At 57.0% G+C, this 56059-nt stretch carries 52 protein-coding genes, 6 tRNA genes and 1 other RNA gene (2 of these 59 only partly in view); 33 read left to right on the plus strand and 26 right to left on the minus strand.

Annotated elements, in window-relative coordinates:
- On the minus strand, positions 1-568 hold the beginning of the coding sequence (locus AB6T85_RS12760; RefSeq protein ID WP_253459537.1) for an alpha-keto acid decarboxylase family protein. 1079 nt of this gene lie to the left of the window's left edge; 568 of the gene's 1647 nt are visible here — the first part of the coding sequence; the start codon lies at positions 566-568; its stop codon lies off the left edge, out of view.
- Between the two features lie 200 nt (positions 569-768).
- Between AB6T85_RS12760 and mgrA the strand changes: the two genes are divergently transcribed.
- Both mgrA and AB6T85_RS12770 read left to right on the plus strand, forming a co-directional pair.
- Positions 769-1758: an L-glyceraldehyde 3-phosphate reductase gene (mgrA, locus tag AB6T85_RS12765; protein WP_301730768.1), complete on the plus strand. Its 990-nt coding sequence runs from the start codon at positions 769-771 to the stop codon at positions 1756-1758.
- A gap of 155 nt (positions 1759-1913) precedes the next feature.
- Positions 1914-2255, plus strand: coding sequence for a DUF2502 domain-containing protein (locus AB6T85_RS12770; protein WP_253459530.1), 342 nt, complete (start codon positions 1914-1916; stop codon positions 2253-2255).
- A gap of 53 nt (positions 2256-2308) precedes the next feature.
- Here the strand turns inward: AB6T85_RS12770 and AB6T85_RS12775 are convergent, their stop codons facing one another.
- Entirely contained in the window at positions 2309-3547 is a 1239-nt protein-coding gene (locus tag AB6T85_RS12775) for an Nramp family divalent metal transporter (protein WP_301253319.1), read from the minus strand.
- Positions 3548-3910: 363 nt separating this feature from the next.
- Between AB6T85_RS12775 and AB6T85_RS12780 the strand changes: the two genes are divergently transcribed.
- The 10 genes from AB6T85_RS12780 to AB6T85_RS12825 all read left to right on the plus strand — a co-directional run bounded on the left by AB6T85_RS12780 (position 3911) and on the right by AB6T85_RS12825 (position 13564).
- Positions 3911-5098 carry a NupC/NupG family nucleoside CNT transporter gene (locus AB6T85_RS12780; protein ID WP_253459524.1) on the plus strand — a complete coding sequence of 396 codons (1188 nt, stop codon included), beginning with the start codon at positions 3911-3913 and terminating at the stop codon, positions 5096-5098.
- Between the two features lie 270 nt (positions 5099-5368).
- Positions 5369-5755, plus strand: coding sequence for a hypothetical protein (locus AB6T85_RS12785; RefSeq protein ID WP_369895767.1), 387 nt, complete (start codon positions 5369-5371; stop codon positions 5753-5755).
- Positions 5733-5891, plus strand: a complete 159-nt coding sequence (locus AB6T85_RS12790; RefSeq protein WP_253459520.1) for a hypothetical protein — start codon at positions 5733-5735, stop codon at positions 5889-5891. Before AB6T85_RS12785 ends, AB6T85_RS12790 begins: the two co-directional genes overlap by 23 nt.
- A gap of 369 nt (positions 5892-6260) precedes the next feature.
- Positions 6261-7343 carry an LLM class flavin-dependent oxidoreductase gene (locus AB6T85_RS12795; protein WP_369895769.1) on the plus strand — a complete coding sequence of 361 codons (1083 nt, stop codon included), beginning with the start codon at positions 6261-6263 and terminating at the stop codon, positions 7341-7343.
- Positions 7343-8329, plus strand: coding sequence for an ABC transporter substrate-binding protein (locus tag AB6T85_RS12800; RefSeq protein ID WP_369895771.1), 987 nt, complete (start codon positions 7343-7345; stop codon positions 8327-8329). The genes AB6T85_RS12795 and AB6T85_RS12800 overlap by 1 nt, the downstream gene beginning before the upstream one ends.
- Positions 8322-8915: a cysteine dioxygenase family protein gene (locus AB6T85_RS12805; protein WP_301730772.1), complete on the plus strand. Its 594-nt coding sequence runs from the start codon at positions 8322-8324 to the stop codon at positions 8913-8915. The genes AB6T85_RS12800 and AB6T85_RS12805 overlap by 8 nt, the downstream gene beginning before the upstream one ends.
- A complete protein-coding gene (locus AB6T85_RS12810) occupies positions 8908-10512 on the plus strand; it encodes a rhodanese homology domain-containing protein (RefSeq protein WP_369895773.1) in 1605 nt (534 codons plus the stop codon). Before AB6T85_RS12805 ends, AB6T85_RS12810 begins: the two co-directional genes overlap by 8 nt.
- Positions 10513-10748: 236 nt before the next feature.
- Positions 10749-11612, plus strand: coding sequence for a glucose 1-dehydrogenase (locus AB6T85_RS12815; protein ID WP_125290865.1), 864 nt, complete (start codon positions 10749-10751; stop codon positions 11610-11612).
- A 119-nt stretch (positions 11613-11731) separates the two neighbouring features.
- Positions 11732-12799 (plus strand): class I mannose-6-phosphate isomerase, encoded by a 1068-nt coding sequence (locus tag AB6T85_RS12820; RefSeq protein ID WP_369895775.1) that lies wholly within the window; start codon positions 11732-11734, stop codon positions 12797-12799.
- Positions 12800-12808: 9 nt separating this feature from the next.
- On the plus strand, positions 12809-13564 hold the full coding sequence (locus AB6T85_RS12825) for an alpha/beta fold hydrolase (protein ID WP_301253329.1): 756 nt from the start codon (positions 12809-12811) through the stop codon (positions 13562-13564).
- A 344-nt stretch (positions 13565-13908) separates the two neighbouring features.
- Here the strand turns inward: AB6T85_RS12825 and AB6T85_RS12830 are convergent.
- Together AB6T85_RS12830 and AB6T85_RS12835 are read right to left on the minus strand one after the other, a co-directional pair.
- Positions 13909-13984: transfer RNA gene (locus AB6T85_RS12830), tRNA-Ala, on the minus strand.
- Between the two features lie 45 nt (positions 13985-14029).
- A tRNA-Ala gene (locus AB6T85_RS12835) sits at positions 14030-14105 on the minus strand.
- Positions 14106-14519: 414 nt separating this feature from the next.
- Between AB6T85_RS12835 and AB6T85_RS12840 the strand changes: the two genes are divergently transcribed.
- Both AB6T85_RS12840 and AB6T85_RS12845 read left to right on the plus strand, forming a co-directional pair.
- Positions 14520-15308, plus strand: coding sequence for a formate/nitrite transporter family protein (locus AB6T85_RS12840; RefSeq protein ID WP_125290868.1), 789 nt, complete (start codon positions 14520-14522; stop codon positions 15306-15308).
- 152 nt (positions 15309-15460) lie between these two features.
- Positions 15461-15820 carry a YfeC-like transcriptional regulator gene (locus AB6T85_RS12845; protein ID WP_253459506.1) on the plus strand — a complete coding sequence of 120 codons (360 nt, stop codon included), beginning with the start codon at positions 15461-15463 and terminating at the stop codon, positions 15818-15820.
- 72 nt (positions 15821-15892) lie between these two features.
- On the opposite strand, the gene gltX is transcribed toward AB6T85_RS12845, so the two are convergent.
- Positions 15893-17308, minus strand: a complete 1416-nt coding sequence (gltX, locus tag AB6T85_RS12850) for a glutamate--tRNA ligase (protein WP_253459503.1) — start codon at positions 17306-17308, stop codon at positions 15893-15895.
- Between the two features lie 262 nt (positions 17309-17570).
- Between gltX and AB6T85_RS12855 the strand changes: the two genes are divergently transcribed.
- The 6 genes from AB6T85_RS12855 to AB6T85_RS12880 all read left to right on the plus strand — a co-directional run bounded on the left by AB6T85_RS12855 (position 17571) and on the right by AB6T85_RS12880 (position 18620).
- Positions 17571-17646, plus strand: a tRNA-Val gene (locus tag AB6T85_RS12855).
- Positions 17647-17694: 48 nt separating this feature from the next.
- Positions 17695-17770 (plus strand) — tRNA-Val (locus AB6T85_RS12860).
- 32 nt (positions 17771-17802) lie between these two features.
- A tRNA-Val gene (locus AB6T85_RS12865) sits at positions 17803-17878 on the plus strand.
- A 4-nt stretch (positions 17879-17882) separates the two neighbouring features.
- Positions 17883-17958 (plus strand) — tRNA-Lys (locus AB6T85_RS12870).
- Positions 17959-17989: 31 nt separating this feature from the next.
- A non-coding RNA gene (locus AB6T85_RS12875) (RtT sRNA) lies at positions 17990-18114 on the plus strand.
- A 155-nt stretch (positions 18115-18269) separates the two neighbouring features.
- On the plus strand, positions 18270-18620 hold the full coding sequence (locus tag AB6T85_RS12880; RefSeq protein ID WP_253459500.1) for a FlxA-like family protein: 351 nt from the start codon (positions 18270-18272) through the stop codon (positions 18618-18620).
- Here AB6T85_RS12880 and AB6T85_RS12885 read toward each other — a convergent pair.
- On the minus strand, positions 18617-19537 hold the full coding sequence (locus tag AB6T85_RS12885; protein ID WP_301251982.1) for a LysR family transcriptional regulator: 921 nt from the start codon (positions 19535-19537) through the stop codon (positions 18617-18619). The genes AB6T85_RS12880 and AB6T85_RS12885 overlap by 4 nt on opposite strands.
- 95 nt (positions 19538-19632) lie before the next feature.
- Here AB6T85_RS12885 and AB6T85_RS12890 point away from each other — a divergent pair, with 95 nt between their 5' ends.
- Complete coding sequence (locus tag AB6T85_RS12890) at positions 19633-20649, plus strand: bile acid:sodium symporter family protein (RefSeq protein ID WP_253459494.1); 1017 nt, start codon at positions 19633-19635, stop codon at positions 20647-20649.
- Between the two features lie 32 nt (positions 20650-20681).
- Here the strand turns inward: AB6T85_RS12890 and AB6T85_RS12895 are convergent, their stop codons facing one another.
- The 3 genes from AB6T85_RS12895 to zipA all read right to left on the minus strand — a co-directional run bounded on the left by AB6T85_RS12895 (position 20682) and on the right by zipA (position 24018).
- Positions 20682-20897, minus strand: coding sequence for a DUF3820 family protein (locus AB6T85_RS12895; protein WP_125289609.1), 216 nt, complete (start codon positions 20895-20897; stop codon positions 20682-20684).
- Positions 20898-22916, minus strand: coding sequence for an NAD-dependent DNA ligase LigA (ligA, locus tag AB6T85_RS12900; protein ID WP_301251984.1), 2019 nt, complete (start codon positions 22914-22916; stop codon positions 20898-20900).
- Between the two features lie 73 nt (positions 22917-22989).
- Positions 22990-24018: a cell division protein ZipA gene (zipA, locus tag AB6T85_RS12905; RefSeq protein ID WP_253459487.1), complete on the minus strand. Its 1029-nt coding sequence runs from the start codon at positions 24016-24018 to the stop codon at positions 22990-22992.
- Positions 24019-24237: 219 nt separating this feature from the next.
- Between zipA and cysZ the strand changes: the two genes are divergently transcribed.
- The 5 genes from cysZ to crr all read left to right on the plus strand — a co-directional run bounded on the left by cysZ (position 24238) and on the right by crr (position 29204).
- The gene (gene cysZ / locus AB6T85_RS12910) at positions 24238-24999 is read left to right on the plus strand and encodes a sulfate transporter CysZ (RefSeq protein ID WP_253459484.1); all 762 of its coding nucleotides are present in this window, start codon (positions 24238-24240) and stop codon (positions 24997-24999) included.
- Positions 25000-25127: 128 nt separating this feature from the next.
- Positions 25128-26096, plus strand: a complete 969-nt coding sequence (gene cysK, locus AB6T85_RS12915) for a cysteine synthase A (protein WP_301251988.1) — start codon at positions 25128-25130, stop codon at positions 26094-26096.
- Positions 26097-26486: 390 nt separating this feature from the next.
- Positions 26487-26744, plus strand: coding sequence for a phosphocarrier protein Hpr (gene ptsH / locus AB6T85_RS12920; protein WP_125289603.1), 258 nt, complete (start codon positions 26487-26489; stop codon positions 26742-26744).
- A 185-nt stretch (positions 26745-26929) separates the two neighbouring features.
- Positions 26930-28657: a phosphoenolpyruvate-protein phosphotransferase PtsI gene (gene ptsI / locus AB6T85_RS12925; RefSeq protein ID WP_253459478.1), complete on the plus strand. Its 1728-nt coding sequence runs from the start codon at positions 26930-26932 to the stop codon at positions 28655-28657.
- Positions 28658-28700: 43 nt separating this feature from the next.
- Positions 28701-29204 carry a PTS glucose transporter subunit IIA gene (gene crr / locus AB6T85_RS12930; protein WP_125289601.1) on the plus strand — a complete coding sequence of 168 codons (504 nt, stop codon included), beginning with the start codon at positions 28701-28703 and terminating at the stop codon, positions 29202-29204.
- A gap of 48 nt (positions 29205-29252) precedes the next feature.
- Here the strand turns inward: crr and AB6T85_RS12935 are convergent, their stop codons facing one another.
- The 11 genes from AB6T85_RS12935 to AB6T85_RS12985 form a co-directional block, all read right to left on the minus strand.
- Complete coding sequence (locus AB6T85_RS12935; protein ID WP_253459474.1) at positions 29253-29936, minus strand: GntR family transcriptional regulator; 684 nt, start codon at positions 29934-29936, stop codon at positions 29253-29255.
- Positions 29937-29993: 57 nt separating this feature from the next.
- Positions 29994-31343, minus strand: coding sequence for an ATP-binding protein (locus tag AB6T85_RS12940; protein ID WP_301251990.1), 1350 nt, complete (start codon positions 31341-31343; stop codon positions 29994-29996).
- A complete protein-coding gene (locus tag AB6T85_RS12945) occupies positions 31340-32020 on the minus strand; it encodes a response regulator transcription factor (RefSeq protein ID WP_253459466.1) in 681 nt (226 codons plus the stop codon). The genes AB6T85_RS12940 and AB6T85_RS12945 overlap by 4 nt, the downstream gene beginning before the upstream one ends.
- Positions 32021-32188: 168 nt before the next feature.
- On the minus strand, positions 32189-33079 hold the full coding sequence (cysM, locus tag AB6T85_RS12950; protein ID WP_253459463.1) for a cysteine synthase CysM: 891 nt from the start codon (positions 33077-33079) through the stop codon (positions 32189-32191).
- Positions 33080-33153: 74 nt separating this feature from the next.
- Complete coding sequence (gene cysA, locus AB6T85_RS12955) at positions 33154-34248, minus strand: sulfate/thiosulfate ABC transporter ATP-binding protein CysA (RefSeq protein WP_253459460.1); 1095 nt, start codon at positions 34246-34248, stop codon at positions 33154-33156.
- Positions 34245-35105 (minus strand): sulfate/thiosulfate ABC transporter permease CysW, encoded by an 861-nt coding sequence (cysW, locus tag AB6T85_RS12960; RefSeq protein ID WP_253459457.1) that lies wholly within the window; start codon positions 35103-35105, stop codon positions 34245-34247. Before cysW ends, cysA begins: the two co-directional genes overlap by 4 nt.
- Positions 35105-35938, minus strand: a complete 834-nt coding sequence (cysT, locus tag AB6T85_RS12965) for a sulfate/thiosulfate ABC transporter permease CysT (RefSeq protein WP_253459455.1) — start codon at positions 35936-35938, stop codon at positions 35105-35107. The genes cysW and cysT overlap by 1 nt, the downstream gene beginning before the upstream one ends.
- Positions 35938-36954 carry a sulfate ABC transporter substrate-binding protein gene (locus tag AB6T85_RS12970; RefSeq protein WP_253459453.1) on the minus strand — a complete coding sequence of 339 codons (1017 nt, stop codon included), beginning with the start codon at positions 36952-36954 and terminating at the stop codon, positions 35938-35940. The genes cysT and AB6T85_RS12970 overlap by 1 nt, the downstream gene beginning before the upstream one ends.
- 345 nt (positions 36955-37299) lie before the next feature.
- A complete protein-coding gene (locus tag AB6T85_RS12975) occupies positions 37300-37911 on the minus strand; it encodes an RpoE-regulated lipoprotein (RefSeq protein ID WP_253459451.1) in 612 nt (203 codons plus the stop codon).
- 94 nt (positions 37912-38005) lie between these two features.
- A complete protein-coding gene (locus tag AB6T85_RS12980) occupies positions 38006-38458 on the minus strand; it encodes a DUF2919 domain-containing protein (protein ID WP_253461253.1) in 453 nt (150 codons plus the stop codon).
- A gap of 19 nt (positions 38459-38477) precedes the next feature.
- Entirely contained in the window at positions 38478-38903 is a 426-nt protein-coding gene (locus tag AB6T85_RS12985; RefSeq protein ID WP_125289591.1) for a GNAT family acetyltransferase, read from the minus strand.
- Between the two features lie 276 nt (positions 38904-39179).
- Here AB6T85_RS12985 and amiA point away from each other — a divergent pair, with 276 nt between their 5' ends.
- The 4 genes from amiA to tkt all read left to right on the plus strand — a co-directional run bounded on the left by amiA (position 39180) and on the right by tkt (position 44401).
- Entirely contained in the window at positions 39180-40040 is an 861-nt protein-coding gene (gene amiA / locus AB6T85_RS12990) for an N-acetylmuramoyl-L-alanine amidase AmiA (RefSeq protein WP_253459449.1), read from the plus strand.
- A 48-nt stretch (positions 40041-40088) separates the two neighbouring features.
- On the plus strand, positions 40089-40997 hold the full coding sequence (gene hemF, locus AB6T85_RS12995) for an oxygen-dependent coproporphyrinogen oxidase (RefSeq protein WP_253459447.1): 909 nt from the start codon (positions 40089-40091) through the stop codon (positions 40995-40997).
- A 359-nt stretch (positions 40998-41356) separates the two neighbouring features.
- On the plus strand, positions 41357-42307 hold the full coding sequence (tal, locus tag AB6T85_RS13000; protein WP_253459445.1) for a transaldolase: 951 nt from the start codon (positions 41357-41359) through the stop codon (positions 42305-42307).
- Positions 42308-42400: 93 nt separating this feature from the next.
- A complete protein-coding gene (gene tkt / locus AB6T85_RS13005; RefSeq protein WP_253459443.1) occupies positions 42401-44401 on the plus strand; it encodes a transketolase in 2001 nt (666 codons plus the stop codon).
- On the opposite strand, the gene AB6T85_RS13010 is transcribed toward tkt, so the two are convergent.
- Both AB6T85_RS13010 and hprR read right to left on the minus strand, forming a co-directional pair.
- A complete protein-coding gene (locus AB6T85_RS13010) occupies positions 44398-45777 on the minus strand; it encodes a heavy metal sensor histidine kinase (protein ID WP_253459441.1) in 1380 nt (459 codons plus the stop codon). The genes tkt and AB6T85_RS13010 overlap by 4 nt on opposite strands.
- Positions 45770-46450, minus strand: a complete 681-nt coding sequence (gene hprR, locus AB6T85_RS13015) for a response regulator transcription factor HprR (protein ID WP_369895782.1) — start codon at positions 46448-46450, stop codon at positions 45770-45772. The genes AB6T85_RS13010 and hprR overlap by 8 nt, the downstream gene beginning before the upstream one ends.
- Before the next feature lie 134 nt (positions 46451-46584).
- On the opposite strand from hprR, the gene hiuH reads away from it, so the two are divergent.
- The gene (gene hiuH, locus AB6T85_RS13020) at positions 46585-46995 is read left to right on the plus strand and encodes a hydroxyisourate hydrolase (RefSeq protein WP_253461251.1); all 411 of its coding nucleotides are present in this window, start codon (positions 46585-46587) and stop codon (positions 46993-46995) included.
- Between the two features lie 100 nt (positions 46996-47095).
- On the opposite strand, the gene AB6T85_RS13025 is transcribed toward hiuH, so the two are convergent.
- From AB6T85_RS13025 to AB6T85_RS13040, 4 genes are all read right to left on the minus strand, one after another.
- On the minus strand, positions 47096-48181 hold the full coding sequence (locus AB6T85_RS13025) for a DUF1176 domain-containing protein (RefSeq protein WP_253459437.1): 1086 nt from the start codon (positions 48179-48181) through the stop codon (positions 47096-47098).
- Positions 48182-48761: 580 nt separating this feature from the next.
- Positions 48762-49343: a GDP-mannose pyrophosphatase NudK gene (nudK, locus tag AB6T85_RS13030; RefSeq protein WP_369895784.1), complete on the minus strand. Its 582-nt coding sequence runs from the start codon at positions 49341-49343 to the stop codon at positions 48762-48764.
- 116 nt (positions 49344-49459) lie between these two features.
- Positions 49460-50929 (minus strand): L-asparagine permease, encoded by a 1470-nt coding sequence (gene ansP, locus AB6T85_RS13035; RefSeq protein WP_253459433.1) that lies wholly within the window; start codon positions 50927-50929, stop codon positions 49460-49462.
- A 311-nt stretch (positions 50930-51240) separates the two neighbouring features.
- Complete coding sequence (locus tag AB6T85_RS13040) at positions 51241-51513, minus strand: YdgH/BhsA/McbA-like domain containing protein (RefSeq protein WP_125289577.1); 273 nt, start codon at positions 51511-51513, stop codon at positions 51241-51243.
- Positions 51514-51908: 395 nt separating this feature from the next.
- Between AB6T85_RS13040 and AB6T85_RS13045 the strand changes: the two genes are divergently transcribed.
- Together AB6T85_RS13045 and acrD are read left to right on the plus strand one after the other, a co-directional pair.
- Positions 51909-53423 (plus strand): type IV pili methyl-accepting chemotaxis transducer N-terminal domain-containing protein, encoded by a 1515-nt coding sequence (locus tag AB6T85_RS13045; protein ID WP_369895787.1) that lies wholly within the window; start codon positions 51909-51911, stop codon positions 53421-53423.
- Positions 53424-53603: 180 nt separating this feature from the next.
- On the plus strand, positions 53604-56059 hold the 5' portion of the coding sequence (gene acrD, locus AB6T85_RS13050) for a multidrug efflux RND transporter permease AcrD (RefSeq protein WP_369895788.1). It continues 661 nt past the right edge of the window; only the first 2456 of its 3117 coding nucleotides appear in the window; the start codon lies at positions 53604-53606; its stop codon lies off the right edge, out of view.

The following is a 56059-nucleotide window of genomic DNA, read 5'->3' on the forward strand; positions in this document are numbered from 1 at the left end:
TGCTTTGCAGCGATTCGGCCCGGTAAGTCAGCGTGCCGATGGGCGGCTGGATGGGCGCTTCCGCCACGTCCGTAGGCATAAAGAGGTAAACGGGACGATGTTCGCGCAGCGCGGTAATCAGCAGCCGGTCGATTTCCGCCGCCGCGTTTTCTCTGGTCAATACGGCCTGCGCTATGGTGACCTCACGGGCAATGCGTAGAAAATGCGCGTAGTCGCCGTCGCCCAGCGTATGGTGCAGTAACAGCTTCTCTTCCTGCGCCGCGCTGGCTGGCGCGCCGACAATATGGATAACCGGCAGATATTCGGCATAGCTGCCCGCCACGCCGTTTAAGGCACTCAGTTCACCCACGCCGAAAGTGGTGAGCAGCGCCGCCGCGCCGCGACAGCGCGCATAGCCGTCGGCGGCATAGGCCGCGTTCAGCTCGTTGCTGCTGCCCGCCCAGGCAATCTTTTTGCTGGCGATAACGTGATCCAGAAACTGCAAATTGTAATCGCCCGGCACGCCGAACAGATGCCCGATGCCGATTTCCTGCAGACGCAGCAACAGATAGTCTCCAACGCTTTGCATGGCTTTCTCCTCTGATAGGTTGTAATGAGTATTGCGCATCCTTTGCGCGCCATGTGAAATCCGTCGTCGCCCGCGATGGCAAGCAAAGATGACGCCTGAGACTTTTCCGCAAGTTGCGATCCGCCGCGCGAACCGGTTCGGTGTAACCGTATACACTGCTATGCTCATTTTGCCTTTCCTTCTGAGCACAGGAACTTTTCATGGTTTATCAGCCTGACGAAAATCGTTATCAGACAATGAGTTATCACCGCTGCGGCCGCACCGGCCTGAAGCTGCCCGCCGTCTCGCTCGGCCTGTGGCATAACTTTGGCGACAGCACGCTGGTAGAGAACAGCCGCGCGCTGCTGCGCCACGCTTTCGACCAGGGCATTACCCATTTTGACCTTGCCAATAATTACGGCCCGCCGCCCGGCTCGGCAGAAGAAAACTTCGGTCGCATTCTGCGTCAGGATTTCGCTTCGCTGCGCGACGAGCTGATTATCTCTTCCAAAGCGGGCTATACAATGTGGGACGGGCCTTACGGCGACTGGGGCTCACGTAAATATCTGATCGCCAGCCTCGATCAGAGCCTGAAGCGTATGGGCCTGGACTATGTCGATATTTTTTATCACCACCGTCCCGATCCGGAAACGCCGCTGGAAGAAACCATGACCGCGCTGGATCACCTGGTGCGCCAGGGGAAAGCGCTTTACATCGCGCTTTCTAACTATCCGGCGCAGCTGGCGGCGGAGGCCATTGCCATCCTGAAGCAGCTGGGCACGCCCTGTTTGATCCACCAGCCGAAATACTCCATGTTTGAACGCGCGCCGGAAGACGGCCTGCTGGATGTGCTGCAGCAGCAGGGCGTGGGCTGTATCGCTTTCTCACCGCTGGCGGGCGGCGTGCTGACCGATCGTTATTTGCAGGGCATTCCGGAAGATTCACGCGCCGCCAGCGGCAGCCGTTTCCTCAGCAGCGAGCAGCTGACGCCGGAGAAGATGGAGAAAGTACGGCAGCTAAACGAGCTGGCGCAGCAGCGCGGCCAGAAACTGTCGCAAATGGCGCTGGCCTGGGTACTGCGCGGCGGTCGCGTCACGTCAGTGCTGATCGGCGCCAGCAAAACCAGTCAGATAGACGATGCCATAACGATGCTGAACCAGCGCGAATTCAGTCAAAGCGAGCTGGATCGCATCGACGCGATCCTCGCCTGATCCCTTTGCCGCCGCGTCCTGCGGCGGCCTGTTTTACTGACATTTCCTTTAACACTTTTTCGACACTTTTAGGAATTAGCCAGGCGAAACCCCTGCGCTCTCCTTATAATACTGACATCAGGGCGGAGCAGTTGTGCCGCTGATAAGGAGAGAAAATGAAACATCTATTGCTTATTGCCGCTTTGCTGGCAGGTTCAGCCTTACACACAGCACAGGCTGACAGCGCCCGGATTATGTTAGCGCCGGGCGTTTCGCTTCATCTGGGCGATCGCGATCGTCACGGGCGTTACTGGGACGGCGGCCGGTGGCGCGAAGGCCACTGGTGGCGCAACAACTATCGCTATGGCGAAGGCCGCTGGTGGCGCCATGAACAGTGGCGCCGTCAACAGGAGATGCGTCAACGGCATGAATGGCGACGCGACCAGCGCTGGCGCGACCACGAAAGGCAGCGCGAATGGCGTCACGAGCGGGATCGTCACCACGACGGACGCTGGTAAAAAAAAGGGTGCTCACAGGAGCACCCTTTTTCACTTGTTGCTTAGCGTCTCGCCTAAAGCTCCATCGCCATAGATATCAGCAGATAGAAGTTCAGCGCCACCACCACCACCACGATAACCTTGCCTGCCGCCTGCATCAGGCGCGAGTTCACCAGTTCGCCCATCAGTTCGCGATTGCCGGTAAAAGAGAGCAGCGGGATAAGCGCCAGCGCGATACCGAAGCTGAGCAGCACCTGGCTCATCACCAGAATGCGCGTCGGCTCCCAGCCAGCCAGGATCACGATAAACGAGGGCAGCATCGTCACAACACGCCGCACCAGGAGCGGAATACGTATATGGATAAAGCCCTGCATTACCACCTGCCCCGCCATCGTTCCCACTACGGTGGAAGAGAGTCCGGCCGCCAGCAGGCTCAGACCGAAGACTATGGCCGCCGCACGGCCCAGCAGCGGATCGAGCGTCAGATAGGCCTGATCCAGATCCGCGATGCCGGTATGGCCGCTGAAGTGAAAAGCCGCCGCCGCCGTCGCCATCATCGCCAGATTCACAAATCCCGCGATGGTCATGGCGACCGCCACATCCAGTTTTGTCGAGGAGTAGCGCTCTGCGCGGCTGCCGCCGTCAGGGCTTTGCGTTAAGGAAGAGTGCAGATAAATCACGTGCGGCATAATCGTTGCGCCCAGCACGCCCGCCGCCAGCAGCACCGCATCGGCGGTCGGCAGCGTCGGCACGGCAAGGCCCTGCATCAGATCCATCACTTTTGGCTGAGAGAAAAACAGCTCGATCACATAGGCCGCCGCCACAAACAGCAGCAGGCCGCCGATGACCAGTTCCAGCGGCTTCTGGCCCCGGCTTTGCAGCATCAAAATCAGGAACGTCACCACGCCCGTCAGCACCGCACCCTGCAGTAAACTGACGCCAAAGAGCAGCTTAAAGCCGATAGCCGCGCCGATAAACTCGGCCAGGTCGGTGGCCATGGCGATAATTTCCGCCTGGATCCAGTAGAACCATACGGCAGGACGCGGAAAGCGATCGCGGATATGCTCCGCCAGGTTTTTGCCGGTGGCGATGCCCAGCTTAGCGGACATTAACTGGATCACCATCGCCATGATATTGGCCCAGACCACCACCCACAGCAGCTTATAGCCATAGGAAGCGCCAGCCTGGATATTGGTCGCGAAGTTGCCGGGATCGATATAGCCAATCGCCGCAATAAAAGCGGGCCCCATCAGCGCGAATTTGATTTTACGGGAACTACGGACCGTCTGCTCCGCGGTGCGGCCTTCAAACATCGTCTTACCCCTTAATACACCCGAGGAAGGTATTGTCATTCAAATGATAATGATTATCAACATCATTTGCACTGGTTAAACTTATCGCTGTAATAGCCTACGCTAAAAAGTATAGCCTTTGCTATACCCAAAGGTAGCGTTTCGTGTGGCCGATTTGTAAGCGATAAACTTACTTTAGGTTAAAAAGTATTCCCCCACAAGTTGACGGGTGGTTTTTTAAACAGTATCAGGATGTGACAGGAAAGCAGAATGTCGATTTAAGCCGATAGGAATTTATTATATTGAGGCTTTAGTCTCGTTTTTCTGCAACTTGTTACATAGAATGTGCAGCGAAATATAACAGCCTTCAAATTTGGAGCACTCATGTCCCGCATTCTGCATTTTGCTTTGGCGCTGGTGGTGGTGACGTTACTGGCCTTACTGGTCAGCAGCGATCGGAAAAATATCCGCGTCCGTTTTATTATTCAGCTTCTGGTGATCGAGGTGCTGCTGGCCTGGTTCTTCCTGAACTCCGAAATCGGCTTAGGGTTTGTCAAAGGCTTTGCCGGCTTCTTCGACAAGCTGCTGGGCTTTGCCGCTCAGGGCACCAGCTTTGTCTTTGGTGGCATGAACGATAAAGGCCTGGCGTTCTTCTGGCTTAACGTACTCTGCCCTATCGTCTTTATCTCCGCCCTTATTGGTATTCTGCAACACTTCCGTATTCTGCCCGTGGTTATCCGGGCAATCGGCACCGTGCTGTCAAAAGTCAACGGCATGGGTAAGCTGGAATCTTTTAACGCGGTAAGCTCGCTGATTTTGGGACAGTCAGAAAACTTTATCGCCTATAAAGATATTCTGGGCAAAATGTCGCAGCGCCGCATGTACACCATGGCCGCTACGGCGATGTCGACCGTATCGATGTCCATCGTCGGCGCCTATATGACCATGCTCCAGCCGAAATATGTGGTGGCCGCGCTGATCCTGAATATGTTCAGCACCTTTATCGTGCTGTCGTTGATCAACCCGTACCGCATCGAAAACGAAGAAGACCTGAAGCTGAACGATCTGCATCAGGGACAGAGCTTCTTTGAAATGCTGGGCGAATATATCCTTGCCGGTTTCAAAGTGGCGGTCATCGTCGCCGCGATGCTGATTGGCTTTATCGCGCTGATCTCCGCCGTCAATACGCTGTTTGATACGATTTTTGGTATCAGCTTCCAGGGCGTGCTGGGCTATGTGTTCTATCCTTTTGCCTGGGTAATGGGCGTGCCCGCCAGCGAAGCGTTGCAGGTCGGCAGTATCATGGCGACCAAGCTGGTTTCCAACGAATTCGTGGCGATGATCGACCTGCAAAAAATTGCCGGTACTCTGTCGCCGCGCGGCGAAGGCATCCTTTCCGTGTTCCTGGTTTCTTTTGCCAACTTCTCCTCTATCGGCATCGTGGCGGGCGCTATCAAAGGCCTGAACGAAGAGCAGGGCAACGTAGTGTCGCGCTTCGGCATGAAGCTGCTGTACGGTTCGACGCTGGTTAGCGTGCTCTCCGCTTCCATTGCAGGCCTGGTGCTGGGCTGATAGCGGTCTGGCTCGACAAGAAAGGCGAATCTCCGGGTTCGCCTTTTTTTTGCGTATCGTCTCGCAGTAAAACATTTTATGTCGCGCATCCGGGAAGATCGCCTTTAACCCATAATAAAAGTAATGCTATAAAGCAGCCCATGAGACTCAGGATGAGGATTTGTTATGGCGGGCTGCCACTATGAAATCTTACATAGCGAGCTGCAGGGATTTGATGTCTACAGGACGATGGATATCAGATTTATGTTTGCTGCCCAGGTAAATCGGCAGATGACTTTCCGATTGGCCTTTTTTGCGAAAGCGGCAGCCGAAATACCGCTACTCATAAAGCTGTTCGGTGATGATGTAGCTGACGCCAACCAGGCCGTCGTCAGCTTTTACAACCTTGAAGCACAGGATAATCCCGACTGCGATATGTTCGAAAGGCCGCCAGCCGCCGCCGCGCTTACGCTACATGAAACGCTGTTTTTTTACGCGTCTCTGATCGACATCATTCTGCAGGTTGCCAGGCGAGAAAACATACAACCCCTGGCCTTCCAGGCGTATACTCCTCAACTGATTAAAGTTTACGATCGGCTGGTCAGGCAGCAGGCTGGCCCGCGCAACCTCAGGGTATTTAAAGAAGGAGCGAACTATGTGCTACAAACGGACAATTGAAACCCCAACCCAACATATTGATTTCGACGCTATCCGCATGCAAAAAAAGGCAATGATTAGGCAGCTCCTGCAGGCGAAGAAAAAAGCGGAACAGGCAGGCGAGATAGTCAGCAAGCCTTTTAAGATGGGTGACTGAAAGCTTTTGCCTTTCCTGACCCGCCTTTCGCGGGTCGGTTCGATAAGCCTCCCAGGCTTCCGGCGCGCTGCTTGCTTCGCGTTATTTTCTTAGTCAGCACGCCTTCCCTTTTAATCAGCACGCCGCAGCATTCAGCCAACATACCTCAGCGTTAAATCAGTGCACCTCGGCATTTAGCCAGCGTCTCGCCCGTTTAGCCAACACACAGCAGCGTTTAGCCAGCGTCTCGTTCGTTATGCGCCAAAAGCCGCCTTCGCCATAGCTGTTTTTTAACTTTCCTCAGCATATATAAGAATTTCACAGCTTACGTCTCTGAAAGTAGGGTTCCTTCTACGCCCTTTTCTGCCCGCCCACTTCGGAGAATTCAGGATGAGCATTCAGTTTCTTGGCATGATCGGCCATCGCCTGGCCTCGGAAATCATTCCGCCCAGCGGCCCCATTTTTAACAAACAGTATATCGCCGACTTCGCCCGCGCCCATGAACAGGCCGGTTTCGATCGCGTTCTGGTCGGTTACTGGTCAGATCAGCCCGACGGCTTTCTGGTCACCGCCCACGCGGCGGCACATACCTCAAAAATAAAGTTCCTGCTGGCGCACCGTCCCGGCTTTGTCTCCCCTACCCTTGCCGCCCGCAAGCTGGCGACGCTGGATCAGCTGACCGATGGCCGCCTGGCGGTGCATATCATCAGCGGCGGCAACGATGCCGAACAGCGTCGCGACGGTGATTACCTTAACAAAGCCGAACGCTATGCGCGCACCGATGAGTTTTTGCAGGTACTGAAAAACAGCCTCACGGCCGAAGCGCCTTTCGACCATCAGGGCGAGCTTTATCAGGCTGAACAGGCTTTTTCCGCCGTCAAGCCGCTACAGCCGCAGCTGCCGGTCTATTTTGGCGGTTCCTCGCCGGAAGCGATTAGCGTGGCGGCGAAACATGCCGACGTTTTTGCACTGTGGGGCGAACCGCTGGCGGGCGCGGCCGAAACCGTGCGTGCGGTACGTGCCGCCGCCGCTCGCCATGGTCGACAGATCGGTTTTAATATCTCTTTCCGTCCGATTATCGCCGCGACCGAAAAAGAAGCCTGGGAAAAAGCGGAGTATATCCGCGAAACGGCCCGGCAGAAGCTGCTCGCTACCGGCCACGACTTCGGCCTGCCAAAACCGCAGAGCGTCGGTGCGGAACGGCTGTTCGCCGCTGCTAACGAAGGCGATCGCCTGGATAAAAATCTGTGGACCGGCATCGCCAAACTGGTCGGCGGCGGCTATAACTCCACTTCGCTGGTCGGCACGCCGGATCAGGTTTCCGACGCGCTACTGGATTACTACAACCTGGGCATCGAAAGCGTGCTGATCCGGGGTTTCGATCCGCTCAACGACGCGCTGGAGTATGGCAAAGAGCTGATCCCGCTGACGCGCGAAAAAGTTGCGGCGCGCCGTGTCGCAAGGAGCGCCTGATGCGTCTGGTCGTCGCCATCCTGCTTTCGGTTATGGCTGGCGCCGCTACGGCGGCAGAAAAAGTGACGCTGCGCCTGGGTGACGTTAAGGGCGATCGCTTTATTTCGCTACGAGAGTCCGGCGAGCTGAATAATTTACCTTATGAGCTGAAACTGACCTCATTTGACTCCGGCGCGCCGGTGCAGGAAGCGCTGAATGCCGGCGCGCTGGACGTAGGTTTTACCGGCGATCTGCCTTTCCTGTTTGTCTATGCCGCCGGCGCGCCGGTGAAGGCGGTAGGCGCATGGCAAAACAATCCCGACAGCATCGCCCTGCTGACGCGGCCAGACAGCGGTATTCACAAGCTGAGCGATCTGAAAGGCAAACAGATCGCCGTCAATCGCGGCGGCTGGGGACACTATCTGGTGCTGGGGCTGCTTGAGCGCGCCGGACTGAAGCCCGCCGACGTTAAGCTGCGTTTTCTTGGCCCGGTTGATGGCCGCGCCGCGCTGGCCAGCCATGCCGTAGATGCCTGGGCGACCTGGGAACCCTATGTCTCTTCGGCCATCGTGGTGGATAACGCGGTACTGGTGCCGCAGGGCGGCGGCAAGGGCATTCTTTCCGGCTATTCGTATGCGCTCGCCCGCGAGGAAGCGTTAAAGGATCCGGCTAAACGTCAGGCGATCGCCGATCTTCAGGGCCGACTGGCCAAAGCGCAGATCTGGGCGATACAGCATCCGGCAGCCTTTGCCGACGCGCTGAGCAAATCGCTGGGGATGCCGCCCGCCATTACGCAGCGCTGGATCGCCAACGCGCAGATCCGTCCGGTCAATTTCACGCCCACGCTGGCGGATTCGCTCCAGCATTCCGCCGACTTTTTCTTACGTTACCGCGTGCTGCCGAAAGCGGTGAATGTCCGCCAGGCTTTCGATTATCAGCTGGCGGGCCAGGCTAATCAGGCGGCCGCCGGATTAACACAGCCTGCCGGGGAGAACAGCCATGAGTAACCTTCAGCACCATCGTTTGCGCGCCTTTGTCGGCGATCTGGCTACGCTGCTGGACACAAAGCCTCCAGAACAGCGCGTGCTGCAAGAAGGCAGCGAGCTGCTAAAACAGCTTATCCGCCACGATGACTGGCTGGCTGAGCCTTTTGCGCAGACCGATCCGCAGCGCTATCAACAATATCTGCTGTATGCCGACGCGCAGCAGCGCTTTTCTGTTGTCAGTTTCGTCTGGGGAGCGGGCCAGTCAACGCCGGTGCACGACCACCGGGTCTGGGGGTTAATTGGCATGCTGCGCGGCGCGGAAGTTGCGCAGCACTTTCGTCGTGATGAGCAAGGCGCACTCTGGCCCGAAGGCGAGCCCGTTCGCCTGAATGCTGGCGACGTAGAGGCCGTTTCGCCTGAGGTGGGTGATATCCACCGCGTCAGCAACGCTTTTGCCGATCGCCCCTCCATCAGCATTCACGTTTACGGCGGCAATATCGGCGCGGTGAAACGGGCCGTTTATGACGAGGACGGCAGCGAAAAACCGTTTATCTCCGGCTATAACAACGCTTTTTTACCAAATATTTGGGATCTCTCACATGGCTAAGCAATCACTGCCTTTACGTCACTACAGCGATATTCGCTACGCCCTGCTCCAGCGCCAGGAAACTGCGCTGCTGGACGTGCGGGAAGAGGCTTATTACGCCGAAGGCCACCCGCTGTTTGCCGCTAATATTCCCTTGTCGAAGCTGGAACTGGAAATAATTAACCGCGTTCCACGCCTGGCGACGCCCGTCACGCTGTATGACAACGGCGAAGGCCTGGCGCAGGCCGCCGCCGAAAGGTTAATCGCGCTGGGCTACAGCAACGTGGCGCTGCTGGCGGGCGGCCTGCAGGGCTGGATCGAAGCGGGCGGCGAAATCTTTATCGACGTCAATTCGCCGAGCAAGGCGTTTGGCGAACTGGTCGAAAGCCGTGCCCACACGCCTTCGCTGCCCGCGCAGGAGGTCCATGCCCTGCTGCAAAGCGGTGAGCCGGTAGTGGTGCTGGACAGCCGCCGCTTTGACGAATATCAGACCATGAGCATTCCGGGCGGCATCAGCGTGCCGGGCGCCGAGCTGGTGCTGCGGGTCAGGGATCTGGCCCCGTCGCCGGAAACAAAAATTATCGTCAACTGCGCCGGACGCACTCGCAGCATTATCGGTACGCAGTCGCTGGTCAATGCGGGCGTGCGTAATCCGATTTATGCGCTGCGCAATGGCACCATTGGCTGGACGCTGGCCGGGCTGGCGCTGGATCATCAGCAGAACCGCCGTTACGGCGAGGTGAGCGAGACCGCGCAGCTTCAGGCCGCACGCAGCGCCCGGAAGGTTGCCGATCGCGCTGGCGTCAGGCAGATTACGCTCGCTGATTTGACCGCTTTGCGGCAGCAAACCCAGCGCACGGTTTATCTGTTTGACGTGCGCGACGCCGAAGAATACGCAGCGGGTCATTTACCCGGCGCTCGCCACGTGCCGGGCGGCCAGCTGGTGCAGGAAACGGATCACTATGCCAGCGTGCGCGGTGCAAAAATCGTGCTGGTTGACGACAAAAAAGCGCGCGCCGATATGAGTGCCTCCTGGCTGACGCAGATGGGCTGGGACGTTGCGGTTGTGGATAATATCAGCCGACAAGATTTTATCGAGCACGGCGACTGGAAACCCACGGTGCCGCCCCTGCCCGCCCTGCCGGAAGTGGAGCCAGCCGGGCTGGCCGCATGGCTGGAAGCGGGCGACACGCAGGTGCTGGATTTCACCACCAGCGCGAACTATGTGGCGGGCCATATCCCCGGCGCGTCCTGGCTGCAACGCTCGCTGCTGACGCGGACGGGCAGCGCTGCGCTGCCGCCGGCAGAGCGTTACGTGGTGACCTGCGGCAGCAGTCTGCTGGCTCGCTACGCCGTAGAAGAGCTGTCCGCGCTGACGCAAAAACCGGTAACGGTTCTTAAAGGCGGCAACGCAGCCTGGCGAGCTGCCGGTTTACCCATACAGCAGGGTGAAACAAGATTGCTGCAACCGCGGGACGATCGCTACCGTCGCCCTTATGAAGGCACCGACAACGCCGCCTCTGCGATGCAGGCCTACCTGGACTGGGAATATGGCCTGATTTCGCAGCTGGATCGCGACGGCACGCACGGTTTTAACGTCCTTACGCCCTCCGCCTGACTTTGCCAGGCCGTGTTGAAGCGGCCTGGTTTCCCGTCCGCCGCTTTTCTGCCCCGTTGGTCGAATCGGTTTAGCACTTTCGTTTTTTTTGACTATGCTTATTCCTTAACGGTCAGAAATCACCGAATCCGTTGTGAAAATCATTGTTATTCATTCTGTTGCCGAGCGAACTCCGGTTCCTGCGGCAGCATAATTCATTTATCACCGGCATTCTTGCTGGTTCAAGAGGAGAGCCTATGTCGACGACAAATCGCCCCCAACCTCCACTCCCAGAACAACAGCAAACATGGCCGGGAGCGACTAACGAAATGCAGCCCGTTCCCGATCACGGCGAAGCCAGCTATCAAGGCTCCGGCCGTCTGAAAGGTAAAAAAGCCATTATTACCGGTGGCGACTCCGGTATCGGCCGCGCCGTGGCTATCGCCTATGCTCGTGAAGGCGCGGACGTGCTGATTTCCTATCTGGACGAGCACGAAGATGCGAAAGAAACCGCGCGCCTGATTGAAGAAGCGGGACAGAAAGCAGTACTGGTGGCTGGCGACGTGACCGAAGCGGAACACTGCAAGGCTATCGTCAGCAAGGCCGTGGAAGCCTTCGGCGAAATCAATATCGTGGTCAATAACGCCGCCTTCCAGATGACCCGTGAGTCGCTGGATGAGATCAGCGATGACGAGTTTGACCGCACGATGAAAACCAATATCTATGCCATGTTCCGCATCTGTAAAGCGGCGGTACCGCATATGCCTGCGGGCGGCTCTATTATCAATACCGCCTCGGTTAATGCCGATCAGCCCAAGCCGAAACTGATTGCCTATTCCGCCACCAAAGCGGCGATTATCAACTTTTCCGGCAGCCTGGCTGCTCTGCTGGCGGATAAGGGTATTCGCTCCAACGCCGTGGCCCCTGGCCCGATCTGGACGCCGCTGATCCCTGCCACGATGCCGACCGAACAGGTTAAAAACTTCGGCAGCGAAGTGCCAATGCAGCGCGCCGGGCAGCCTGCCGAGCTGGCACCTGCCTATGTGATGCTGGCCAGCGACGAAGCCAGCTATATCTCCGGCGCGACCATCGCCGTCACCGGCGGCGTTGCCGTCATCTGATCGTCTGGCTATGGGGCTGCGGCTCCATAGCCTTCTCGCCCGTTCTCTTCCCGCTTTCCTGCCCGGACGGCCTTGTCACGCCCTAAGGACAGAGAACGGACGTCTTTTAAGGAGCGAAGATGAAAGCCTATCCCTTACGGCTGACGCTGCCGATTGCCACCCATATCTTCGGTGGCGAACTGATTAAAACCCGCCTCGCCAAAACGGGCCTGCCTGACGGACGCATAGCGGAAACCTGGGAAGTTAGCGATGTGGAAGGCATGCGCGCCACCGTTAAAAACGGCGACTATGCCGGTATGAGCCTGCACGAGCTGACCGAACGCTATCCCGACGAGCTGGTTGCGCCCGGCTGGCGCGGCCCGCATTTCCCGCTGCTGAGCAAATTTATTGACGGCACCGGGATGCTGCCGGTGCATCTGCACGCCAACGATGAGGCAGCGCAGCGCCTTGAGCAGCAGCCCAACGGCAAAAGCGAGGCCTGGCATATTTTATGGGCCGCGCCCGGTGCCAGCTGCCTGGCAGGCATCAAGCCCGGCGTCAACCAGCCACGCCTGCGCGCTGCTCTGCTGGCTGAAGAATACGACGAGGTAATGGAACGCTATCCGGTTAAAACCGGCGACACTTTTTATGTGCCGGGCGGCATGCTGCACTCTTTCGGCCCGGATACGCTGATTTATGAAATTGAGCAAACGTCCAATATCCAGCAGCACGCCATGCCGTGGCAGATGGAGGACGGCAGCAAAATATCGCCGCAGGAGCGGGAGAAGAACATCGACGCGCTGCTGGCGGAGCTGCGTCCGGAGCTGACCACGCGGCCGCATCAGGGCCTGACCGTGGAAGAAAACGATCGGGTCACGCGGCTGTTTTGCTGTGCCGGGCCTTATTTCGCGCTGGAACGCTGGCGGGTTTCCGCCGCCTGTGACTACGGCTTCACGCGCGCGCGCATTATTTCCAACCTGGGCGAGCCGCTGCAAATTGAGGCGGCGGGCGAAAGCTGGACGTTGGAACGCGCGGAAACGCTGCTGCTGCCCGCCGCGCTGGGCAAAGTCACTTTCAGCACACCCGGCGAGTTCCTGGTGGGCTATGTGCCGGATCTGGAAGCCGAAGTGAACCAGCCTTTGCGGGCGCGCGGTTATGATGAGCAGGCTATCGCCATGCTCGGTGACGTCAAAGATCAATTACGTTAGGAGTGTTTTATGCTGCCCTGTTCTCTGCACGGCAAGGCGAACGATGCGCCGGTTTTCGTCCTGCTGCACTATTTAGGCGGCTCTGGACATACCTGGTATCCGACCATCAGCTGGCTGGACGAGCACCACCGCTGCGTAACGCTGGATACGCCAGGCTTTGGCGCAGCGACCAATATTCCCGGCTATGACGTAGCGTCGATGGTAGCGCAGTTCGACGAAAGCATTCGTGCACTGCAGCTCAACAACTGTATCCTGGTCGGTCATTCGATGACCGGAAAAGTCGCCCTGGCGCTGGCGGCGCGTCGGCCAGACTATCTGAAAGGACTGATTCTGGTCGCGCCTTCGCCGCCCGGCCCGCAGCCGATGAGCGAGGAAGATCGCCGTAGCCAGATTAACTATGGCGGCAGCCGGGAAGAAGCGGAACAGTTTGTGGATACGGCAGCCAGCGAGCGTTTGCCCGATGTGGTGCGCGAGATAGCTATCCGCGACGCCCGCCGCGCGAATCTTAACGCCTGGCGTGCCTGGCCTGAAGCAGGGAGTCGGGAAGACTGGTCGACGCGTATCGGTACCGTCGACTGTCCGGCCTTGTTGATCGCCGGCTCGGCCGACGATCAGGTGCCTTCTGCTGAAGATCAGCAGAAAATGACGCTCTCGCACCTTCCCGCCGGGCGGCTGGAAGTGATTGCGGGCGCGGGCCACCTGATGCCGCTACAAACGCCACAAGAGCTGGCTGAAAGAATGCTGACCTTCGCCGCCACGCTTTAACCTGCCTCAGCGGAGACTAACGTCTCCGCTTTTTCTCAATCACTGGCGCGCGTTTTGTAAACGGGATTAGCGTAATTGTTCACATTAATGCCATTGTTGCGGCGTTCTCAGGAGAAATACGCGGCCCTGGCCTTACGGAAGATCTAACCCAGATTTTAGCTGCGGCCCCTTATTCAGCTATTCAGCTGGAGGGTTTAACGCATTTACAGGATTAAGGCCCGATTTATCAGGTAACAGGCAAAACAGGATCGGGAGCTGATAAGCAGAACGGATAAACAGAAGAAAACAACAGGGATGCGGCTGCGCAAGCGCTGCCAGAAACAGAGAAGGACGAAAGAAGTGATTGGTGGAGATAAGCGGGATCGAACCGCTGACCTCTTGCATGCCATGCAAGCGCTCTCCCAGCTGAGCTATACCCCCACAACAAAATACCGGTTTTTCGCGCCAAATCGTCTGGTGAAGATTTGGTGGAGATAAGCGGGATCGAACCGCTGACCTCTTGCATGCCATGCAAGCGCTCTCCCAGCTGAGCTATACCCCCGAGCCGAAAAACCTTTGTCGTCTTGACGGCGGGCATAATATGAAACGGGGCCGAACGTGTCAACGGCAAAATGCCAATCTGTGTTCGATCGCTGAAAAAGCGGCCAAAGCGATGCAAAAGGCCGCATCCGCACCTTTTGCCACACAGCATAATCCGCCTTAATCGCCGTTATGTCAGCGATCAAATGGTGTCGTGAATGCAATCCGGCAACGTTCCCGCTGCAATCACAGCGCGTCGGGTTTAATCCTGTAAACAGAGCGTTAATTGTGCGCTTAATTGCGCTTGTTTTTGTTAAAATCTCGTGCAAAACTTCCCGCGTTTTCGAATGCCGAACCCTTCTCAGCGCTGGATGCGCGCGTATAACGCGACGGATTCGGCCATTCTTTCTTTCACTACACCAGAATCAGAGTCACTATGTCCTTGTACTCACCTAAAGAAATTGCGGCGGTCGCTATTCAGGCTGGTATCGCCAAAAGCCGTTCGTCTGTCCCTACCCTGTTGATCCTCGGCTTTATTGCAGGGGCTTTTATCGCCACCGGCTTCCTGCTGGATCTGCACGTTATTAATCAGCTGCCCGCTAACTGGGGCTCCTTTGGCGGCCTGCTTGGCGCAGCGGTGTTTCCGGTGGGGATTATTCTGACCGTGCTGGCTGGCGGTGAGCTGCTGACCGGCAATATGATGACCATGCCGATCGCCTGGTTCGCCCGTCAGGTCAGCGGCTTTAGCGTAGTGCGTAACTGGTTCTGGGTAACCATTGCCAACTTTATCGGCAGCATAGCCGTAGCATGGTTCTTTGGCCATGTGCTTGGCATGACCGAAGGCGACTACCTTAAAAAGACCGTGGCTATCGCCTCGGCCAAAGTCCACGCCGACTTTATGCACTCTTTCATTTCCGGTATCGGCTGTAACTGGCTGGTGTGTCTGGCGACCTGGATGGCGTTCGCCAGTAAAGACATGGTCGGTAAGATTTTTGGCATGTGGTTCCCGGTGATGGCGTTCGTGGCTATCGGCTTCCAGCACGTGGTGGCGAACATGTTTATTATCCCGGCCGCTATTTTTGCCGGCCAGCTGAGCTGGGCCGACTACCTGCCTAATTTTGCTGCCGTTTTCCTGGGCAATACGGTCGGTGGCGCGGTATTTGTCGGTCTGGCTTACTACATCGCCTATCGTCCGCAAAATCAGTCTGCTGCTACCCCACAGTAAGGCTTTCTTCCCTCTGCCGCCCGGCAGGGGGAAATATCATTTCTCCCCGCTGCTAATTATCTGCTCAGATTAGTCTTGCCTGTTAGTTGTTCGAACAATAAATTCCTGTAATATATGTCCGTTACATATCAACGCAAAAAGGATATTGCATAATGAAAAAGGAATGGTTAACGCCGGAAGAACTGGCACAGGAAACAGGTTTCAGCCGTCAGACTATCAATAAATGGGTTAAAAAAGAGCAATGGACGACCGTACCCAAGCCCGGCGTACAGGGCGGCAAGGCCCGTATGATCCATATTGATGAGAATGTAAGAAATTTCCTGAAATCCACCCGCCACGTCGCCGAGCCGACCGCCACCTATCGCGTCACGCAAAACTCTCTTCCCGCTCTGCTAATGACCTCTATTCAGCAAATGAACAGCGATGAACAAGAGAAGCTTTATGCATTACTGTTACGTGAAGGCATTCAGGGTATGCTGCAACGGCTGGATATTTCTCAGGTTGAGAAGTAGGTTTCCACGCCTGCCGAGCAGGTTGCACGTTGAAAAAAGAACCGGCTGATGCCGGTTCTTTTATTTAGAGGATTAAGCCTGCGCTTCGCGAGCCGCAATCCAGCTCAGCGCTTTTTCGATACGCGCAACGCTGCGCGACTGACCAATTGCTTCTACCGTCACGTCCAGCGCAGGTGACTGGCCTGCACCGGTAACGGCAACGCGCAGCGGCATGCCGACTTTGCCCATGCCCACTTCCAGCTCGTCCGCAGCGGACTGAATAGCCTGATGCACGTTTTCCGCGTTCCAGACGCTGATGGCGGCCAGCTTGTCACGAACCACTTCCAGCGGCTGACGGGCTACGGGACGCAGATGTTTTTTCGCCGCATCCGCATCAAACTCTGCAAAGTCTTCGTAGAAGTAACGGCAGGAAGCGGCCATTTCTTTCAGCGTCTTGCAGCGCTCGCCAAGCAGACGAACCAGCTGAGCCAGCTCAGGGCCGGTGCGGGTATCGATATTTTCCTGCTCGATATGCCATTGCAGATGCGTCGCCACGTACTCCGGCGCCAGCGTGGTGATGTAGTGATGGTTCAGCCACTGCAGTTTTTCGGTGTTGAAGGCGCTGGCGGATTTGCTGACCGCATCCAGATCGAACAGCTGCTTCATCTCTTCAATGCTGAAGATCTCCTGGTCGCCATGCGACCAGCCCAGACGCACCAGATAGTTCAGCAGCGCTTCCGGCAGATAACCGTCGTCGCGATACTGCATCACGCCTACGGCGCCGTGACGTTTGGAAAGCTTTTTGCCGTCGTCGCCCAGGATCATGGAGACGTGCGCGTAAACCGGCACCTGTGCGCCGATCGCTTTCAGGATGTTGATCTGGCGAGGCGTGTTATTGATATGATCTTCACCGCGGATAACGTGGGTAATTTCCATATCCCAGTCGTCGATCACGACACAGAAGTTGTAGGTCGGCGAACCATCGGTACGGCGGATGATCAGATCGTCCAGCTCCTGGTTGCTGAATTCGATGGGGCCACGGATCTGGTCGTCAAAAATGACCGAACCTTCCTGCGGATTGCGGAAACGCACTACGCAAGGCTCATCATCGGCATGGTGTTCGTGGCTGTCGCGGCAGCGACCGTCATAGCGTGGCTTTTCATTGTTCGCCATCTGCGTTTCGCGTAGCGCTTCCAGACGCTCTTTGGAGCAGTAGCATTTGTAGGCCGTGCCCGCTTCCAGCATCTGATCGATCACTGCATTGTAGCGATCGAAACGTTTGGTCTGATAGTACGGGCCTTCATCCCAGTCCAGGTTCAGCCAGTTCATGCCGTCCATGATCGCGTCGATAGCCTGCTGGGTGGAGCGCTCCAGATCGGTATCTTCTATACGCAGCACGAATTCGCCGCCCTGGTTACGGGCAAACAGCCAGGAATAAAGCGCGGTACGAGCGCCGCCAACGTGCAGGTAGCCCGTCGGGCTGGGTGCGAAACGGGTTTTGATTTTCATTAACAGCTGCCTTTTTACGCTATCAGAAGCGGGGAGCTCTGATAAATCCAGAATAAAGTGGGCAACATTCTATCATCACAAGATGAATCCTCAACGGCAATCCCCTGCTTTCGCGCCGCCTTTGCTGCAAAAGCCGACGGCGCCGTGACGCTTTTGCCTGAAATCGCAACATCTTGTTTAATTTTAAGACGAACGCAATTTTTCCTTCTAAAAATCGTTGACTCATTTTGCGCGATCCCTATAATGCGACTCCACACAGCGGGGGTGATTAGCTCAGTTGGTAGAGCATCTCCTTTACACGGAGGGGGTCGGCGGTTCGAGCCCGTCATCACCCACCACTCTAAACGGTGGCTTCGCAGTGTAGCAGTTCCCAGAGTGTAAGAAATGGGTGATTAGCTCAGTTGGTAGAGCATCTCCTTTACACGGAGGGGGTCGGCGGTTCGAGCCCGTCATCACCCACCATCTCTTGCAGGCCTGGTTTGAAGTACCGAAGTGGGTGATTAGCTCAGTTGGTAGAGCATCTCCTTTACACGGAGGGGGTCGGCGGTTCGAGCCCGTCATCACCCACCACTTCGGGTCGTTAGCTCAGTTGGTAGAGCAGTTGACTTTTAATCAATTGGTCGCAGGTTCGAATCCTGCACGACCCACCAATGTAGAAAGGCGCCCTAAAGGCGCCTTTTTGCCGTGCGTAATTCGGGCGGGGTTCGAACCTGCCGCAGGTCGAGTCGACCAGAGGGAGACAGCGTTGCCGCAGGCAACGACCCGAAGGGCGAGGCTTCAGCCGAGTCATCCTGCACGACCCACCAATGTAGAAAGGCGCCCTAAAGGCGCCTTTTTGCCGTGCGTAATTCGGGTCTTAGCCCCCCTTTCGAATTCTTATCACTTCTTTTACGCTTTTTGTAGTCAAGTCTCCCGTGGTGCTTACCGATAACCGTAGTGGTTAAATACAAAGGAGATAGCGATGACAACAATTACAACCAGTACCAACACTTCGATCGGTTCCGGCAGTTCATCGGCCGGCTCGACGTCCAAAATTGCTGCGTTGAACAAGCAGGTAGTCAACCTGCAAAACCAGCTAAAATCGCTGGCGACGGATACCACCCTCACCAATGAGCAGAAAACGGAGCAGGAACAGGTTATCAATAGTCAGATCCAGCTGCTACAGGCACAAATTACTCAGCTGGAGCAGCAGCAGGCGCAGAAAGCGCAGGATAAAAAGGAAGCACAGCAGGATCCGGCCTCGGCCTACAGCAAAGTAGCCGACGGCGTAAACCGGCCAACCGCAGCTAATTCGCTCAACGTTTATATCTAAAACGCTGGCGCAAGCGCGCGTTGCTGCGTCAGCAGGGCAGCCTGCTGGCGCACTTCCTGCCAGATAGCTTCCGCCGCGGGCGACAGCGAGCGGTTCTTGCGTCTGACCAGCATAATCGAGCGATTGATTTCCGGCGTTATTCTTCTTACCAGCAGCGGCCTCCCCTGCGGCAGCGGCAGCGCAAGCGCCGGCAAAATGCTGATGCCTATTCCCGCTTCCACCATCGGGTAAAGCGTCGCCGGATGCCCTATCTCCTGCACGATTTCCACTTTTACCTGTTGCTGGCGCAGCGCCTCGTCGATTAATACCCGACTACCTGATGAATAGTCCTGTAGCACCAACAGCCGTCGGTTCAGCATTTGCCAGCTAATTTCTTTCTCTGCAGCGAGCGGATCGTCCTGACGACAGAGCAGCAGAAAGGGTTCTTCCAGAATCGCTTCGCCCTCCAGATCGTCTACCTGGAGCGGCCCTATCACGATCCCGAAATCCACTTCCGCGTTGCGGATGCTTTGCAGTACCCACTGCTGTGGCCTGTCGCGAAGCATGATTTTAATTTCAGGAAAATGCAGCTGGCTGGCGGCCAGGCACTGCGGCATCAGATGCGCGGAGATGGTCTGGCTGGCGGCGATCCTGACCGTGCCGCTGCGCTGCTGACCGTAGCTGCGCACGTCCAGCAGCGTGGTATTCAGCTCTTCCAACAGGCGCTCCAGGCGGCTGGCCAGCTGGACGCCAGCTTCGGTCAGCATCACTTCACGCGTTGTACGGTCCAGCAGACGGATACCCATCTCGCTTTCCAGCTCTTTGACGCTGTGGCTGACGGCCGACTGGCTCAGCCCTATCATCTGGCCCGCCTGGCTGAAGCTCCTCTGCTGCGCGACGGCGACAAACACCCGCAGCTGCCTGAGCGTATAATTCATCGATTTAACTCATATATGAATTCAATAAATCAATTTTATTTCTAAACCCTGCTGACGCACAATAGCGACATTGATTTATTAACGAGGCATTAACAATGCGGTTTCTCCGGCTCGATCCCATGATGGTTAAACTGATTATTACCGTACTGCTGGCAACGTTCCTGCCCGCGCGCGGCCACTTTGTGACTTTCTTTGAGTGGCTGACCACGGCCGCTATCGCCCTGCTGTTTTTTATGCACGGCGCCAAGCTGTCGCGCGAAAAAATCATTGCCGGCGGCGGCCACTGGCGGTTGCATTTATGGGTAATGATCAGCACCTTCGTGCTGTTTCCTTTGCTCGGCCTGCTGTTTGTCTGGTGGCATCCGCTGCCGGTCAGCGCAGAAATCTATACCGGCTTCCTCTACCTTTGTATTTTGCCCGCGACCGTGCAGTCGGCAATTGCGCTTACTTCGCTGGCTGGCGGCAACGTGGCGGCTGCGGTGTGCAGCGCGTCGGCTTCCAGCCTGCTGGGCGTGTTTATCTCTCCGCTGCTGGTCGGGCTGGTGATGAACGTGCATAACGATGCCGCCAACGGTAGCCTGACGCAGATAGGCAGCATTATGCTGCAGCTGCTGGTGCCTTTTATTCTGGGGCATATCTCGCGTCGCTGGATTGCAGAGTGGGTCGAAAAACATCGCGGGCTGATTGGTAAAACGGATCAGGCTTCTATTCTGCTGGTAGTCTATTCCGCCTTTAGCGAAGCGGTGGTAAACGGCATCTGGCACCGCGTCGGCGCGATGACCCTGCTCTATATCCTGATCGGCAGCCTCGGCATTCTGTTTGTGGCGCTGGCCATTAATCTGCTGGCCGCGCGTCTGTTTGGCTTTAACCGGGCGGATGAAATTACCATTCTGTTTTGCGGATCGAAAAAGAGCCTGGCGAACGGTGTGCCGATGGCAAATATCCTGTTTCCTTCTGCTGCGGTCGGCATCATCGTGCTGCCGCTGATGATTTTCCATCAGGTGCAGCTGATGGTCTGCTCTATGCTGGCGCAACGCTATAAAAAGGCAGGAGAAAAACAGGTGGAAAAGCAGGTATCGAAAGCTAAAACGGTGGTGGAATCGCAGAAATAGCCGCAGCGGGGGAAGCGACTTCCCCCGTTATTTCAGCTTTTTTTAAGTGGTTTAAGCAGGCCTTCCAGGCCTTCAATCTTTATTGCCAGCGTAAGACGCATTAACTCGCCCAGATGACCTGCCGGAAACTCGTCCTTACGCGCAAACCACAGCAGATAAGGCTCCGGCAAATCGATCAGGAAACGCCCTTTATATTTTCCAAAGGGCATTTCGGTATTGGCAATCTCAATCAGGTGCTCTTTTTCCATTTATTCACCCAGCAGTCGAATCATCTCCGCTTCGTCGATCACCTTAATTCCCAGCTCCTGCGCCCTGGTCAGCTTGGAGCCTGCTGCTTCCCCGGCAATCACCAGATCGGTTTTTTTCGAGACGCTGCCGCTGACTTTAGCGCCCAGTGCGGCCAGGCGATCTTTGGCCTCATCGCGCGAAAGCTGCGTCAGCGACCCGGTCAGCACCACGGTTTTGCCGGCGAAAGGACTGTCGATCTCCTCCGCTTTGACTACCGCAACCGCTGGCCAGTGAATACCGGCCTCTTCCACCAGCTGGCGGATAACCTCGCGGTTGCTCTCCTCGTCCATGAAATTTCGCACATGGGCAGCCACTACCTTACCGACATCCTGCACGCCGATCAACGCGTCCAGATCGGCGCTGATGATGCTTTCCAGCGAGCCAAAATGCGCGGCGAGGTTGGCTGCCGTCGCCTCGCCCACCTCCGTAATGCCCAGCGCATAAAGGAAACGGGCCAGCGTGGTTTGCTTCGATTTTTCCAGCGCGTCCACCACGTTCTGTGCAGACTTCGGCCCCATGCGATCCAGGCCGGTGAGCTTGCCCGCGGTCAGCTTATACAGGTCGGCAGGCGTTTTGACGTACTCTTTTTCCACCAGCTGGTCGATGATTTTATCGCCCATGCCGTCCACGTCCATCGCACGGCGGGAAACGAAATGTTTTAACGCGCCTTTGCGCTGCGCGCCGCAAATCAGGCCGCCGGTACAGCGCGCCACCACTTCGCCTTCTACACGCTCCACGTCCGAGCCGCAAACCGGGCAGTGCGTAGGAAACTCTACCGCTCTGGCATCTGCCGGACGATCGGCCTCGATCACGCCGACTACCTGCGGGATAACGTCACCCGCGCGGCGGATCACCACCCGATCGCCGATACGCAAGCCCAGACGGTCTATCTCATCAGCATTGTGCAGCGTGGCGTTGCTGACCATCACGCCCGCGACCTGTACGGGCTCCAGCCTGGCGACCGGGGTAATCGCGCCCGTCCGGCCAACCTGGAATTCAACGTCGCGCACGTGCGTCATCTGCTCCTGGGCCGGGAATTTAAACGCTATCGCCCAGCGCGGCGCGCGCGCCACGAAGCCCAGCTGCTCCTGGAGATCCAGCGAGTCCACTTTTATCACCACGCCGTCAATATCGAAGCCCAGCGTGGCGCGATCCTCTTCCACCTTGCGATAGAAAGCCAGCACCTCTTCCGGCGTGTGGCAGAGGCGCACACGGTCGCTGACCGGCAGCCCCCAGGCCTTAAACTGTTGCAGGCGGCCCAGGTGGCTGCGCGGCATTTCACCGCCTTCCAACAGCCCCAGCCCGTAGCAGAAAAACGTTAGCGGACGCTTAGCGGTAATACGCGGGTCGAGCTGGCGCAGCGACCCGGCCGCAGCATTACGCGGGTTGGCGAAAACTTTGCTGCCGGTACGCCGCGCTTCTTCGTTCAGCGCCTCGAAACCTGCCTGCGGCATAAAAACCTCACCGCGTACTTCAACGCGTGCCGGGATATTGTCACCGTGCAGCCGCAGCGGTATAGCGCGGATGGTGCGCACGTTAGAGGTGATGTTCTCGCCGGTGGTGCCGTCGCCGCGCGTTGCCGCCCGCACCAGCAGCCCGTTCTCATACAGCAGGCTGACGGCCAGGCCGTCCAGCTTTAGCTCACAGCAGAAAGTGATTTCATCAACGCTTTTTAGCCTGTCCTGCACGCGTTTGTTAAAGGCAAGGTAACTTTCATCATCAAAAGCATTGTCCAGCGACAGCATCGGGATTTCATGACGCACCTGCTCAAACGCGCTCAGCGGCGCGGCGCCTACGCGCTGGGTCGGCGAATCGGGCGTCACCAGATCGGGATGCGCCGCTTCCAGCTTGCGCAATTCGCCCATCAGGCGATCGTATTCGGCGTCCGGCACTACCGGTTCATCAAGGACGTGATACTGGTATTCGTAATGGCGAAGCGTGGTTTGCAGAGCGATGATTTTGTCTTGTACGGATTCCATAGCGGCACCATAGCGATAAAAAACCCCCGGCTGGCGGGGGTCTTGTGTACAGAGAGGAAGGCGTGCCGGTAACTCAGGCGTTCGCCTCAATAACGTCACGAATGCGGTTTTTATAGGTTTCCAGCTTTTGCGGCGTCATCATCCGGCGCTCGTCATCCAGCACCACGCCGCCAACGTCGTCAGCGATGCGCTGGGCGGACTGCAACATCAGCTTAAAGTTCTGATTCGCATCGCCATAGGAAGGCACCATCATAAAGATAGAGACGCCGGGCGTAGAAAAATCTGACATTTCATCAGGATTAAACGAGCCGGGCTTGACCATATTCGCCAGGCTAAACAGCACCGGGCCGCTGCCCGCCGGGCTGAGATGACGATGGAAAATGTTCATTTCGCCAAACTGGAAACCGGCCTGCAGCACGCCCTGCAGGAGCGCCTCGCCGTTCAGTACGCCGCCGGCATGGGCGCTAACGTGCAGCACCAGTACCGTTTCTTTAGGTTTTTCCTGCGGTGCGACCGGGCGCTCAGGCTGCGGCGCGGGTTCCGGTTCCGGCTCGACGAAGGTCGGTTCAGACTGTACCGGCTGCGGCCGTGCCGGAGCAGGCTGAACAGACGGGGACGGCTGCGGCTGTACCGGAGCAGACTCAACCGGCTGAGGCCGTGCCGGAGCAGACTGAACCGGCTGCGGCGCTTCCGGCTGCCTGCGGCTTACCGGAACGGAAGGTTCGTCATCGGCTTCCTGCGGCAAATCGCCGCCGAAGAGCGGATCCAGCTCGGGAGACTCATCAACCGGATGCTGATGGCGAACAGGTTCTGGCTGAGCGCGCGGTTTTACCGGGCGCGGCGGCGCCTGCTCGTCAAAGCTGCCGACTACCGGCTCATCTTCTTCTGCTTTACGCGGACGCGGGCTTTTGCCGCGAGCACTGCCCGCGTCATCATCGACGTCGTCAAAAGCCTCTTCTCTATCCTGTTTTAAACGTTTGTGAGGACGATCGCGAAAAACGGATGAGCGCTCTTTACGGCTGGTCCAGAAGCCGTGAAGCAGAAGCGCTATTATAGCGATCGCGCCAACAACGATTAATATCAGACGCAAATCCTGCATCATTGTATTCTCTGTTGTTCCAATACCTTGCCACCGCGGCAAACTTTATCCCCTAACTGTATTTGCCCCGCTGCACAAGTGCAAGTCCGTGCAGTATTTTCTGACAAATAAGCGTGAAACGACACGGTTATTTGCTGTTTTTTCGCGCAAATCTCTTCTGCTCAGCGCAAACGGCTGAGTTATGATAGCCGCGCACGGCTTGTTAACTTAAGGAAAGCAGACATGGCTCTTCACCGTACCGGCGCTTCCGGCAATGGGATCCACTATTTTGCCCAAGGCTGGCAGCTGATCCGACTGCCCGGCATTCGCCGCTTTGTTATTGTGCCTTTGGCGCTTAATTTTTTATTGATGGGTGGCGCGTTTATCTGGCTGTTCTTCAGGCTGGAGCAGTGGCTTCCCGCTTTAATGTCTCATGTGCCCGACTGGCTGCACTGGCTCAACTATCTGCTGTGGCCGCTGACGGTTATTTTTGTGCTGCTGGTATTCAGCTATTTCTTTTCGACCGTGGCCAACTGGATAGCCGCGCCCTTTTGCGGGCTGTTAGCCGAACAGCTGGAGGCTAAACTCACCGGAAAACCGATGCCGGACAGCGGCTGGGCGGGCATGGTGAAGGATATTCCGCGCATTATGAAGCGCGAATGGCAAAAGCTGGCATGGTATCTGCCGCGCGCGCTCGTTCTGCTACTGCTCTATTTTATCCCCGGATTTGGGCAAACGGTCGCGCCTGTTCTCTGGTTTTTATTCAGCGCCTGGATGCTCTCGATTCAGTACTGCGATTATCCGTTTGATAACCATAAGGTCAGTTTTCGGCAGATGCGTACATCGCTAAAACGGCATAAAACGGATGTGATGCAGTTCGGCGCGCTGGTGAGTTTATTTACCATGGTGCCGATACTGAATCTGGCGATTATGCCGGTAGCCGTTTGCGGCGCGACCGCCATGTGGGTCGATCGCTATCGCGGCGCGCTGGGGCAGGTAAAATAAGGCTTATGCTTTTTGCTTCACCCTTATTGCCGCAGAACATATATATATACTATTTCTTTACTTCCTTGAAAAATTGAACCGGGTATGCTTGATGCAGTTCCCATTTTTCATACAGTTAAGGACGGGTTATGAGTAAGATATATGAAGACAATTCGTTAACAATCGGCCATACGCCTCTGGTTCGCCTGAACCGGATTGGTAACGGACGCATTCTGGCTAAAGTCGAATCCCGTAACCCGAGCTTCAGCGTGAAATGCCGCATCGGCGCCAACATGATCTGGGACGCCGAGAAAAGAGGCATTCTGAAACCTGGCGTCGAACTGGTTGAGCCAACCAGCGGCAACACCGGCATCGCGCTGGCCTACGTGGCCGCCGCGCGCGGCTACAAGCTGACGCTGACCATGCCGGAAACCATGAGCGTGGAGCGCCGCAAGCTGCTGAAGGCGCTGGGTGCGAATCTGATCCTGACGGAAGGCGCTAAGGGCATGAAGGGCGCGATTGCCAAAGCGGAAGAAATCGTCGCCGGCGATCCGGACAAATTTGTGCTGCTACAGCAGTTCAGCAACCCGGCTAACCCGGAAATTCATGAAAAAACCACCGGCCCGGAAATCTGGGAAGATACTGACGGCGAAGTCGACGTCTTTATCGCCGGCGTGGGCACGGGCGGCACGCTGACCGGCGTCAGCCGCTATATCAAAAATACCAAAGGCAAAAAGGATCTGATCGCCGTCGCGGTAGAGCCGTCGGATTCGCCGGTCATCGCCCAGGCGCTGGCTGGTGAAGAGATCAAGCCTGGCCCGCATAAAATTCAGGGTATCGGTGCCGGCTTTATCCCTGGCAACCTGGATTTGGATCTGGTCGATCGTGTGGTGGCTATCACCAACGAAGAGTCTATCTCTACGGCGCGCCGTCTGATGGAAGAAGAAGGCATTCTGGCCGGGATCTCCTCTGGCGCTGCGGTTGCCGCTGCCCTCAAGCTGCAGGAAGATGAAGCTTTTGCCAATAAAACTATCGTGGTGATCCTGCCCTCTTCCGGCGAGCGCTACTTAAGTACGGCGCTGTTTGCCGATCTCTTTACCGAGAAAGAATTACAGTAGCGATTGCGGTTGCCTGAAACTGTCTGAAAAAGCACCCGCCAGGGTGCTTTTTTGTGGAGCACGTCAAACTTTTGCCACTTTCCACATTGCTTTTACCTGCGGGTGTCTGGTATCTAAGCAACCAATTATTTCGAACCTCAAAATTAATCGCTGCGTGAATTGCCTGTAGCTGAATCGATTTACCGGTTTGGCGCGAAAGCAGAAAGCACGGCATAATGAAGAGGAAGAAAGCGCAGCCGGTGTGCCATGTTATCCGCGCGCTATCTGTCATATTTCGGCGCATTTCTGGCACGTTGTTAAACACGGACCTGCGCGAGACATTCAGGCCAAAGCGGCGCCGCCAGGCTAAGCTTTGGAATAACGCCAAATAAATTAAGTTGGGGAAACAACATGTTCCAGCAAGAAGTCACCATTACCGCGCCTAACGGTCTACACACTCGCCCTGCCGCTCAGTTTGTTAAAGAAGCCAAGGCTTTCGTTTCTGAAATCACCGTGACCTCTAACGGCAAATCCGCCAGCGCCAAAAGCCTGTTTAAACTGCAGACGCTGGGCCTGACTCAGGGCACTGTCGTGACGCTTTCCGCCGAAGGCGAAGACGAGCAGAAAGCCGTTGAGCACCTGGTCAAACTGATGGCCGAACTCGAATAAGCGTCAGCTTTTTCTACGCGACAGGCACTTTATTGCAACATAATTGATCGCGGACAGCATGTCCGCGTTGTTGTTTTAATACAGTGGAGCGCCTGTCAGATGCGGGTGGCCGCCGGGTTTCTCGCCGGTGCCGGGTTCGCCGCAGTTTCTCGCTCGCGATTATCAGTAATTAAAAAGGTAGGGTTATGATTTCAGGCATTTTAGCATCACCGGGTATCGCTTTTGGCAAAGCGCTTCTGCTGAAAGAAGATGAAATAGTCATCAACCGGAAAAAAATTACTACCGACCAGGTTGAGCAGGAAGTTCAGCGTTTTCTCGATGGTCGCAGCAAGGCTGCCGCGCAGCTTGAGGCGATCAAAACCAAAGCCGGGGAGACCTTCGGCGAAGAGAAAGAGGCCATCTTTGAAGGCCACATCATGCTGCTGGAAGATGAAGAGCTTGAGCAGGAAATCATAGCCCTGATTAAAGACGAGCTGGCCTCAGCCGACTCGGCCGCCCACTCCGTGATTGAAGGCCAGGCGAAAGCGCTGGAAGAACTGGACGACGAGTACCTGAAAGAGCGCGCCGCCGACGTGCGCGACATCGGTAAACGTCTGCTGCAAAACATTCTCGGCCTGCATATCGTCGATCTCAGCGCCATTGCCGAAGAAGTGCTGCTGGTTGCCAAAGATCTGACGCCGTCTGAAACCGCGCAGCTGAACCTGAACAAAGTGCTTGGGTTTATTACCGACCTGGGCGGCCGTACTTCCCATACCTCCATCATGGCGCGCTCGCTGGAGCTGCCGGCCATCGTCGGCACGGGCGACGTAACCAGCCAGGTGAAGAATGGCGATTATCTGATTCTGGACGGCGTGAACAACCAGGTTTACGTTAATCCAACGCCGGAGCAGATCGACGAACTGAAAGCTATTCATACTCAGTACGTGACGGAAAAGAACGATCTGGCCAAGCTGAAAGATCTGCCTGCGGTAACGCTTGACGGTCATCAGGTTGAAGTCTGTGCCAACATCGGCACCGTGCGCGATGTAGCTGGCGCGGAGCGTAACGGCGCGGAAGGCGTGGGCCTCTACCGTACCGAATTCCTGTTTATGGATCGCGACTCGCTGCCGAGCGAAGAAGAGCAGTTCCAGGCCTACAAAGCCGTGGCGGAAGCGATGGGTTCGCAGGCCGTTATCGTACGCACGATGGACATCGGCGGCGATAAAGATCTGCCCTATATGAACCTGCCAAAAGAAGACAACCCGTTCCTCGGCTGGCGCGCCATCCGTATTGCGATGGATCGCCCGGAAATCCTGCACGCCCAGCTGCGCGCCATCCTGCGCGCTTCCGCTTTCGGCAAGCTGCGCATTATGTTCCCGATGATCATTTCCGTTGAGGAAGTGCGCACGCTGAAGGCCGAGCTGGAAACGCTGAAGGCGCAGCTGCGTGAAGAAGGCAAAGCCTTTGACGAGCAGATTGAGGTCGGCATTATGGTGGAAACGCCAGCTTCAGCCGCAATCGCGCATCATCTGGCTAAAGAAGTCGATTTCTTCAGTATCGGCACCAACGACCTGACGCAGTACACGCTGGCGGTCGATCGCGGTAACGATCTGATTTCGCATTTGTACAACCCAATGACCCCTTCCGTGCTGACGCTGATCAAGCAAGTTATTGACGCATCTCATGCTGAAGGGAAATGGACAGGGATGTGTGGTGAGCTGGCAGGCGATGAACGTGCTACACTACTGTTACTGGGAATGGGGCTGGACGAATTCAGCATGAGTGCCATTTCTATCCCGCGCATCAAAAAAATTATTCGTAATACGAATTTTGAAGATGCTAAGGCGTTAGCAGAACAGGCTCTGGCTCAACCGACAGCGGAAGAGTTGATGAACCTGGTCAACAAGTTCATTGAAGAAAAAACACTCTGCTGAGATCCAGAAGCGCTGGCCAAATATTACTGCTTAGGAGAAGATCATGGGTTTGTTTTCAAAACTTTTTGGCGATAAGTCAGATACCGCATCTGGTGCCATTGAGATCGTGGCACCGCTGTCCGGCGAAATCGTAAACATTGAAGACGTGCCGGACGTGGTATTTGCGGAGAAAATTGTTGGCGACGGTATCGCAATCAAACCTGCCGGCAACAAAATGGTGGCGCCTGTTGACGGCACCATCGGTAAAATCTTCGAAACCAATCATGCATTTTCCATTGAATCGGACAGCGGCATTGAGCTGTTCGTTCACTTCGGGATTGATACCGTTGAACTGAAGGGTGAAGGGTTTAAGCGTATCGCTGAAGAAGGCCAGAAAGTGAAGAAAGGTGACGTGATCATCGAATTCGATCTGCCTTTGCTGGAAGAAAAAGCGAAATCTACGCTGACGCCGGTGGTGATCTCTAATATGGACGAGATCAAAGAGCTGGTTAAGTTGACGGGTAGCGTTACCGTGGGCGAAACACCGGTGATCCGCATCAAAAAGTAAGCCGTGCCTGTCTGAAAGGTCGCCTGAGCAATCAGGCGGCCTTTTTTTTCAGGCTAACGCATCGCGCAGGCTGGGCACTTCTTCTATCTCATCCAGCGACAGCTGTAGCTCAAGTTCATGCATATGATGATGCATCAACTGCTGTGCGCGGTGGTTGTCACCCGCCTGCAGCGCAGCGACTATCGAGCTGTGCTGTTCGCAGTGGCTGGCCGGATCCTCATTGCGCTGGTAGAGCGCGACAATCAGCGAGCTGCGTACGGTAAGATTGGTAAGAATTTCGCTGAGCACGCGGTTATCGCTGATTTCCGCCAGCAAAAGATGGAACTGCGACAGCTGCCGTACAATTTCCAGGCGGTTATTGCTGGCAATTGCCTCTTTCTCCGCCTGTCGCTGCGCGATCAGCTCAGTCTGATAGCGCTGCATCTGCTGCGTGGTGATACCGGCTATAATGGCGTTCTCTACCGCTCGCCGGGCGGTAAAGACTTCCCGGGCTTCGCGCGCTTCCGGTTTGGCGACCATCGCGCCGCGATGCGGTTCAATGGTGACGATATGCTGCATCGCCAGACGCTGTAGCGCGCTCTGCACGTGATTGCGGTTGGCCACCAGCACCTCGACAATCTGGGCTTCGATTAACCGTGTGCCCGGCTTAAGCCGATGCTGCGCAATGGCGTTGGAGATGGCATCCACAATCCGCTGCACTTCCTGTTGCTTACTGGACGACGCTTTATTCATCCTTTACCTCATAAATGCGAATAAAAGGTGTCGGACAATGATAGCACCCTCGTTAAGCTAAGCCACCCAGTGCGGTAGCTTCAGCGTCAGTTCCAGCCCGCCGTTTTTACCGTTCACCGCGCTGACCTCGCCCTGATGCGCCAGGATCACCTTACGCACAATTGATAGCCCCAGGCCGTAGCCTTTGCCGGATAGCGGCGAATTCACGCGCACAAAGGGATCGAAAATGCTGGAAAGCTTGTCCGCATCCACGCCGGGGCCCTGGTCGCTGACGCCGATGGTGAGCCAGCCGCTGTCCTGCTGTAGCGAGATCCTGACCTGCTGCCCCTGCCCGGAAAAACGCAGCGCGTTACGCACCACGTTTTCCACTGCGGAACGGATCAGCTTGGCGTCGCCTTTAACCGTGTAGTCGCCGTTCTGGTCCGCATTCAGCATGATTTCCACGCCGGAACCCTGAGCCTCGTAGCGCGCATCGTTGGCGACCGCCTCCAGCAGCCCAAGCAGATCGAAATACTGCTCGTCCGGCAGGCTTTGATGCTCGGCGCGCGACAGCGTCAGCAGCTCGCCGATCATCTTATCCAGCCGCCGCGCCTCTTCGTCGATCCTGTCGAGCGATTGCCCTACCGACTCCGGCGTTTGCCGCGCCAGCCCGGTCGCCAGCTGAAGACGCGCCAGCGGCGAGCGCAGCTCGTGAGAAACATCGTGCAGCAGCTCCTCGCGCGCCTTAACCAGCACGGAAAGGCGTTCAACCATGGCGTCAAAATCCTGCGCCACCACCGACAGCTCGTCATGCCGCCGACGCATTTTGGGAAACAGCCGCACGGAGAGATCGCCTTTGGAGACGCGATCGAAACCTTCTCGCAGCTGACGCATAGGTCGGGTCAGGTTCCACGCCAGAAACAGGCTGAACAGCAGCCCGCCGCCGCCCGCCATAAACAGCATGGGTTCAGGAATATTCAGAAAGCTGCGGTGGCCACCGGCCATATGGCTGTCTTCGCGCAGCCCCTGCACGTCGTAGCGCAGCTGATACTGCTGACCATCGGCACCGGTCACCCATTCGATCACTTCTTTCGGGAACTCGCCGGGCCGTAAATCGCGGTTAAGGTCGCCGTGCGGTAGCTCCTGCGGCGGCTTTTTCATCACCTGTACCGAGAAGAAGCGGCGATCGTTGGCGGACCAGTCCGCCATCATATCGTTGAGCGCATCCATGCCGCCGCGCTGCAATACCGAGACGGCCGAGGTCATCTGCAAATTAACGATGCGCCGGGCCGCCAGGTTTTCCGGCGGTTCGTGGTGCCGGCCATACAGGGAAAAGCTCAGCCACAGCAGCTGGCTCATAATCAGAAACGTCAGCCAGAAACCCAGCAGGATCTTCCAGAAGAGCAGCCCACGAAAGCCCGCCGTCATCGGATGCGATAGCCGATGCTGCGAACGGTTTCGATGGTGATGGCGTCACAGGTTAAAGCGGAAAGCTTCTGGCGGATATTGCTGATATGCACGTCCACGCTGCGATCGTAGGCTTCGCGAGGACGACCCAGCCCCTTTTCCGACAGCTCATCTTTAGAAACCACGCGATCGGGCGAGCGCAGCAGCAGATCCAGCAGATTAAATTCCGAAGCGGTGAGATCGAACGGCTGCTTCTGCCATTCGCTGATGCGCGTGGCCGGGTTTAGCGTCAGCTCGCCCCAGCTGACCACTTCACGGCTTTCCACCACCACCGGCTGTTCTTCAACGCGGCGCAGCACGGCGCGCAGCCTGGCGACCAGCTCGCGCGGATAGCAAGGTTTAGGCATATAGTCATCGGCACCCATTTCCAGGCCGATGACGCGATCGATATTGTCACCCTTCGCCGTCAGCATGATGACCGGCAGGCGGCTACTCTGCCGCACCTGACGCAGCACATCAATGCCGCTCATATCCGGCAGCATGATGTCCAGGATCATTGCGCTATAGCCGCCCGACATCGCCCCTTCAATCCCCGCTTTGCCGCTCAGTACCAGCGTGGCGTCAAATCCTTCGGCAATCAGATACTGGCTGAGCATGGTGCCCAGCTCCAGATCGTCATCAACCAGTAAAATTTTCATGCGTTATCTCTCTTCAGGCCAGGCGCTATTTTCACCTGTTGCTCAAACAATAGCAGCAGGTTTTACCCAATCCTTACAGTGTAACGGCATGAGCACAAATTGAGCGGCCCGAAAGCGTGGGCCTGCCAGGAGGGAGATCGGGCTGGCGTATGCACGCCGATAGAGGGATCAGTCTGGTGACGAATGCACGCCGGTAGAGAGGTACCTGTCGCCACGATCGCAGACGATAGCGACAATAACGCTGCCGGGCTGCTCTTGCGCAATACGCAGCGCGCCGGCCACCGCCCCGCCGGAACTGACGCCGCAGAAAATGCCTTCACGGCGCGCCAGCAGGCGCATGGTTTCCTCCGCCTCCTGCTGGGTCATATCCAGGATACGGTCGATCAGCTCCGGTCGATAGATGGCGGGAAGATAGGCCTGCGGCCAGCGGCGAATGCCGGGAATGCTGTTGCCTTCGGCAGGCTGTAATCCCACGATAGCTATCGTTCCGCTTTGCTCTTTCAGATAGCGTCCCACGCCGGTGATGGTGCCGGTAGTGCCCATACTGGAAACAAAGTGCGTCAGCCTTCCTGCGCTTTGCTGCCAGATTTCCGGGCCGGTGGTAACGTAGTGGCCCAGCGGGTTATCAGGATTGTTAAACTGATCGAGCACTTTGCCCTCTCCGCGCGCTTCCATATCGCGGGCCAAATCGCGCGCGCCCTCCATGCCCAGCTCGCGGCTTACCAGCAGCAGCTCCGCGCCGTAGGCCCGCATCGCCGCCTGACGCTCCATGCTCATGTTATCGGGCATCAGCAGCTTGATACGGTAGCCTTTCATCGCGGCGATCATCGCCAGCGCGATGCCCGTATTGCCGCTGGTCGCTTCGATCAGCATATCGCCGGGCCGGATTTCGCCACGCCGCTCCGCCTGCTGGATCATCGACAGCGCGGCGCGATCTTTGACCGAGCCGCCGGGGTTATTGCCCTCAAGCTTCAGCCAGATTTCGCTGCCGTTGTCTGGCGTCAGCCGCTGAAGCTTGATCAATGGCGTGTTGCCGATGGTGTGTTCGAGCGTGGTCAAGTGATGGTTCCTGAAGAAGGCCTTACCGGCAAAAAAGGTCAGGCATAACCTGACCCGGATGGCGGTAGAAAATATCAGGCGCTCTGCGCAAAGGCAACCTGCCGCAGCGGCGTATCGCCTTTATAAAGGCGCGCCTGTTGCAGGCCGACAAAAAGACGCTCGCCGCGGATCGGCGCGGTTTGCTCGCCTTCCATCACTACGGTGATCGGTTCATGCTGCTCACCCCAGCCCGTGGGCTGTGCCACCAGCTGCCAGTAGTGGCCGCGCGGGCTGACTTCCAGCACCTGCACCGGCAGCGGCGTTTCCAGGCTGCTCTGGCGGCTGACGTCGATTTCCCACGGGCGCAGGAACAGTTCGACCGCACCCTGGTGCGCTGGCGCATAGCCCAGTGGCCAGCGATGCGCGCCGACATGGAACTGCGAACCGTGCACTTCAGCATCAAAGCGGTTCACTTCGCCCAGGAATTCCAGCACGAAACGGGTGGCCGGATCGCGCCATACTTCATCCGGCGCGCCAGCCTGCTCGATATTGCCCTGGCTCATCACCACCACGCGATCGGCGACTTCCATCGCCTCTTCCTGATCGTGGGTAACAAAGACGCTGGTGAACTTCAGCTCTTCGTGCAGCTGTCGCAGCCAGCGGCGCAGCTCTTTACGCACCTGCGCATCCAGCGCGCCAAAGGGTTCATCAAGCAGCAGAATTTGCGGATCGACCGCCAGCGCACGCGCCAGCGCCACCCGCTGTTTCTGACCGCCGGAAAGCTGTGCCGGGAAACGCCCGGCCAGATGTCCCAGCTGCACCATCTCCAGCAGGCGCGTGACTTTTTCTTTAATGGCCGCCGCAGAAGGACGCTCGCGGCGCGGCAGCACCGTCAGTCCAAACGCGATATTGTCGAATACCGTCATATGGCGAAACAGCGCATAGTGCTGGAATACAAAGCCGACGCGACGGTCGCGGGCGTGCAGCCGCGTCACATCGTTGCCGTGAAAGCTCAGACGGCCGCTGTTCTGGCTCTCCAGACCGGCGATAATACGCAGCAGCGTGGTTTTCCCGGAGCCGGACGGGCCCAGCAGCGCCACCATCTGACCAGAAGGGATATCCAGCGAAATATCGTTCAGCACTTTAGTCCGGCCAAAGGATTTGTTGATGTTACTGATTTCAATGCTCATTGTTCCCCCTCCCGTTGCGCGCGGCGTTCTAAACGCCATTGCAGCGCGCTTTTCAGAAACAGCGTGACTATCGCCATCAGGGTCAGCAGCGCGGCGGCGGTAAAAGCGCCCACGCTGTTGTAGTCCTGATGCAGCAATTCTACCTGTAGCGGCAGCGTGTAGGTTTCGCCGCGAATCGATCCCGAAACCACCGAAACCGCGCCAAACTCGCCAATCGCGCGCGCGTTAGTTAATACCAGGCCGTACAGGAGCGCCCAGCGGATATTTGGCAGCGTAACGCGCCAGAACATCTTCCAGCCGGAGGCGCCAAGCAGCACCGCGGCTTCATCTTCGCTGCTGCCCTGGCTCAGCATCACCGGCACCAGTTCGCGCACCACAAACGGACAGGTCACGAAGATAGTGACCATCGCCATACCCGGCCAGGAGAACATCAGCTGAATGCTGTGCTCGTCCAGCCAGCCGCCCGCCGGGCCGTTTACGCCCCAGAACAGCAGATACATCAGCCCCGCCACCACCGGCGACACGGCAAAAGGAATATCAAACAGCGTCAGCAGCAGCTGGCGGCCGGGAAAGGTGAAGCGCGTCACCAGCCAGGCCAGCAGCGTGCCGAACACCAGGTTAACCGGCACGGTGATCAGCGCCATCAGCACGGTCAGCCAGATGGCGTGCAGCATGTCGCCATCTTTCAGGTTGCTGAACATCGCCGTCACGCCGTCGGAAAAGGCGCTGGCGAAAATAGCGATAAGCGGCACCACCAGCAGGCCGAGCGAGACGATCATGCCCGTGGCGATCAGCAGCCATTTGCCCCAGCGCGGACGCTCGCGTCCAACGTGATTCAGTTCGGTAACGTCAGCCATTATTGACCTCCAAGACGACGGCCAAAGCGGCTTTGTAGAGTGTTAATCGCAAACAGCAGCAGCAGCGAGGCGGCCAGGATCACTGAAGCGATGGCGCTGGCTGCCGGATAGTCGAACTCCTGCAGACGCACGAAAATCATCAGCGAGGTCACCTCGGTTTTCCAGGCGATATTACCGGCAATAAAGATCACCGCGCCGAACTCGCCCAGGCTGCGGGTAAAAGAGAGCGCCGTGCCGGCCAGCAGCGCCGGGCCAACTTCCGGCAGCACCACGCGGCGGAAGCTCTGAAACGGCGTGGCGCCGAGGGTTTCCGCCGCCTCTTCATATTCCGGGCCAAGCTCTTCCAGCACCGGTTGCACCGTGCGCACCACGAAAGGAATGCTGGTAAAGGCCATCGCCACGGCGATCCCCAGCCAGGTGTAGGAAACTTTAATATCGAACTGCGCCAGCCACTGCCCGTACCAGCCGTTCACGGAAAAAAGCCCGGCCAGCGTCAGGCCTGCTACCGCCGTCGGCAGCGCAAAAGGCAGATCCATTAAGCCATCCAGCAGCGCGCGCCCCGGAAAACGGTAGCGCGTCAGGATCCAGGCCATCAGCATGCCGAAAAAGGCGTTAAACACCGAGGCGACGCCCGCCGACAGCAGCGTCACCTTATAGGCGGCAATCATCTGGGGATTGGTTACCACATCCCAGTACTGTGCCAGCGTCATCTCAGACAGCTGCATCAGCAGCGCGCTGATCGGCAACAGCAGGATCAGACAGGTAAAAAACAGACTACTGCCCAGGCTCAGTCCAAAGCCGGGCAGCACGCGCTTACTTTTAGTGGCAAACATTACTCACGTCCCGCTGCTAACAACTTATCCAGTTCGCCACCGCTGGCGAACTGCGTTTTCATGACCTGCTCCCAGCTGCCGAATACCTGTTCCACGCGGAACAAATCGACGGCCGGAAAGCGCTGCCGCTGCTGCGCCATCAGCTCAGGATTATTTACGCGGTAATAATATTGAGTGATGATTTTCTGCGCCGCAGGCGTGTAGAGATAGTTCAGGTACGCTTTGGCCGCTTTTTCCGTATGGTTGGCCGCCACGTTTTTATCGATCCATGTGACCGGGAATTCCGCCAGCACGTTGCTGTGCGGGACAATCACCTCAAAATCCTGCTGCGGGTACTGATTACGGATGGTATTCACTTCCGACTCAAAACTGATCAGCACGTCGCCAAGCCCGCGCTCGACGAAAGTGGTGGTCGCGCCGCGCCCGCCGGTATCAAAAACCTCGACGTTTTTAAGGAACTGCGCCATAAACCGTTCGGTTTTTGCTTTGTCGTGTCCGTCCGCTTTATCCGCCGCGCCCCACGCCGCCAGCCAGGTATAACGACCATTGCCGGAGGTTTTTGGATTAGGAAATATCAGCTTTACGTCGCTTTTGACCAGGTCGCGCCAGTCATGGATCTGCTTTGGATTGCCCTTGCGCACCAGAAAAGCCATGGTGGAATAGAAAGGCGAGCTGTTGTTGGGCAAACGCTGCTGCCAGTCCGCCGGAATGAGGTTGCCGCGATCGTGCAGGATCTGCACGTCGGTCAACTGGTTATAGGTTACGACATCGGCTTTCAGGCCCTGCAAAATGGCCAGCGCCTGTTTGGACGACCCGGCGTGTGACTGCCTGATCGTCAGCTTGTCGCCGCCGTTTTGCTGCGCCCAACGCTGTTCAAAAGGCGTGTTCAGGGCCGCAAACAGTTCGCGTGAGACATCATAAGAGCTGTTCAGCAGCTCTGTCGCCTGGGCTGACCCGGCCAGCAGCAGCAGAACGGCGCCGCTACAGATTTTTTTCAGTGTGGTCATGCTGTTCATCCCGGAATGATGGCCCGTCTCACGGCCTGAGAGGGTTCAGTTTATTTATAACCACACGAAAAGGAGTAACTGTTTTATATACCGTTTGGTGATTTGGAAGTTTAAAAAGCTATAAGCGGGCGGGACAGGTTATGCAGCGGGCAGAAATAGAAAGCCTGTTTGAAGCAACGATCGCGCAAGGGGAACACCATGTCCAGGGAACTGTCGCGGATACGCCGGGCGGCGTGTGCTGGCTGCGCGCGTGGAACGATCGGGAAAGGGACAGCAAGCGCAATGACTATCCCGATCTGTTTCTGATAACGGTAGCGGCGGCTATCTGTCCTGTGACACACAGCCGCAGGCCAATCAGCGGCGCCAGACGATCTGGCTTACCTGCCATTTCTTCAGCGTATCATCAGACGGCAACAGCCCTTCCGGCCCGTGCCATTCGCCGGTAAAGACGTAGCTGATATGCTGGCTGTCCGGCGCGCGGCACTCTACTCCCTTGCCGCCAGCCGCCTTCTGACAGGCACCGAAAGCGCGGCTATAGAGGTCGCTAAAAGGCGTGCCGATCTTCACACCAGAGGTAGTCTGGATGCTGTCATCCATCACCCGCACCTCGCTGACGCTGGTTTCGCCCGTGATTTCCAGCTTCACCTCTTTGCCGTCGAGCGCCTGGAAGAAGGTGATAACCTTGCCGTTTTCGCCGCGCATCCCTTTACGTATCTGATAGTCGTCGTTCAGCGCTTCGCCAACCGCCTGCTCGTTCATCGCGGTCGCGCCGTTCAGGCCGCCAACGCCCTGCTCGCTGACCTCAGTAGCAGAACCGAACCAGTGCCAGGGCGAGAGGCTGGACCAGGAATAGGTCAGCGGGTTCCACCAGGTGGCCCCGTGAGTGGCCGGTGCGGCGTCGCCGGAACTGGCGCAGCCAGCCAGCATAACGGCCGCGGCCAGGGCTAAAGGACGAACGGTTTTCATGAAAACTCCTGACAAAAAGAGAGGCGGCTGCCATAGCACAACGCCTTTTACGGCAGCCCCAAAGAAAGGTTGGAGTACGGATCGGCAGAAAAGTTTATTCGAGGTGCTGCTCTGGCGCAAAACAGTCGCGCAGCCGCGCGCTGAAGGCAAACCAGCCCAGCGCCAGCAGATCGAAACCGGTAAACAGGATCATCCACGGCGACAGCGTGTCCTCGCCCAGCCAGAGGCTGGCGAACTGCACGCAGAGCATCACGGCCAGCGACAGGCAGAGTACCCAGCGCCACGCCTGCCAGAGCCGCGGCAGACGCTGGCGATAGCCGGTCAGCAGCAGCCCTACCGCCGCAGGCACGCCCAGCGCAATGCCCGTCCAGAACGCGCGCGTATCCGGATAGAACAGCGCCAACAGCGCCGTGCCCTGATCGCGAGAGGCACCGGCCATAATAAACAGTAGCCAGGTGCGCGCCTGCAGCAGCAGCACGCCCCAGAAGGCCAGCGGCAGCTTCAGCTGGCCTTTGGCATCGTAGTCGTCGGGCGTGTAGAGGCACATGGCGGAACGGTCGGCTGGCTTAATATTCGCGGTCTTCAATCAGGCGCTTACCAAGTAACATGCTGTCCTGCGTCTCGTAGTCCAGCTTTTCATAGAAACCCAACACCGCGTCGTTCTCTTCCCGCACCATCACGTTGATTTTCGGACAGCCGCGCGCAATCAGCTTTTTTTCAAGCCGGTTGATCAGCGCATTGGCGAAGCCACGGCCCTGATAGTCGGGATGCACGCCCAGATAGTAGGCTGAACCGCGATGGCCATCATAACCGCCCATCAGCGTACCGACCACGGCGCCACCGACCACCGCCACCAGAAACAGGTCGGGATCGTGATTAAGTTTGCGCTCAATATCCATTTCCGGATCGTTCCACGGGCGCAGCAGATCGCAGCGTTCCCACAGGGTGATCACTTCTTCAAAATCGTCCTGGCTAAATACGCGAATTTCCATAGCGTTGTCCCAGATGTTAACCACAATTCGCTGATTATCGCGGTTTCTTTCGCGGGCGCAACCCTCCGAAGAGATAATTGCCTGAAAGTGGCAGAAAGCGGCTACATAATCCCCAGATAGCGCGCGATCGCTTTTCCAGCTGGCTGCATGAGCAGTGAATTTACGCTGCCGTTAGCGGCCTGAAATAAAAAGTAAAACGTTGAAATAGTTCCCGCCTCGCTGTCGTCTTATTGTTACGATATAACAGTAAGCACTTTGCGCCCTGAGGATGTTGTAATGAAAAAGTTTGGCCCGATGACCCCGCTTACTTCCCGCCGTCAGCTGCTGCTTTCCGGCCTGGCGCTGGCGCTGCTGGGCGGCAGTGCCGCCAGGGCAAAAGAAGCACCGCTTAAAACAGCATCCGCGCACGGGGCCACGCCGCCTAAAGCAAAGGGTAAAAGGATTGTGATGATCGATCCCGGCCACGGCGGCATCGATTCTGGCGCGGTAGGTGAAGAAGGTTCGGAAGAAAAACACGTGGTGCTGGAGATAGCCGGACATATCCGTCAGATGCTGAGCGATCATCCTCATATCGAGGCGCGACTGACGCGGGATAACGATCGCTTTATCCCGCTGGGCGAGCGCGTGGAAATTGCACACCAGCACGGCGCCGATCTTTTTATGTCGATACACGCCGACGGTTTTACCAGCCCCGATGCCAACGGCGCTTCGGTTTTCGCCCTTTCTAACCGTGGTGCCAGCAGCCGAATGGCCCGCTATCTGTCCGAGCGCGAAAACGCTGCCGATGCCGTGGGCGGCGTCAAGGTAGCGCAAAAGGATCACTATCTACAGCAGGTGCTGTTTGATTTGGTGCAGACCGATACGATTAAAAATAGCCTGACGCTGGGCAAGCACGTGCTGAGCCAGATCCGGCCGATTCACCATTTGCACAGTCAGCATCCCGAGCAGGCCGCTTTTGCCGTGCTGAAATCGCCTTCTATCCCTTCGGTGCTGGTGGAAACCTCTTTTATTACCAACCCCGCCGAAGAGCGCTTGCTGGGCACCACCGCTTTCCGTCGGAAAATCGCCGGCGCTATAGTGGATGGCGTTATCAGCTATTTTAATGAGTTCGATGCCAACAACCGCCGCCCCGGCTAGGGCATTTTGACGTATACTTCGCGCGTCATTTTACAGTCAGGCAAAACCATGAATACACCCGATATCGCCCTGGTAAAGCAGTTTCTGCTCAGGTTACAGGACACAATCTGTCAGCAGCTGGCGCAGGCTGACGGCAAGGCGCAGTTTGCGGAAGACAGCTGGACGCGCGAAGGCGGCGGCGGCGGCAGAAGCCGCGTGCTGCGCAACGGCGCGGTGTTTGAACAGGCTGGCGTTAACTTTTCTCATGTGCACGGCGACCAGATGCCCGCCTCCGCCACCGCGCACCGGCCGGAGCTGGCCGGCCGCAGTTTTGAAGCGATGGGCGTATCGCTGGTGATCCATCCGTCCAATCCTTACGTGCCCACCAGCCACGCCAACGTGCGCTTTTTTATTGCCGAAAAGCCGGGCGCCGACCCGGTATGGTGGTTCGGCGGCGGTTTCGATATGACGCCTTACTATGGCTTTACGGAAGACGCGGTGCACTGGCATCAAACCGCGGCCGATCTCTGTCAGCCCTTTGGCGAAGAGGTCTATCCGCGCTACAAAAAGTGGTGTGACGACTATTTCTTTATTAAACACCGTAACGAACAGCGCGGCATCGGCGGCCTGTTTTTTGACGATTTGAACACGCCGGATTTTGACCACTGTTTTCGCTTTATGCAGGCGGTCGGCGAAGGCTTCCTGAACGCTTATTTGCCGATAGTGGCGCGGCGCAAAACGCTGCCGTGGGGCGAGCGCGAGCGCCAGTTCCAGCTTTACCGCCGTGGCCGCTATGTGGAGTTTAACCTTGTGTGGGATCGCGGCACGCTGTTTGGTCTGCAGACCGGCGGCCGTACCGAATCCATTCTGATGTCGATGCCGCCGCTGGTACGCTGGGAATACGACTACCAGCCGCAGCCGGGCACGCCGGAAGCCGCGCTGTACACCGATTTCCTGCCGGTTAAAGCCTGGATTTAACATTGATATAGCGAGCCGGAAGCCGCCGCTCGCTATTTTTCCCCTCGCCTTCCCCAAAAATGTAGCAGCCAGTGCTGCCGCCTGCCGTAATCCTGAAGAAGTGCTACACTTTCAGGTACCGCGTTTTACCAGCCATTGGGCTAACCCATTGCAACAATCAGAGAAAACGCATTCCCATTACAGGACGTCTGATGCAATGTTTGGCCTGAGAATAATCCACCGCGTCGGAAGCCGGCCCTGCGTAAATGCACAGGATTGCGGCCCGGTTCGTTCGCTATTGGGCTTTGTAGCCCGGCGACAGCCGATGTTCCGGCACGGTCATCATTAGTTTTGCAGATTGCCCATCAAGGAGCCATGAGATGAACCAGCTAGACGCACTGAAACAATACACCACCGTGGTGGCGGACAGTGGCGATATCGAATCTATTCGTAATTATCACCCTGAAGATGCCACCACCAACCCATCTCTGATCCTGAAAGCCTCCAGCCTCGACTCTTACAAGCACCTGATCACCGACGCTATCGACTACGCCAAAAAACAGGGCGGCAGCAAAGAGACGCAAATCATCAACGCCAGCGACAAAGTCAACGTCAACCTCGGTATGGAAATCCTGAAAAGCGTGCCTGGCCGCGTTTCTACCGAGGTGGACGCTCGCCTGTCGTTTGACCGCGGCATGTGCGTGACCAAAGCCGAGAAGCTGGTGAGAATGTACGAAGACAACGGTATCGACCGTTCACGTATTCTGATCAAGCTCGCTTCCACCTGGGAAGGCATCCGCGCGGCGGAAGAGCTGGAGAAAAACGGCATCAACTGTAACCTGACGCTGCTGTTCTCCTTTGCCCAGGCGCGCGCCTGTGCGGAAGCGGGCGTGTTCCTGATTTCGCCGTTTGTCGGCCGTATCTACGACTGGTACAACACCCGCAAGCCGCTTGACCCTTATGTGGTGGATGAAGATCCAGGCGTGGTTTCCGTTCGTAAAATCTACGAGTACTACAAGCAGCACCGCTATAACACCATCATCATGGGCGCCAGCTTCCGTAAAACGGAACAAATCATCGCGCTGGCGGGCTGCGATCGCCTGACTATTTCACCAAACCTGCTGGAAGAGCTGCAGGCCAGCGACGCGCCGGTTGAGCGCAAGCTGACGCCGTCAACTGAAGCTTTCCACCAGCCTGCTCCGCTTTCTGAATCGGAGTTCCGCTGGGAGCACAATCAGGATCCTATGGCGGTAGAAAAACTGGCCGAAGGTATCCGCCAGTTTGCCGTTGACCAACAGCACCTGGAAGACGTGCTGGCCGCTAAGCTGTAATTTCGTTCACGGGCCTCCCCGACGCGCGTCGGGGAAAGTCGCCCGACGTTTATTTGCCCAGTTCGTCCCCCCAAAAATATCAGGGAGAAAAATATGTCTTCACGTAGAGAGTTGGCTAATGCAATCCGTGCGCTGAGTATGGATGCGGTGCAAAAAGCCAAATCGGGTCACCCAGGCGCCCCAATGGGCATGGCAGATATTGCAGAAGTGCTGTGGCGCGACTTTTTGCATCACAACCCGACTAACCCTGCCTGGGCCGATCGCGACCGTTTTATCCTTTCCAACGGTCACGGCTCCATGCTGCTGTACAGCCTGCTGCACCTGAGCGGCTATGACCTGCCGATTGAAGAACTGAAAAACTTCCGCCAGCTGCATTCCAAAACGCCGGGCCACCCGGAAATCGGCTACACGCCAGGCGTGGAAACCACTACCGGCCCGCTGGGTCAGGGTCTGGCCAACGCCGTGGGTCTGGCGATTGCCGAACGCACGCTGGCCGCGCAGTTTAACCGTCCCGATCATGAGATCGTCGATCACCATACCTATGTGTTTATGGGCGACGGCTGCCTGATGGAAGGTATCTCGCATGAAGTTTGCTCGCTGGCCGGCACGCTGGGCCTTGGCAAGCTGATCGGTTTCTACGATCACAACGGCATTTCGATCGACGGCGAAGTGGAAGGCTGGTTCAGCGATGATACCGCCAAGCGTTTTGAAGCCTACAACTGGCATGTGATCAGCGAAGTAGACGGTCACGACGCCGAAGCGGTAGCGAAAGCGATCAAAGAAGCGCAGAGCGTGACCGATAAGCCTTCTCTGATCATCTGCCGTACCATTATCGGCTACGGTTCGCCAAACAAAGCCGGTAAAGAAGAAGCGCACGGCGCGGCGCTGGGCGATGAAGAGATCGCACTGACCCGCAAACAGCTGGGCTGGAACTATCCGCCGTTCGAAATCCCGCAGGAAATTTACGCACAGTGGGATGCCAAAGAAGCGGGCCAGCAGTATGAGAAAGCATGGAACGACAAGTTCGCAGCTTATAAAGCGGCTTATCCGGAACTGGCGAAAGAGTACGCTCGTCGTATGGATGGCGGCATGCCGGAAAACTGGCAGCAGGAAACGCAGAAGTTTATCGAAGAGCTGCAGGCTAATCCGGCGAAAATCGCCAGCCGTAAAGCTTCCCAGAACTCGCTGGAAGCCTATGGCAAGCTGCTGCCGGAATTCCTGGGCGGTTCCGCTGACCTGGCGCCAAGCAACCTGACTATCTGGTCCGGTTCCAAATCGATTAAAGACGACCTGGCGGGTAACTATATCCACTACGGCGTGCGCGAATTCGGTATGACCGCTATCGCTAACGGCATCGCGCATCACGGCGGCTTTGTGCCTTACACCGCTACCTTCCTGATGTTCGTCGAGTATGCGCGTAACGCCGTGCGTATGGCGGCGCTGATGAAGGCGCGTCAGATCCTGGTCTACACACACGACTCCATCGGTCTGGGCGAAGATGGCCCGACGCACCAGCCGGTTGAGCAGATCGCCAGCCTGCGCGTTACGCCAAACATGAGCGTCTGGCGTCCTTGCGATCAGGTAGAAACCGCCGTGGCCTGGAAACACGCGATTGAGCGCCACCACGGCCCGACCGCGCTGATCCTTTCCCGTCAGAACCTGGCGCAGCCGGAGCGTACCAAAGAGCAGCTGGAAAACATCTCTCGCGGTGCCTACGTGCTGAAAGATAGCGAAGGCACGCCGGAAGTGATCCTGATCGCAACCGGTTCTGAAGTGGAAATCACGCTGGGCGCGGCAGCAAAACTGACCGCCAACGGCCATAAAGTTCGCGTGGTGTCTATGCCTTCAACCGACCTGTTTGATAAGCAGGATCTGGCCTATCGCGAATCGGTGCTGCCTTCCGGCGTTACCGCTCGCGTGGCGGTGGAAGCGGGCATCGCAGACTACTGGTATAAGTATGTCGGCCTGAACGGCGCGATTGTCGGGATGACCACCTTTGGTGAGTCCGCACCGGCAGAGAAGCTGTTTAACGAGTTTGGCTTCACGGTGGAAAACATCGTCAGCCATGCAGAAAAACTGCTGAAGCCTCACTAAGCCTGTTCTCCTGCCCGCCCCTGGCGGGCAGGAGTCTCACCGCCCAGCCTGATACCAAACAGATTTTCCCCTTCGCGATGCTGATACCAGGCGTAGCCGCCGTGCAGTTCCGCAATAGCTTTAACCAGCGCCAGACCCAGTCCCGATCCCACGCTGTTGCGCGCCTCGTCTCCGCGCCAGAAGCGCTCAAATAATTTTTCCGTCTCCGCCAAAGGCTCACCCTTATTACCCACGGCTATATCGACAGCTTCTCCTGTCGCCTCGGTTTTTATGCGAACCAGCGTGTTTTCCGGCGCGTGGCGAACGGCATTGGTAATCAGATTGACCAGCGCCCGCTGAAACAGCATTTTATCGGCCTGAATATCGCCTTCCGCCTCCAGCGCAAAACGTAGCCCTTTTTCTTCCGCCAGCGGCTCCAGAAAATCGGTGATATTTTCCAGCGTGTCGGGCAGCGAAAAAACCTCTTTTCTGAGCGCCACGTTGTGGTGATCGGCTCTGGCCAGGAACAGAATGTTGTCGGTCAGGCGAGAGAGATTCTCCAGCTCTTCGATATTTCCTTCCAGCAGCTGCTGGTACGCTTCCGGCGTGCGCTCCTGCCCCAGTGCGACCTGATTCTGGCTGAGCATCACGTTGACCGGCGTGCGGAGCTCATGTGCCAGATCGTCGGCAAATCGGGTCAGCCGGGTAAAATCGTGCGCCAGGCGGCTGCGCATCACGTTAAGCGCCTCGCCCAGCGGCAGCAGCTCGCGGGGCAGAGTATTCAGTGGAACGCTGTCAGAAAGCCTGTCGGCGTGGGTGGCCGCGGTGATTTTGCTGAGCGCGCCTATGGCTCTTAGTCCCCGCCGGATCAGCAGAGGACTCAGGATAGCCCCAAGCATCAGCGCAGCCAGGCACACCAGCAGGCTTTCCTGGCGATACTGCTCCAGCATTTTGGCTCTTTCGCGCGCCAGCCGCGCTACCGTCAGCGTCACCGCGCCGCCGTTCGATTCGCCTTGCAGACTGAGAATGGTTAGCTCTTCACCTTCTTTGGTGCGCTGTCGGCGAAGCACGCCCGGCTGGTTTTCTGCGGTCAGCGCCGCCAGCCCAATGCCCGTCTGGTTAATCGTCACGTCCGGCCCCGCAGCCTGACGGATCAGCAGGATATCCTGCTGCGTGTCCACCATGCGGCTGAAATAAAGCGGCAGCATTTCCGGCTTCGCGCCATCCTGCAACAGCTGGCGCAGCTGAAGCGCCCGATTAATCAGCGTGCGATCGTCACGCCAGATCAGCTCGTGGCGTAACGCGCCGTAAAGCGTCAGCGTGATGCCGCCGCAGGCCGCCGCCATAATCAGCACAAAAATGATCGTGAGTCGGGCCGTCAGCGAGATCTTACGCATGCGGTTCTCCCGGCTCTGCCAGCCGGTATCCCATCCCGCGCACGGTGTCGATCAGTTTCGGCTCATAGGGGTCGTCTATCTTGCGGCGCAAACGGCGGATGGCTACGTCAACCGTGTTCGTTTCGCTGTCAAAATTAATGCCCCAGACCTCGCTGGCGATTAGCGTTCTCGGCACTATTTCTCCGCGTCGGCTGGCAAGCAGCCACAGCAGCGCGAATTCTCTACGGGTCAGCGCGACCGATTCGCCCTGCCGGCTGGCCGTCTGCCGCACCGAATCCATGACCAGATCGCCAACCGTCAGCACCGCTTGTGTAGGGTGATTCTGGCGCAGCTGCGCTCTGATGCGGGCCAGCAGCTCGGCAAAAGAGAAAGGTTTGACCAGGTAATCATTGGCGCCCAGCTCCAGCCCTTTAACACGATCGTTTACCGAATCTCTTGCCGTCAGGCAAATTACCGGCGTGGCGCGGGCGGTACGCAGCGAGCGTAATACCTGCCATCCGTCCATGCCGGGCAGCATGATATCCAGCACGATAAGCGCATAGTTCTGGCTCAGGGCCAGGTGCAGTCCGTCGCGGCCGTCGGTGACGCTGTCCACCACAAATCCGGCTTCGCACAGGCCCTGACAAAGCCAGTCGCTGGCTTTCTGGTTATCTTCAATCAGCAATAGTTTCATAAGCACAAGTCTGCCACGAGGCGGAAATTTTGTCCCCGAACTTCAGCCAATCTGACATTTTTGTCATGCTCGCGTCAGGTTGTTTCCCTTTGTTCTACGTTATAAAGAGGCATATTCAAACAGGAGAAGTGATGATGAAACAATATTTCAACGCGGCAGCGCTGGCGCTGGCCCTTACCGCTTCTGCCTCCGCGATGGCCGCAGAGCAGAATCTTTTAAGCGTACACGTGCTGAACCAGCAAACTGGCAAACCGGCATCGAATGTGGAAGTTACGCTGGAGCAGAAACAGGACGCGGGCTGGAAATTCCTTAACAAGGCCAGCACCGATAAGGATGGACGTATTAAACAGTTCTGGCCTGCGCAGCCTGCAGCCACCGGCGATTACCGCGTCGTATTTAAAACCGGACGCTATTTTAGCGAGCAAAAGCAGGAGAGCTTCTTCCCGGAGATCCCGGTAGAGTTTCATATCAGCAACACGGCCGAGCATTATCATGTGCCGCTGCTGCTTAGCCAGTACGGCTACTCAACCTATCGCGGCAGCTGATCGCGTAAATGGGCGCCTCACCGGGCTGGGGCGCCGTGAATCAGGTAAAAGCTTTGCGCTTTTCTACGCCGTTCAGGAAAGCATACTCAATGAAGCCTTTTCACTCCGTAGACGCCTGCTCTGGCGCAGGCGGCATATCCCTTTTGCTGGTCCAGAGCGTCGGCCAGTCGTCGCTGCCGTGCCAGGCATCGCAGGTTCCCTCTTCCGCATATTCCGTCAGCACAAACTCGCGCCCGTCATACTGCCAGCGGGTAGCCGTACCGCAGTCGCCAAGGCCTCTTCCTTTGCCAAACGTCAGCAGCTCGCCGCGGCTGGCATCATAATCGGCATTGATCAGCTCCAGCTTTTTTTCTCCATGACGCGGCGGCGTAAAAGGCAGCGTCAGGGTCAATCCTCTGGCCATATAGGGCTGGCTGCGGGTGACCTCGAAAGCAAGATCGATAACGTTATAGGCACCCATTTCACAGCTGACCAGCAACAGGGCTTTTTTATCGTTCAGCGGCGCGACGCTGACCTGGCGACGCTGAGGATCCAACGAGCAGCGATCGGTATTGACGCGCCAGGTGCCGTAATCCAGCAGGCCGGTAGTTTCTTCACGCGTCAGGGCGGGCGGCACCGGTTGCAGACGGGGAGCTTCGGGGAAATCGGGCGGTGGCGGCACGTCCATTGCCGGACGTTCACCCTTTTTAATCCAGGCGCTCATGCCGTTGACCCGCCCCTGGATATCATCCATCAGCAGCAGCGCCGCTTTCAGGCCGTGCAGCGAGATAGTGGCGCGCGGCCGATAAAGCAGCTGTAGATTATCAGCGTCCATCACCAGCGACAGAAACTCATTGATGGAGATAGCATGGCCGGTAGAAAGGTGATGCGGCTGAACCTCCCAATGTTTTAAATCGGGCTTCAGCCGCTGGCCGTCCAGCAGCAGATTGTCCTGCAAAGGCGCGCCGCTCAGCTTGCCGGTATAGCGACTGCCGTAATCAATACGCAGAAAGGGCCGATCGTTAACGCCGGCATGACGACTGATGGTCATCACCAGCCCGTTGACGCCCGGCACGCTCCGGGCCACGCAGTAGTTCTGGTTATTACAGGTTATCTGCCAGTCAGAAAAGGTTTTTTGCAGGGGTTCGGCATGCAGTCCGGCGGCAAAAAACAGCAGCGCCAAAGGTAACTTTATCCAATAATGCATCGATACCCGTATCCCCGAATGACAGTTAAGCAGTAAGCATAGCGTAGCGGTTACCGCTCGGCACAATTAAATCAGCCGCAGCGCATTAAAAGAATAATTACCCGCTTTAATTATATTGAACTTTATGTGCAGGCGGCTCAATCAGATAAATCGGACAAGGAAAAAAGCGCCGCAGGACCGTCAAAAAATCGCTTATTATCAGATGAAAATAAAGTTTTTTTGTTTAGAAAGGATTAAAACTGCAGTAATAGTGTGAGCTTTGTCACCTTTTGCGCCCAGCGCGGCAAAGCCTGTGCGGCGGCTGCAAGCTGTCCGAATAAGATTGTTAAGCCTGAAATTTCATCATATAAGCAGATAGTTCTGATGCCAGCCTGAATAGCCTGCTCAGAGGCACATGCAAAAAGTTTATTCTCCTCCCTGTTTAGCTTATATTTATGCCATCGTCTGCGAAGATATTAAATAAATAATTAACTGAAGTTAACCCGCAAAAACTAAGGTTAATATTTGCGGATTATTTTATTTATTGACCCGGACGCTCTTATCTTATTAAGACCAGCTGTTAATCATCAGCCCGTCATTTTTAACCCAGCGTTAACCAACCTTCAATCAGCGCATACTGGAGCAGCATCACCGTTTTAGCGTCTTTAATCTGCCCTGTTTTCACCCTGCTCCAGGCATCGGCAAAGCTCAGCTCCATCACGTCAATATCTTCATCGTCAACGCCGCCGCCTGCTGTGGCCCGCAGCGAGTCGTTATACTCTGCGGCAAAAAAATGCAGCCGTTCGGTTACGCCTCCTGGCGACATATAAAGATCGTAAAGCTTGACCACTTCTCCCACTTCATAGCCGGTTTCTTCAACCGCTTCCTTACGGATACAGACTTCCGGCGAATCATCGTCCAGCAAGCCGGCGCAGGTTTCGATCAGCAGGCCGCTGTCGTTGCCGTTCAGCCAGGTGGCGATACGAAACTGACGGGTCAGGACCACGCTGTTTTTTTCACGGTTGTAAAGCAGGATGGTGGCGCCGTCGCCGCGATCGTAAACTTCGCGCTTATGACGCAGGGTTTCCCCATTTTTCGTCGTAAGGTCATAGGTGAAGTTGCGCAGCAGGAACCAATTTTCCGACAGGATTTTATCTTTGATCACTTCGACTTTGACTGACATACAGGCTCCGTTGCCTTTAGCGGAAGTGAGCCATCATAAGGCCTGCCCTGGGGGAAAACTATCAGCGGACATAAAAAAGGCGGCCACCGGGGCCGCCTTTTACTGCTGCTTCAGCTTCAGCGCGACGTCTCTTCCGCCACGTGATCGTGCTCGGTCTGCGCGATTTGGTTAGCGCGTTTACGCACGCCGAACCAGCCCAGCACCAGCACGACGGCGATCAGCGGCACGGCGGCGATAGTGTAGGTGCCGTTCGGGTAGTCAAACGCCATCAGCACCAGCACGCTGGCCAGGAACAGCAGCGTCAGCCAGGACGTAAACGGCGCCCACGGCAGCTTAAAGCTGACGTCTTCCGCGCGGCCTTCTTTAATCGCCTTACGCAGACGCATCTGGCAAACCACGATAAAGGCCCAGGAAGAGATAATCCCTAAGGAAGCGATATTCAGTACGATTTCGAACACGCGCGAAGGCACGATATAGTTCAGCCAGACGCCCACGATATAGACGGCTATGGTGACCAGGATGCCCATATAAGGCACCTGTTGACCGCTCATTTTAGAGAGGAACTTTGGTGCCGATCCGCCCATAGACATCGAGCGCAGAATACGGCCGGTAGAATAGAGGCCAGAGTTCAGGCTGGAGAGCGCTGCGCTGAGCACCACGATATTCATGATGCTGCCGATATAGGGCACGCCCAGCTTCGAGAAGAAGGTAACAAACGGGCTTTGACCCGCCTGATAGGCGTTCCACGGCAGCAGCAGCACCAGCAACACCACGGAGCCGACATAGAACAGGCCGATACGCCAGATCACGCTGTTGATCGCTTTCGGCAGCATGGTCTTCGGATCTTTACACTCTCCCGCCGCCGTGCCAACCAGCTCGATAGAGGCGAAGGCGAAAACGACGCCCTGCACCAGCACCAGCGCAGGCAGCAAACCGTGCGGGAAGAAGCCGCCGTTATCGGTAATCAAGTGGAAGCCGGTGGCGTTGCCGTCCAGCGGCTTGCCGCTGCCAAGAAACACCACGCCCACAATCAGGAAAAGCGCGATAGCCAGCACCTTCACCAGCGCAAACCAGAACTCCATTTCGGCAAACCATTTTACGCCGATCATGTTCATGGTACCGACGATAGCCAGCGCGCCCAGCGCGAATACCCACTGCGGCACATCACCAAACGCGCCCCAGTAGTGCATATAAAGCGCTACGGCGGTGATATCCACGATCCCGGTCATCGCCCAGTTAACAAAGTACATCCAGCCTGCAACGTACGAGGCTTTTTCGCCCAGGAATTCACGTGCGTAAGAAACGAAGCTGCCGCTGGAAGGACGATGTAAAACCAGCTCGCCCAACGCGCGGAGTATAAAGAAAGAGAAGATGCCGCATACCAGGTAGACGATAGCCAGCGCCGGACCGGCAATTTGCAATCGCGCGCCCGCACCCAGGAACAGGCCGGTACCAATAGCCCCGCCGATAGCAATCATCTGCACATGGCGATTGTCCATCGCTTTGTGATAGCCGGAATCATGAGAATTTAACCAACGTCTTCTTGCGGCGCGCTTGTCTGCTACCGCTTTTTTATCAGCTTTCATTTTCTTTCCTAATTATCCTGTCCACAGTGATACGGCTACCATTCCCGGGCGACCTGATTTCTGTTGCGCTAACCAAACGATTGCGTTGCCCGCAGGCGTTCGGGCGTTTTCCCCTCTTCCTGTAGTTATTGTGTTGACGGAAGCGGGAAAATCACGGCGATGCATCCTAACCGTTCTGTAAAGCCGACGCAAAAAATCTGTAGGCGAAATCGTGAGGTTTTGTGACTTCCATCAGAGGAGGCAAAAAAAAACCGACCGCTTAAGACGGTCGGTTCTCCAACAGGGAAAGGCTACATGGGACAGGACAGGTTCTAGCGGTAAATCTCGGCGTTGCCGCTCCACAGGCTGGAGTCGCCGGGGGTGTCGGCACGGATCACGCGATAGTGGCTGGCGCCCATCTCTTCGGCTTTTTGCGCCAGCTGCGCGGTGGCGTCATCCAGCGAGCCGGTCACGCCGGTCACGGAAACCGTGCCCATTTGTTGCAGGTTTTGACTCTGTTCAGTGCTGACCTGGGTGGCGGCCAGCGTTGAAAATGAAGTGGCGGCCAGAATGGCAGCGGCAATCGTTGCAGGCAGTTTATTCATAGTTAGCTCCTTATCCGGATTAGCGGATAGCATGATTCGGGATACGGCGTTAACTATGACGGATGAGGTGCAAAGCAGGGTAAGCGCGCGGTAAAAGCGTTAAAGGAATGTGGGCGTGACAAACATTTATCCCAAGAAGCGTCAATAAAAGTTACTTTTTCTGCATGATGTAACTTTATATTAATGCGCAGCGTAATTTTATGACGACTTTTTAACTCTACCCGCCGCCGCGTCTGGCTTCAAGTGCGCGACCGCACACTTTTGATCTTTCGCAAAGCGCCGGCGTTCGTGCGCTGCACCGCGCGAGGAAAAGCTTATACTGCGGCAGGCCTTATCTGGCTGACACTGGCCGATGACGCTATCCGCAGCGTTAACGCCCTTTACGGGAGCATTGCATGTTAAAACGTTCCGTTACCCGCAGCCTGGCTCGCGCGCTGTTCGCTATCGTGCTGCTGGCCGTGTGCTGTTCTTTTCTGGCGCTGCTGACGCTTTCAGCCAGCCTGCGCGATGCCGAGGCGCTCAATATGGCCGGTTCGCTGCGCATGCAGAGCTACCGCCTGGCGCTGGATGCCGCAACCCGCTCGCCCTCGCTGGACAGCGATATCCTCAGCTATCAGCAGTCGCTTCAGGCGCCGGTGCTGCTTTCGCTACAGCATGCCTGGGTGCCAAACAATGTTAAAGCGCGCTATCACGAAATGCTGACGGCCTGGCAAAAGCTACAGCCCGAGCTGACCAGGGACGAGGGTCAGCGCTTCCGGCAGCATGTCTCGCACTATGTCGCGCAGATAGATCGATTTGTGCTTGCCCTGCAGCGCTGGGCGGAGCTGAAAATGAAACTGGTGGCAGGCGCCTGCCTGCTGGGCTTTATTGCCATTGCCCTGCTGGCGAAAGCCTTTGCCCGCATGTCGGGCGATTTAGAAAAACAGTATCTGTGGCTTGAACAGGCGGTCAAAGAGCGAACCGGCGATCTGCGCCAGGCGAATCGCCGCCTGAAACTGCTTTATCGCTGCTCCGAGATGCTGCGCGGACACGATAAGGCCTATGCGCAGGTGCTTGAGCTGGCGAAAGAGCATGAAAATCTGCCGATTATCGCTCTGGACGTGGCGCCTCGCTGGCAGCTGACCGCTGGCGAAGAGGATAAACGTCTCTCCTGGCACAGCCTGCCGCTGGAGCAGACGCAAGGCGGGGTGCTGCGCTGGCAGGCAAGTGACAGCGAACCCTCGCTGATGCAGGGGCTGGCGACGATGCTGGGCCGCTCGTTACAGCTGGACGACGCTGAAGAAAAAGGCCGCCATTTGCTGCTGATGGAAGAGCGCGCCACTATCGCCAGAGAGCTACACGATTCCCTGGCGCAGTCGCTGGTTTACCTGCGCATTCAGCTGGCACGGCTGAAGCGCGTGGTCGACAAAGAGACGCCGCCGGCAGCTATCGTCGGCGAAATCGACGTGGCGCTGGCCGAAGCCAATCGCCAGCTGCGCGAACTGCTGACCACTTTTCGCCTGTCGGTGGAGCCAGCCGATCTCACTACCGCGCTGGAACAGGTCGTCGCGCAGCTTAACCGGCAAACGGAAGCGGATATTAAGCTTATCAGCGAGGCGCGGCAGCAGCGTTTGAATGCGCAACAGCAGGTACACGTTTTACAAATCGTCCGGGAAGCGCTGCTCAACGCTCTCCGCCACGCGCGCGCCAGCGACATTGCGGTACGCGTTACGCAGTCGGCCGCCGATTTGCTGCATATTGAGGTCAGCGATAACGGCCAGGGATTTTGTCTGGCCGATGCCAAACCCGGCCACTACGGTTTGGCTATAATGCAGGAGCGCGCAAAAAGTCTGAACGCGCAGCTGGAAATTACCCCGCAAGCGCAAGGCGGCACGCGGGTGCTCCTCCGTTTTATACCGGACAAAAGCTAAGGCGCACGGCGCTGAAATTTTGCATGATAATTTACATTTTATCCTCATTTTCTCCACGATTCCGCCAGGGACGCCGGGTAAAGTGAAACGCTCTGCTTAAACGCTTTGTTACGGGCAGCGATGCATTCTGCACGGCGTCGCCCGGTCGTAACCTTTCCCGACGCTAGCCTGGAGCCGCTGATGGCGAATTTTTTTATCGATCGCCCCATATTTGCGTGGGTGATAGCAATTTTGCTGTGTCTGACCGGTACTCTGGCTATTTTTTCGCTGCCCGTAGAGCAATATCCGGCGCTGGCGCCGCCTAACGTCCGTATTACCGCTAACTATCCCGGCGCTTCCGCGCAGACGCTGGAAAATACGGTTACTCAGGTGATCGAGCAGAATATGACCGGCATCGATAACCTGATGTACATGTCTTCGCAAAGCAGCAATACCGGCCAGGCGACGATTACGCTGACTTTTGTTGCGGGCACCAATCCCGACGAGGCGCGCCAGCAGGTGCAAAACCAGCTGCAAACCGCGCTGCGCAAGCTGCCTCAGGCCGTGCAGTCTCAGGGGGTGACGGTAACCAAAACCGGTGACACCAATATTCTGATGGTGGCCTTCGTCTCTACCGACGGCAGCATGGACAAACAGGACATTGCGGATTACGTCGCCAGCAACGTGCAGGATCCGCTGAGCCGCATCGACGGCGTGGGCCAGGTAGACGCCTACGGCTCGCAATACGCCATGCGCATCTGGCTCGATCCTGACAAATTGATCAACTATGCGCTGACCACCTCCGATATCGTCAGCGCCATCGAATCGCAAAACAGCCAGGTTGCCGTGGGCCAGCTGGGCGGCCTGCCTTCCGTAGAACGCCAGGCGCTCAACGCTACTATTAACTCTCAGTCGTTACTGACCACGCCCGAGCAATTTCGTCAGATTACGCTGCGCGTTAATCAGGATGGTTCGGAGGTGCGGCTGGGCGACGTGGCGCAGGTGGCATTGGGCGCGGAAAAATATGACTATCTGAGCCAGTACAACGGCCAGGCCGCTTCGGGTCTGGGCGTGAAGCTGGCTTCGGGCGCGAACGAGCTGCAAACGGACAAGCTGGTCAGAGCGCGCATTGAAGAACTTTCCCACTATTTCCCGCCCGGCCTTAAGGCGGAAATCGCTTATGAAACCACGCCTTTCGTGGTCGCCTCTATCGAGGACGTAGTGAAAACGCTGCTGGAGGCCATCGTACTGGTGTTCGTGGTGATGTACCTGTTTTTGCAGAATTTTCGCGCCACGCTTATTCCCACCATCGCCGTGCCGGTGGTGCTACTTGGCACTTTCGCCATCCTTTCCGCCTGCGGATTCAGTATCAATACGCTAACGATGTTTGCGATGGTGTTGGCGATCGGCCTGCTGGTGGACGACGCGATTGTGGTGGTGGAAAACGTTGAACGCATAATGAGTGAGGAAGGCCTCTCGCCGCGCGAGGCCACGCGAAAGTCAATGGGGCAAATTCAGGGCGCGCTGGTGGGGATAGCGCTGGTGCTCTCCGCCGTTTTCGTGCCGATGGCCTTTTTTGGCGGCACCACCGGCGCCATTTACCGGCAGTTTTCCATCACTATCGTTTCCGCTATGGTGCTTTCCGTGCTGGTGGCGATGGTGCTGACGCCCGCCCTCTGCGCCACGCTGTTAAAACCGCTGCCGCCGGGCGCGCATCATGAACGGCGAGGATTCTTCGGCTGGTTTAACCGCACCTTTAACCGTAACGCAGACCGCTATAAGCGCGGCGTAGGGCGCATCGTAGCGAAAGCGGGACGCTGGCTGCTGCTTTATGTGCTGCTTATCGCCGGCATGGCGCTGCTGTTCCTGCATCTGCCGACCTCTTTTCTGCCGCTGGAAGATCGCGGCGTCTTTACCACTCAGGTGCAGCTACCGCCAGGCTCCACGCTGCAACAGACGAATAAAGTGGTGAATAGAGTTGAGCAATATTACCTGACCCGGGAAAAGGATAACGTGCTGTCGGTGTTTTCAACTATCGGCGCCGGGCCAGGCGGCAACGGACAGAACGTGGCGCGCATGTTTGTCCGGCTGAAAGACTGGCGGGATCGGCCGGGCAAGGACAACAGCTCGTTTGCCATTATTGAACGCGCAACCGTGGCTTTTAAATCAATCCGCGAGGGCCGCGTGATCGCCAGCAGCCCGCCCGCAATCACCGGCATGGGCAACTCGGCCGGCTTCGATATGGAATTGCAGGATCATGCCGGTCTGGGCCACGACGCGCTGATGCAGGCGCGCGATCGGCTGCTGGCGATGGCGGAGAGCGATCCGTCACTGGCTCGCGTGCGTCATAACGGCCTGGACGATACGCCGCAGCTGCGGATCGATATCGATCAGCACAAGGCGCAGGCGCTGGGCGTGTCGGTGGACGATATCAACGACACGCTCACCACCGGCTGGGGCTCGACCTACGTCAATGACTTTCTCGATCGCGGACGCGTAAAAAAAGTCTACGTGCAGGCGGCCGCGCCTTTCCGCATGCTGCCGGACGATATCAATAAATGGTACGTGCGCAACAGCAGCGGCGGCATGGTGCCCTTTTCCGCTTTCGCCAGCACCCGCTGGGAAACCGGCTCGCCGCGTCTGGAGCGCTATAACGG

Origin of the sequence: Erwinia aeris (assembly GCF_041224955.1) — a bacterium.
Lineage (GTDB): Bacteria > Pseudomonadota > Gammaproteobacteria > Enterobacterales > Enterobacteriaceae > Erwinia > Erwinia aeris.

What these genes read in the sequence shown, in the direction of transcription:
- mgrA (WP_301730768.1), top strand. Translation starts at nt 769, where the DNA reads ATGGTTTATCAGCCTGACGAAAATCGTTATCAGACAATGAGTTATCAC.
- AB6T85_RS12770 (WP_253459530.1), top strand. Translation starts at nt 1,914, where the DNA reads ATGAAACATCTATTGCTTATTGCCGCTTTGCTGGCAGGTTCAGCCTTA.
- AB6T85_RS12775 (WP_301253319.1), bottom strand. Translation starts at nt 3,547, where the DNA reads ATGTTTGAAGGCCGCACCGCGGAGCAGACGGTCCGTAGTTCCCGTAAA.
- AB6T85_RS12780 (WP_253459524.1), top strand. Translation starts at nt 3,911, where the DNA reads ATGTCCCGCATTCTGCATTTTGCTTTGGCGCTGGTGGTGGTGACGTTA.
- AB6T85_RS12785 (WP_369895767.1), top strand. Translation starts at nt 5,369, where the DNA reads ATGACTTTCCGATTGGCCTTTTTTGCGAAAGCGGCAGCCGAAATACCG.
- AB6T85_RS12790 (WP_253459520.1), top strand. Translation starts at nt 5,733, where the DNA reads ATGTGCTACAAACGGACAATTGAAACCCCAACCCAACATATTGATTTC.
- AB6T85_RS12795 (WP_369895769.1), top strand. Translation starts at nt 6,261, where the DNA reads ATGAGCATTCAGTTTCTTGGCATGATCGGCCATCGCCTGGCCTCGGAA.
- AB6T85_RS12800 (WP_369895771.1), top strand. Translation starts at nt 7,343, where the DNA reads ATGCGTCTGGTCGTCGCCATCCTGCTTTCGGTTATGGCTGGCGCCGCT.
- AB6T85_RS12805 (WP_301730772.1), top strand. Translation starts at nt 8,322, where the DNA reads ATGAGTAACCTTCAGCACCATCGTTTGCGCGCCTTTGTCGGCGATCTG.
- AB6T85_RS12810 (WP_369895773.1), top strand. Translation starts at nt 8,908, where the DNA reads ATGGCTAAGCAATCACTGCCTTTACGTCACTACAGCGATATTCGCTAC.
- AB6T85_RS12815 (WP_125290865.1), top strand. Translation starts at nt 10,749, where the DNA reads ATGTCGACGACAAATCGCCCCCAACCTCCACTCCCAGAACAACAGCAA.
- AB6T85_RS12820 (WP_369895775.1), top strand. Translation starts at nt 11,732, where the DNA reads ATGAAAGCCTATCCCTTACGGCTGACGCTGCCGATTGCCACCCATATC.
- AB6T85_RS12825 (WP_301253329.1), top strand. Translation starts at nt 12,809, where the DNA reads ATGCTGCCCTGTTCTCTGCACGGCAAGGCGAACGATGCGCCGGTTTTC.
- AB6T85_RS12840 (WP_125290868.1), top strand. Translation starts at nt 14,520, where the DNA reads ATGTCCTTGTACTCACCTAAAGAAATTGCGGCGGTCGCTATTCAGGCT.
- AB6T85_RS12845 (WP_253459506.1), top strand. Translation starts at nt 15,461, where the DNA reads ATGAAAAAGGAATGGTTAACGCCGGAAGAACTGGCACAGGAAACAGGT.
- gltX (WP_253459503.1), bottom strand. Translation starts at nt 17,308, where the DNA reads ATGAAAATCAAAACCCGTTTCGCACCCAGCCCGACGGGCTACCTGCAC.
- AB6T85_RS12880 (WP_253459500.1), top strand. Translation starts at nt 18,270, where the DNA reads ATGACAACAATTACAACCAGTACCAACACTTCGATCGGTTCCGGCAGT.
- AB6T85_RS12885 (WP_301251982.1), bottom strand. Translation starts at nt 19,537, where the DNA reads ATGAATTATACGCTCAGGCAGCTGCGGGTGTTTGTCGCCGTCGCGCAG.
- AB6T85_RS12890 (WP_253459494.1), top strand. Translation starts at nt 19,633, where the DNA reads ATGCGGTTTCTCCGGCTCGATCCCATGATGGTTAAACTGATTATTACC.
- AB6T85_RS12895 (WP_125289609.1), bottom strand. Translation starts at nt 20,897, where the DNA reads ATGGAAAAAGAGCACCTGATTGAGATTGCCAATACCGAAATGCCCTTT.
- ligA (WP_301251984.1), bottom strand. Translation starts at nt 22,916, where the DNA reads ATGGAATCCGTACAAGACAAAATCATCGCTCTGCAAACCACGCTTCGC.
- zipA (WP_253459487.1), bottom strand. Translation starts at nt 24,018, where the DNA reads ATGATGCAGGATTTGCGTCTGATATTAATCGTTGTTGGCGCGATCGCT.
- cysZ (WP_253459484.1), top strand. Translation starts at nt 24,238, where the DNA reads ATGGCTCTTCACCGTACCGGCGCTTCCGGCAATGGGATCCACTATTTT.
- cysK (WP_301251988.1), top strand. Translation starts at nt 25,128, where the DNA reads ATGAGTAAGATATATGAAGACAATTCGTTAACAATCGGCCATACGCCT.
- ptsH (WP_125289603.1), top strand. Translation starts at nt 26,487, where the DNA reads ATGTTCCAGCAAGAAGTCACCATTACCGCGCCTAACGGTCTACACACT.
- ptsI (WP_253459478.1), top strand. Translation starts at nt 26,930, where the DNA reads ATGATTTCAGGCATTTTAGCATCACCGGGTATCGCTTTTGGCAAAGCG.
- crr (WP_125289601.1), top strand. Translation starts at nt 28,701, where the DNA reads ATGGGTTTGTTTTCAAAACTTTTTGGCGATAAGTCAGATACCGCATCT.
- AB6T85_RS12935 (WP_253459474.1), bottom strand. Translation starts at nt 29,936, where the DNA reads ATGAATAAAGCGTCGTCCAGTAAGCAACAGGAAGTGCAGCGGATTGTG.
- AB6T85_RS12940 (WP_301251990.1), bottom strand. Translation starts at nt 31,343, where the DNA reads ATGACGGCGGGCTTTCGTGGGCTGCTCTTCTGGAAGATCCTGCTGGGT.
- AB6T85_RS12945 (WP_253459466.1), bottom strand. Translation starts at nt 32,020, where the DNA reads ATGAAAATTTTACTGGTTGATGACGATCTGGAGCTGGGCACCATGCTC.
- cysA (WP_253459460.1), bottom strand. Translation starts at nt 34,248, where the DNA reads ATGAGCATTGAAATCAGTAACATCAACAAATCCTTTGGCCGGACTAAA.
- cysW (WP_253459457.1), bottom strand. Translation starts at nt 35,105, where the DNA reads ATGGCTGACGTTACCGAACTGAATCACGTTGGACGCGAGCGTCCGCGC.
- cysT (WP_253459455.1), bottom strand. Translation starts at nt 35,938, where the DNA reads ATGTTTGCCACTAAAAGTAAGCGCGTGCTGCCCGGCTTTGGACTGAGC.
- AB6T85_RS12970 (WP_253459453.1), bottom strand. Translation starts at nt 36,954, where the DNA reads ATGAACAGCATGACCACACTGAAAAAAATCTGTAGCGGCGCCGTTCTG.
- AB6T85_RS12975 (WP_253459451.1), bottom strand. Translation starts at nt 37,911, where the DNA reads ATGAAAACCGTTCGTCCTTTAGCCCTGGCCGCGGCCGTTATGCTGGCT.
- AB6T85_RS12980 (WP_253461253.1), bottom strand. Translation starts at nt 38,458, where the DNA reads ATGTGCCTCTACACGCCCGACGACTACGATGCCAAAGGCCAGCTGAAG.
- AB6T85_RS12985 (WP_125289591.1), bottom strand. Translation starts at nt 38,903, where the DNA reads ATGGAAATTCGCGTATTTAGCCAGGACGATTTTGAAGAAGTGATCACC.
- amiA (WP_253459449.1), top strand. Translation starts at nt 39,180, where the DNA reads ATGAAAAAGTTTGGCCCGATGACCCCGCTTACTTCCCGCCGTCAGCTG.
- hemF (WP_253459447.1), top strand. Translation starts at nt 40,089, where the DNA reads ATGAATACACCCGATATCGCCCTGGTAAAGCAGTTTCTGCTCAGGTTA.
- tal (WP_253459445.1), top strand. Translation starts at nt 41,357, where the DNA reads ATGAACCAGCTAGACGCACTGAAACAATACACCACCGTGGTGGCGGAC.
- tkt (WP_253459443.1), top strand. Translation starts at nt 42,401, where the DNA reads ATGTCTTCACGTAGAGAGTTGGCTAATGCAATCCGTGCGCTGAGTATG.
- AB6T85_RS13010 (WP_253459441.1), bottom strand. Translation starts at nt 45,777, where the DNA reads ATGCGTAAGATCTCGCTGACGGCCCGACTCACGATCATTTTTGTGCTG.
- hprR (WP_369895782.1), bottom strand. Translation starts at nt 46,450, where the DNA reads ATGAAACTATTGCTGATTGAAGATAACCAGAAAGCCAGCGACTGGCTT.
- hiuH (WP_253461251.1), top strand. Translation starts at nt 46,585, where the DNA reads ATGAAACAATATTTCAACGCGGCAGCGCTGGCGCTGGCCCTTACCGCT.
- AB6T85_RS13025 (WP_253459437.1), bottom strand. Translation starts at nt 48,181, where the DNA reads ATGCATTATTGGATAAAGTTACCTTTGGCGCTGCTGTTTTTTGCCGCC.
- nudK (WP_369895784.1), bottom strand. Translation starts at nt 49,343, where the DNA reads ATGTCAGTCAAAGTCGAAGTGATCAAAGATAAAATCCTGTCGGAAAAT.
- ansP (WP_253459433.1), bottom strand. Translation starts at nt 50,929, where the DNA reads ATGAAAGCTGATAAAAAAGCGGTAGCAGACAAGCGCGCCGCAAGAAGA.
- AB6T85_RS13040 (WP_125289577.1), bottom strand. Translation starts at nt 51,513, where the DNA reads ATGAATAAACTGCCTGCAACGATTGCCGCTGCCATTCTGGCCGCCACT.
- AB6T85_RS13045 (WP_369895787.1), top strand. Translation starts at nt 51,909, where the DNA reads ATGTTAAAACGTTCCGTTACCCGCAGCCTGGCTCGCGCGCTGTTCGCT.